The following is a 57,671-nucleotide window of genomic DNA, read 5'->3' as shown; positions in this document are numbered from 1 at the left end:
GCGAACCTGCAACAGGCGGTGGCCGTGGTGGCGGCGGCGGGGCAAGGCAATGCCGGGGTGCTGGTGGATGCGCTGCACCTGTTTCGTTCAGGTGGCGATGCGCAGGCGATTGCCCAGGTGCCGCCAACGTATCTGCGTGCGGTGCAGCTGTGCGATGCACCGCTGCTGGCGCCGCCTGAAGGGTTGATTATCCCGGAAGCCAGGGAAGGCCGGCTGCTGCCGGGCCAGGGGGAGTTGCCGTTGGTGGCGCTGCTCGATGCGTTGCCTGCCGATGTGGCGGTGAGTGTGGAAACGCCTTCAGCGTTGCTGGCCAGTGCTGATCGCCTACCCGCAGCGTATTGGGCCGCGTCTTCGTTTCTTTGATCGCCGGGCATTATTGCAGCAACATCCTGTAGGAGATAACCCAGCCCTAACCCTGGGCTGCCGATCAAGCGCCCATCTCCAGGCCAGCGCCACCCCCGGTAGGAGCGAGCGCAGCTCGCGATGGGGCGCGCAGCGGCCCCAGGGTTTCAGTCTCGCGGCTCATAGTGCTGGGGCTGCTTTGCAGCCCATCGCGAGCTGCGCTCGCTCCTACCGGGTCCCGTGGGAGCGGGCTTGTCGAGGCGTCGAACCGCCGCGAACACCGGCAAAGCCGGTGCCATGTTCCCAGCCCTGTAGGCGCGAACGGGCCGCTAGATCACCCGGGCATCGTGCAACGCCTCCAGCGCCTGGCTGCGTAAACGCGCCAGGCGCTCGTCCGTTCGCTCCCGTGGATACTCCAACCCCACCCGCAACGTCCGGCAAACGGTGCCAGGCCGGTTGCCGATCACCAGCACGCGGTCACTCAAGTAAAGCGCCTCGTCCACATCGTGGGTCACCACCAGCAAGGCGATGCCGTGCTTGCGGGCCAGGGCCAGCAACAGGTCCTGCAACTTGAAACGGGTGAAGGCGTCCACCGCACTGAACGGCTCGTCCAGCAACAGCAACTGCGGCTGGCCATACAGGCCGCGGGCGATGGCCACGCGCTGGGCCATACCGCCGGACAACGCCTTGGGCAGTGCCTCGGCGAAACCGCCCAGGCCAACTTCCTCGATCAGCGCGGCGACCCGTGCGCGGTCGTAGCGCCGGTCTTCGCTAAAACCGATATTGTCGGCCACGTTCAGCCAGGGCATCAGCCTGGGTTCCTGGAAAATGAAACCGACCTGCTCGGGGCAGCGCTGGAGGCGCCCGGTGAAGTGCGTGTCCAACTGCGCGACCAGGCGCAGCAGGGTGCTTTTGCCACAGCCGCTGGGGCCGAGCAGGCTGACCACCTCGCCGGGTTGCAGTTGCAGGTCGATCGGCCCCAGTACCGGTGTATCACCGAAGGCCTTGGCCTGCACCTGCAGGTCAAGCAGCGGGGCGATGGGGGGTGTGCGCAAGGGTTGGTTCATCGGTTCAGGCCTTGGTGTCGGTGCCATCGAAAGTGTCACGCCAGGCCAGCCAGCGCCGTTCCAGGGTGGCCAGTAGGCCGTCGGTGAGCTTGCCGAGCAGCGCCAGCACGATGATCGCCGCCAGCACCAGGTCGGGCCGCGACGTTTCCCGGCCGTCGCTGAGCAGGTAGCCAAGGCCGCGAGTGGCAGCGATCAGTTCGGCGGCCACGAGGAACATCCAGCTCAGGCTCAGGGCGCTGCGCAGCCCGGTGAACACGCCGGGAATGGCCGCAGGAAGCAGCACCCGGCGGGCCAGGCGCAGGGGGCCGAAGCCGTACATGCGCGCCACCTCGACCAGCTTGCGGTCGATGTTGCGGATCGCCGCCACGCCATTGAGGTACACCGGGAAGAACGCGCCAATGGCAATCAGGGTGACCTTGGAGGTTTCGCCGATGCCCAGCCACAGCAGCAACAGCGGCACCCAGGCCAGGCTAGGGATCGCCCGCAAGCTGGCGAAGGTGGGCTCCAGCCAGGCTTCGGCCTCGCGGCTCAGCCCAACCCAGGCGGCAAACAGCAGGCCGAGCAGGGCGCCGATGGCAAAGCCGGCCAGCACCCGGGTCAGGCTGGCGCCGATGTGTTTCCACAGGGCGCCATCAGCCAGTTGCAGCAAGGTCTGGAACACCTCGCTGGGCGTGGGCATCTGGTAGGCGGCGATCCAGCCCAGGCGCACCACGGCTTCCAGCAACACGATCAGCACCAGGGGCAGGGCCAGGCCCTTGAGCCGCCGTGGCCATTGGCGCGGCCTGCGTGCCGGCAGGGCGCTGGCGGTCATTCGGCACTGGCCTTGGCGAAGGAGGGGTCGATCAACTGGTCGATCACCTGGTTGACGTCGACACCCCGCTTGACCAGCTCCTCAGACACCAGGATCGGCGCGGCGGACTTCGACGCCGCCACATCCTCGGCACTCAACTGCGGCGTGCTCAGGTCGGTGCGCGACAGCTGCAGCTTGGCCACGTCCAGCGGCAGCTTGGATTCCTCGGCCAGCAGCTTGGCGAATTCATCGGGGTGGGCGATGGCCCAGTGGCGGGCCTTTTCATAGGCCTTGATGACCGTGGCGATGGTTTGCGGGTGCTGCTTGGCAAAGGTTTCAGTCACGCTGACCACGCCGTAGCTGTTGAACGCCTTGTTGCGGTACAGCAGGCGCGAGCCGGCCTGCAGTTCGCTGGCGGCCATGTGCGGGTCCAGCCCGGCCCAGGCGTCCACATCGCCTTTTTCCAGCGCTGTGCGGCCGTCTGGGTGCTGCAAGTGCAACAGTTCCACGTCGTTCTTGCTCAAGCCGGCCTGCTCCAGCGCGCGCAGGGTGAACAGGTAAGGGTCGGTGCCTTTGGTGGCGGCGATTTTCTTGCCCTTGAGGTCGGCCAGGGTGTTCAGCGCCGAGCCCTTGGCCACCACCAGCGCCGTCCATTCGGCGCGGCTGTAGACGTACACCGACTTGATCGGGCTGCCGTTGGCGCGGGCCAGCACGGCCGAGAGGCTGGCCGATGAGCCGAAGTCGGCGCCGCCGCTGTTGAGGTATTCCAGCGAACGGTTGCTGCCCTGGCTGAACACCCAGCTGACCTTGGATTCAGGCAAGGCCTGCTCCAGCCAGCCGAAGTGCTTGAGCACCAGGCTGACGGGTGAGTAGTAGGCGTAGTCCAGGCGCACTTCCTTGGGGGCGGTTTCGGCGTGGGCAAGCGAGGTGAAGGCCAGGGCGAGCAGGCCGGTGGTGAGTGTGGTCAGGCGCATTGCAGGGTCCAGTCGAATGAGGGGATGCCCCTTCGATTGCAGGTGGCATGCCATTTCGCCAGCTTGCGCACCGTCGGTTGGCGCGAGCCCCGTGGGTGCGGGCCTTGCGGCAACGGCGCCATTGCCCGGGCGTGCGTCAATCAGCGCCAAGGGGGTGTGTGGATGCTGTAGGGTTTGCGTACAGTCTGTTGGTCGGCTGTTGCCTGGCGGGCAGCAGCCGAATGGCGCACGGCACTAGGGCGGCGGCCTTGATTGTGGTATACAAGGCTCCATACCCACGCCATTTTTGCCTGGCACCTGGATGCGTTCAGGCGTGGCGGGTTTTTCCCTGCACCTGCTCCTTTTACCGTGAAACGGAGATTCGAAGATGACCGCCACCGACCGTCTGAGCCTGCTGCAGTACGAGCACCTGGGCCTGGACGATGTTGCCGCCGCCGAGTTCAAGATCGCCCTCGAAGCGCTGCGCAAACTGGCTCTGGAAGACCGCTATGAACACCCGGCGGCCTTGCACCTGGGCGATATCGCCGACAGCGAGAACCGCCAGCAACTGGCCGAAACCAAGGGCTGGGGCATTGGCTTCCTGCAGGGGCTGACCTGCGCCAAGGCACTCACGCCCGACCAACTGGAGGCCCTGCGCCAGGTCTTCCAGGGGGCGGCAGAGCGCGCCATCAAGCGGATGTGCCGGTGAGCTGAGGCTGCCCGCCGCCCGCTGCCGGTTTGCCAAGGCCGGGGCCGACCTTCCAGCGTCGCGCCCCGGCCTTCGTGTTTCCGGCGCCCAGGGCCGCAGCAGATGAAAAACCTGGCGGCTGGCCGATCCTGGTCCAGACTGTTCAATGCACGCGGCTACCGCTGCCGCTGATAGCAATGGATTGTGAGGGGTGTAGATGATCGAGCGCTGTCGTTGCCGGTCCCTGCTGTCGCTCTTGCTGATGCTGCTGCCGAGCCTGGCGCTGGCGGATGAGACGTGCCGTCAGCTGACGGCGACCGGTAACCCCGAGTACCCCCCGTACCTGTGGCGCGACCCGCAGAACCCCCAGCAGCTGATCGGCGCCAACGCCGATTTGCTCAAGCAGGTGGGCGCAGCGCTGGGCGTGGAGGTGACGGTGGTCTACGCCGGGCCCTGGTCGCGGGCCCAGGAGGAAGTGCGCACCGGTCGTATCGACCTGATGGCGGGCTACTTCATGACCCAGGAACGCCAACAGCAGATGGATTTCGTCAGCCCGCCGTTCCTGCACACCCCAAGTGTGGTCTGGGTGCGTGAGGATGCGCCCTTCGCCTACCACGGCTGGGCAGACCTCAAGGGGCACACCGGCGGCACCCTGGTGAGCAACAGCCATGGCCAACAGTTCGATGACTTCGCCAGGGCCAACCTGCGGCTCGAAGCGGTGCCCAGCGCCAAGCAGGCGTTCGAAAAACTGCTGCTCAAGCGCAATGACTATGTGATCTACGAGCAGTACCCAGGCATGGCCCTGGCGCGCACCCAGGGTTGGGAGCCGCAATTGAAGGTGCTCGACCCGCCGGTGTCCAGCGAGGGCCTGTACCTGGCGCTGTCCCATGGGTCGCCGTGCAACCAGCCGGCCCTGCGCGAGCAGTTGGCGAACAAGATGAAGGAACTGGTGGCCGGCCCGCTACCGGAGCAGTTGGTGAAAAATAACCTGGAGCGCTGGAAGCAGCAGCATGCAAGCGCGCAACCTTGAGCCGCGACTGTCAGCTTGCCGCCTGTGGCTGCTCCAGCGCGCGCTTGGCTTTGCTGACATTCACCTCTCCAGGCAAGGCAACGCCGTTCTTCACCGCCAATACTTCCGCCATCACGCTGACGGCGATTTCCGCCGGGGTCTTGCTGCCGATATAGATGCCGATTGGGCCATGCAAGCGCTGCAGGGTGGCTTCGCTTTCGCCGAAGTGCACCCGTAGCCGCTCGCGGCGTAACTGGCTGTTGCGCCGTGAACCGATGACGCCGATGTAAAATGCCGGGCTGTGCAGGGCTTCGAGCAGCGCCAGGTCGTCCAGCTTGGGGTCGTGGCTCAGGCCGATCACAGCGCTGCGCACATCGGGGGCAAAGGCGCGCACGCCATCGTCCGGCATGGCAACGAGCTTCTCCACCCCCGCGACGTTCCAGGCGCCCATGTACTCGGGGCGGGGGTCGCACACCGCCACCTTGAAACCGTTGAACAGGGCCATGCTGGCCAGGTATTCGGCAAGCACGCCGGCACCGATCAGCAACAGCCGATAACCAGGGCCCAGGGGGTTGCGCAGGTGGCTGCCGTCGAAAACGAACGGTGCGGGGGCGAGGGTGGCAGTGAGGGTTGCCTGGCCGCTGGCCAGGTGCAGTTCGCGTTGCACCAGCTTGCCAGCATCCAGCAGCGCCAGCAGCTGCACCAGGCTGGCCAGGGCCGGGGTGAATTCCAGCACCAGCTCCAGGGTGCCCCCGCAGGGCAGGCCAAAGCGGTGCGCTTCGTCGGCGCTGACGCCGTAACGCGCCAGTTGCGGCAGGCCTTGCGGCATGCCGCTGCCCTGGTAGGCGGTGGTGTAGCGGTGGATCAGGTCGTCCTCGATGCAGCCGCCGGAAACGCTGCCGATCACCCGGCCATCGCCGCGCAGGGCCATCATCGAGCCCACCGGGCGCGGTGATGAGCCCCAGGTACGGGTCACGGTGGCCAGCATGACGCGCTCGCCAGCCTGGAGCCAGTCGTGGGCGGTGCGCAGTACCAACAGGTCGATGCTTTCCATGGAAAGTCCTAGGTCATGATTTACCCGTGCCAACCTCTCCCTTGTAGGAGCGGGCTTGCCCCGCGAAGAGGCCGGCACAGGCGACACCACTCAACGCATGTGCAAGATGATCGGGCTGCTGCTGGCCGGGTCGGTGCGTGCCCGCAACGCGCCAACTGCCTGCGCATCCACCGCACCGCCATGGTTACCCCAAGTGCTGCGCACAAAACTCAGCACGTCGGCTATTTCCTGGTCGCTCAACTGCTCACGGAATGCGGGCATGCGGTAGGCATCCGGTATGCCTGCCGCAACGATGCGTTGCGATCCGTTGAGGGTGATGTTGACCGCCGAGGCATGCTCCGTGGTCAGGGCCGAGGTCGCCCCCGCCAACGGCGGCATCCATTCGCGCTGGCCCTTGCCGTCCAGGCCATGGCACGAGGCGCAGCGGTTGACGTACACCTGCGCACCGGCGCTGCCCAGGCGGGCGGTGGCGAAGGCGCTCTGGTACTGCCAGGGTGGGCCGTCGCGCTGGGGGTCGCCGGGCAGCGACTTGAGGTAACGGGCGATTGCCTTGAGGTCGTCGTCGGCCATGAACTGGGTGGAGTTGTTGAACGCCTCGGTCATCGACCCGTAGACCACGGCGTGCTGGTTGCGCCCGGTCTTGAGGAAGCTGACGATGTCCGCCTCGTTCCAGCGGCCTAGGCCGGTGTTGGGGTCGCTGCGCAGGCTGGGCGCGTACCAGCCATCGAGCAAGGCGCCCGCCAGGAACGGCGCCCCGGCTTCGTCCAGGGCTTTTTCGTTGAACGCCAGGCCGCGCGGGGTATGGCAGCTGCCGCAGTGGCCCGGGCCCTGGACGATATAGGCGCCGCGGTTCCACAGCGGGTCTTGCCCGGGCTTGCTGGCGTAAGGGCTGTCGGCGGCGAACAGGCCGTTCCACAGGGCGATGGGCCAGCGCAGGTTCAGCGGCCAGGGAATGTCGCTCTTGAGGTTCGCTTGCTGCACCGGCTGCACACCTTTCATGAAAAAGGCATACAAGGCGCGCACATCGTCATCGCTGAGCTTGGCGTAGGACGGGTAGGGCATGGCCGGGTACAGCCGCCGGCCACCGGGCGCGACGCCGTGGCGTACGGCACGGTCGAAATTGGCGAGGCTGTAGCGGCCAATGCCGGTGTCGCGGTCGGGGGTGATGTTGGTGGCATGGATCGCGCCCAGTGGCGTGGCCATTTCCAGCCCTCCGGCGAACGGCTTGGCATCGGGCAGGCTATGGCAGGCCACGCAGTCGCTCAGCCGCGCGACGTACTCGCCGCGGCTGACCAGCTCCGGGTCCAGGCGCACGTCCGGCTCCACGGAAAACGGCGTGGCCGGTTCCCGGGTGACGTACCAGGCCAGTACCCCGGCCGCGACCAGGCATGGCAGGGTCAGCCAGCCAAGGGTCCTTGCAATACGACGCTGGGTCATGGGGATATCCCTGTCAGCTGAAGGTGTGGCGGCTCATGGGCAGGCTACGCACGCGCTGGCCGGTCAGTTGCGCCACCGCATTGGCCACGGCAGGCGCCACCGCCGGCAGCGGCGGTTCGCCAATGCCGCCCATCTTCGCCCCGCTTTCGACGATGCGCACATGCACTCGGGCCATGCGCGAGGGCGGCAGAATCGGGTACAGGTCGTAATTGCGTGCGCGCGGCTTGCCATCGATGATCACCGTCTCTTCCACCAGGGTTTGCGACAGGCCCAGGGCCACGGCGCCGTTCACCTGATGCTCGATGATCGCCGGGTTGACGATGCTGCCGGGGTCGATGGCCTCCCAGATGTCGTGCACCTTGACCTGGCCATTTTCGATCGACACCTCAGCAATGGCCGCCGCTTGCGAACCAAACGGCGAGGCCATGGCGATGCCCCGGGCGCGCCGGGTGCCGTCCTCGGCGGTGAACGGCCCGCGTTTCCAGCCACCGGCCAGGTCGGCCACCGCATGCAGCAGGTTGGTCAACCGCGCGTTGCCCTGCAGCAGGTGCAGGCGCAATTCGAAGGGGTCCTTGCCGCCTTTGTCGGCCAGCTCGTCGAGAAACGATTCATAGAAGAAGTCGTTCAGCGAGTTACCCACCGAACGCCAGTAGCCGAGCATGGCCGGGCCCTTGACGTAAATTTGCGCGGTGCGCTTGTTGGGGATGTTGTAAGCCTTGCCCGACAAACCCTCGACGGCAGTCGGGTCCACCTTGTCGCCTTGCTTGCCGGCCAGGGCCTCGGTCGGCCCTTCCGTGGCGCTTACGGCCTCGATGGCCACCGGCAGGCCGTCGGCGTCGAGCCCTGCACGGAACTTGACCACCGCCACCGGGCGCAGCACATCGCGCAGGAATTCCTCTTCACGGCTCCAGATCAGCTTCACCGGGCGGCCCACCGCCTTGGCCAGGGCAATGGCCTGGGGGTAGGGGTTGGCCGAGTCGTAGAGGAAATGCCGGCCAAAGAAGCCACCCAGCAAGGGTGAATGCAGGGTGACCTGTTCGATGGCCAGGCCGGTGCGCTTGGCAATGTCGTCGCGGAACATGTCTGGCGCCTGGTTGGGCAGCCATACCTCCAGTGTGCCATCGGGGTTGAAGCGGGCGAGGGCGGACGGCGGCTCCAGCTGGGCGTGGTTGAGGTACTGGTTGTGGTAGCTGGCCTCGACCCGGGTCTTGGCGTTGGCCAGGGCAGTGGCGATATCGCCTTCGTTTTCCTCATCGCGCGAAGGCCCTTCAACCTTGGCCAGGTGTTCGCGCCACCCATCGCTGGAAAAGTCTGCCGGCATTGCCCTTAGCGGGGTGCCTGCTGGCGCCTCCTGCCAGTCGACCTGGATGGCCTCGACGGCGCGCTTGGCATGCCACCAGCGCTGCGCGACCACCGCCACGGCGCCGGGCAGCTGATGCACCGAGTGCACCCCCGGCATGGCCTTGACCTGGTCTTCGTTGCGCAGGCTGGCAACCGTCATGCCCAGGCGCGGGGCGTGCTGAACGGCGGCATGGAGCATGCCGTCGACCTTGATGTCGATGCAGTACACGGCCCTGCCGGTGGACTTGTCGTAAGCGTCCAGGCGCCGCACCGGCTTGCCGATCCAGCGGAACTGGCTGGGGTCGCGCAGCTTGACGCTGGCCGGGTCCGGCACCGGCAGGTCCATGGCGCGGCCGGCCAGTTCGCCATAGGCCAGCGAGCGGCCCGAGGCGCCATGCAGCACCTTGCCAGGCTCGCTGCTCAGTTCGGCGAGCGGCACGCCCCACTGCTCGGCGGCTGCCTGCAGCAGCATGGCCCGGGCCAGGGCGCCCAGGCGGCGCATGGTCGGGTAGCTCATGCGCACCGACATGCTGCCGCCGGTGATGCGCATGCCATTCTCCATCACCACGTAGGCCTCCCCGGGCGGGGCGCTGTCGACCACGAACTGGGCCGGGTCGACGTCCAGCTCCTCGCCAACGATCTGCGCCATGGCGGTGAACGGGCCTTGGCCACCCTCCATGAACGGGCTGAGCAGGCGTACCGTGCCGTCCGGGCGTATTTCCAGGAAGGCCGGCACCTGGGTGCCGCGTTCCACCGTGGCGGTGGCGGCTGCCTGCACCCGGGACGCCCCCAGCGGCAGGCCGAAGCCCAGCACCAGGGCGCCCGCAGCGGTGCCGACCAGGAAGCGCCGGCGCGACAGGTTGACGGTTTCGCCGCGTTGCAGCCTGAGCAGTTCGGCGGGGGTATCGACGGGCGTGTTCATCAGGCCTGCTCCCCTTGTGCCAGTGCGTGCACGGCGGCATGGATGGCGTTGTAGGTGCCACAGCGGCACAGGTTGACCATCGCCGCGCTGATCTGCTCGTCGCTGGGCTTGGGGGTGTGCTTGAGCAGCGCCGTGGCCGCCATCACCTGGCCAGACTGGCAATAGCCGCACTGCGCCACCTGGTGCTCCACCCAGGCCGCCACCACGCGCTTGCCGACCGCGTCGGCCTCGACCGCCTCGATGGTGGTCACATCGCGCCCGACCACGCCGGCCACCGGGGTGACGCAGGCGCGCACCACATTGCCGTCCACCAGTACCGAGCAGGCGCCGCACTGGGCCAGGCCGCAGCCATACTTGGTGCCGGTCATGCCCAGGTCGTCACGCAGTACCCACAGCAGGGGCGTGTCGGCCTCGGCGTCGACCTGGTAGGTCTTCTGGTTGATTCGAAGTTCCATGGCTCACCTGCTGATCATCGGTTGAAGGCGTTTGCTGTCTGCAGGGGAATACGTTGTTCCCCAATGCAGAAACGCTAGCACAGGGGCTTGCGCCGAAGATGAGGGCCGACCGCAGGTGCGCAGGATCAGGCAAGCAATTCGGTGGAATGCGCAAAGGGTGAGGGCGGGGAGGACTTCCAGGCGGAAAACCCGGATAATGCCGGCCAATTTCGTTTTGCACGCTTAAATCACGGTAATTCCCGCATGGAAATCAAGGTCAATTTTCTCGACAACCTTCGTCTTGAAGCCAAGTTCGACGACTTCACGGTGATCGCCGACCAGCCGATCCGCTACAAGGGCGACGGTTCGGCCCCGGGCCCGTTCGACTATTTCCTGGCCTCGTCGGCCCTGTGCGCGGCGTATTTCGTCAAGCTGTACTGCCAGACCCGTGATATCCCCACCGAAAATATCCGCCTGTCGCAGAACAACATCGTCGACCCGGAGAACCGCTACAACCAGATCTTCAAGATCCAGGTCGAGCTGCCCGAGGACATCTCCGAGAAGGACCGCCAGGGCATCCTGCGCTCGATCGACCGCTGCACCGTGAAAAAGGTGGTGCAGACCGGCCCCGAGTTCATCATCGAGGAAGTCGACAACCTCGACGCCGATGCCCAGGGCTTGCTGATGCCGGTGGCCGACACCACCACCTACATTCCTGGCAAGGACCTGCCGCTGGAGCAGACCATCGCCAACATGTCGGCGATTCTCGCGGGCCTGGGCATGAAGATCGAAATCGCTTCATGGCGCAACATCGTGCCCAACGTGTGGTCGCTGCACGTGCGCGATGCCCAGTCGCCGATGTGCTTCACCAACGGCAAGGGCGCCACCAAGGAGGCTGCGCTGGCCTCGGCGCTGGGCGAGTTCATCGAGCGGCTGAACTGCAACTTCTTCTACAACGACCAGTTCTGGGGCGAAGACATCGCCAATGCGCCGTTCGTTCACTACCCGAACGAGCAGTGGTTCAAGCCAGGCCCCAAGGATGCGCTGCCGGAAGAAATCCTCGACGAACACTGCCTGGAAATCTACAACCCCGACGGCGAACTGCGCGGCTCGCACCTGTACGACACCAACTCGGGCAACACCGCCCGCGGCATCTGCTCGCTGCCGTTCGTGCGCCAGTCGGATGAACAGGTGGTGTACTTCCCGTCCAACCTGATCGAAAACCTGTTCCTGAGCAACGGCATGAGCGCTGGCAACACCCTGGCCGAAGCCCAGGTGCAGTGCCTGTCGGAAATCTTCGAGCGGGCGGTGAAACGCGAAATTCTGGAAGGCGAACTGGCCCTGCCGGACGTGCCGCACGCGGTGCTGGCCAAGTACCCGGGCATTCTCGCCGGCATCCAGGGCCTGGAAGAGCAGGGCTTCCCGGTGCTGGTCAAGGACGCTTCGCTGGGCGGTGAATTCCCGGTGATGTGCGTGACCTTGATGAACCCGCGTACCGGCGGCGTGTTCGCCTCGTTCGGCGCCCACCCAAGCCTGGAGGTGGCGCTGGAGCGCAGCCTCACCGAACTGCTCCAGGGCCGCAGCTTCGAGGGCTTGAACGACCTGCCGCAGCCAACCTTCGAAAGCCATGCGCTGACCGAGCCGAACAACTTCGTCGAGCACTTCATCGACTCCAGTGGCGTGGTGTCGTGGCGGTTCTTCAGCGCCAAGGCCGACTTCGACTTCGTCGAGTGGGATTTCTCCGGCCATGGCGAAGACTCCAACGCCCAGGAAGCCGCTACCCTGTTCGGCATCCTCGAAGGCCTGGGCAAGGAAGTGTACATGGCCGTGTACGACAACCTTGGCGCCACTGCCTGCCGGATTCTGGTGCCGGGCTACTCGGAAATCTACCCGGTCGAGGACCTGATCTGGGACAACACCAACCGTGCCCTGGGCTTCCGTGCCGATATCCTCAACCTGCACAGCCTCGACGACCGCGCCCTGCGCGCGCTGCGCCGGCGCCTGGAAAACTGCGAGGTGGACGACTACACCACCATCACCACGTTGATTGGCGTTGAGTTCGACGACAACACGGTGTGGGGGCAGTTGACCATCCTGGAGCTCAAACTGCTGATCTGCCTGGCGCTCAAGCGCTTCGAAGACGCCAAGGAACTGGTCGAGGCGTTCCTGCAGTTCAACGACAACACCGTCGAGCGCGGCCTGTTCTACCAGGCGTTGAACGTGGCGCTGGAAGTGCAGCTGGACGATGAGCTGCAGATGCAGGACTACGAGGTGAACTTCCGTCGCATGTTCGGCAACCCACGGATGGATGCGGTGTTGGGCTCGCTCGATGGCAGCGTGCGCTTCCACGGGTTGACCCCAACCAGCATGAAGCTCGAAGGGCTGGACCGTCACCTGCGCCTGATCGAAAGCTACAAGAAACTGCACGCAGCGCGGGCCAAGTTCGCCTGACCCGGCGCCGCTTCGCGAGCTTCGCTCGCTCCTACCAGGCTTTGCACAGCCCCTCGTAGGAGCGAGCAAAGCTCTCGATGAGGCCCACCTGAGTCACCACGAATGCTTGCACCTGGCCAACACCACCTGGCAGGTATCCGGCGTGCCGCCCGAACGCCCGGCATAACGAATGCAGTTGCTGAGCGACTTTTGCTGCGCACTGCCCAGGCTGTCGCCCCAGGCCAGGCCGCCTTCACCCTGGGTGGGCACGGCCTTGGCGTAGCAGTTGGAGCCAGCTGCCGCATAGTTGGCCTTGCCGTGCTTGCTCGAACAGCCGGCATTGAGCACCAGGCTCAAGGCCAGCAGGGCTTGCGCTGCCCGGTAGGCGCACTGGCGGGTGTGACAGGTGTTCATGGCAGCCCTCGTTACGGTACGCGAAGTTTTTCAGGATATTTCTATCAAGCCAAGCGGTGAACTAACCGAAGGTCAAGGCGATCCCTTCTTAAGCGCACCCCGCGCATGCCTGACGGATCGGGCCTGCATGCCAGTCCGTCTGCCCCAGGTCACTGACTGATAAGGAGGCGCCGTGACCGCTACCGAGCAAACCCTCTACCGCTGCACGCCCAGCCCGCTGCATGGCATTTTGCTGGCCGGCACGGTCCCGCTGTTTCTTGGCGCCTTGCTAAGCGACATTGCCTACTTCAAAAGCTACCAGATCCAGTGGAGCAACTTCGCCGCCTGGCTGATCGCCGGTGGCTTGCTGTTCTGCGGGCTGGCGTTGCTGTTCGCCCTGGCCAACCTGGTGCGTGCCCAGCACAAGGCGGGCCGCCCAACCCTGTACTTCCTGCTGTTGCTGGTGACCTGGGTGCTGGGGCTGATCAATGCATTCGAACACGCCAAGGATGCCTGGGCGGTGATGCCAACGGGCCTGGTGCTGTCGCTGGTGGTGAGTGTGCTCGCCTGCGTGGCCGCCTGGTTGGGCATGAGCAACCTGCGCGCGGGAGGTGAAGCATGAAAACCGTGCATGGCATGTCGCTGTTGAGCCTGGCACTGCTGCTGGCCGCCTGTGGCGGTGATGGCGAGCCCACCCAGGCGCTGGGGCCAGACCCGAAACTGCCGGCCCCCGAGCGGGGCTTGCTGCCGAGCATGAAGATCGCCAAGCCGGCCCAGTGGGGCGAGCAAAAGCCGACGGTGCCCGAGGGCTACAGCATCACCGCCATCGCCACTGGCCTGAAAATCCCGCGCCAGAGCCTGGTGCTGCCCAATGGCGATATCCTGGTGGCCGAAGGCCGTGGCGGCAATGCCGCCAAGCTCAAGCCCAAGGATGTGATCGCCAGCCAGATCAAGGCCAAGGGCAACACCCAGGTCAAAGGTGGCAACCGCCTGACCTTGCTGCGCGATGCCGATGGTGACGGTGTTTATGAAATGCAGACCGTATTCGCCGACAACCTCAATGCGCCCTACGGCCTGGCCTATGCCGACGGCAAGTTGTACGTGGCCAACCAGGATGCCCTGGTGCGTTTCGACTACCACGACGGCCAAACCAAGGCCGATGGCCCACCGGTAACGGTCACCGACCTGCCGGGCGCGATCAACCACCATTGGACCAAGGCGCTGACCATCAGCCCCGACGGGCGTTACCTGTACGTGGGCATTGGTTCCAACAGCAATATCACCGAGCGCGGCATGGAGGCTGAAGTGGACCGTGCCATGGTCTGGCAGGTCGATGCCCAGACCGGCGCGCACCGGCCCTATGCCACCGGCTTGCGCAACCCGACCGCGCTGGCGATCCAGCCACACACCGGGCAGCTGTGGACCGTGGTCAACGAGCGGGACGAGCTGGGCCCGGATTTGGTGCCGGACTACCTGACCTCGGTGCGCGAGGGCGGCTTCTATGGCTGGCCCTATAGCTACTGGGGCCAGAACGTCGATGAGCGGGTCAAACCACAGGCGCCGGACAAGGTAGCTGCCGCGATCAAGCCCGACTACAGCCTGGGCTCGCACGTGGCAGCGCTGGGCGTGGACTTCTCCATCGCGCAAATGGGCGAGCGTTTCGCCGAAGGTGTGTTCATCGGTGAGCACGGCAGCTGGAACCGGCCAAACCCGGTGGGCTACAAGGTGATCTTCGTGCCGTTCAGTGGCGGAAAACCTGCGGGCGAACCGATCGACTTCGCCACCGGCTTTCGCGGCAAGGACGGCAAGACCCGCGGCCGGCCGGTGGGGGTGACGGTGGACCCGCGCGGCGCGCTCATCATTGCCGACGACCTGGCTAACACGGTGTGGCGGGTAACGCGTAACTGAGAGGCGCTTCCGCCCTGGCCGCCGCCCCTGTGCAGGCGGCCAGGGCGGGCCTTGGTTGGGCCTTGCGCTTCATGACGCCAATGGATGCAACTCGCGGAACACCCGCGCTTCGGCCACCAGCCAATCGTGCACCGCCCGGGCCCCGGGCTGGCTCAGGCCTCCCGGCGGGTAGTGCACCACGTATCGCTTGTGGTTGGCGATCGGCACGCCGAACGGCACGATCAGGGCGCCGCGCTCCAGTTCATCATTGAGCAAGGTGCGCCGGGCGATGGCCACGCCGACCCCGGCAATGGCCGCCTCGATGGTCAGGTGGTTGCGGTTGAAGGTATGCCCGCGGCGCACATCCAGCCCCGTTGCGCCGATACCTTCCAGGTAGAACTCCCATTCGGCGTATTCCGAACTGCCGCGCCAGGCGGTGATGTCGTGCAACAGCGGGTAGTGCTGCAGGTCGGCTGGCCCATGCAGCGGCGGGCGCCCGCGCAGCAGGGCGGGTGAGCACACCGGGAAGATCTGCTCGTCCAGCAGCGGCGTTGAAAGCATGCCGGGGTAGCTGCCGTCGTTCAGGTCGATGGCCAGGTCGAAGTCGCCTGGGTGCAGGGCCTGGGCGCTGTCCTCGGCCACCAGGCGCAGCTCGATGTCCGGGTAGCGCTGCTGAAAGCGCGGCAGGCGCGGTGTCAGCCACTTGGCCAGGAACGAAGGGATCGAGCGCAGGCGCAGGGTGCCGCGGATTTCCCCGGCGTCCAGGCGCAGCAATTCCGCTTCGATGCTGCCATAGGCCTCGGCCACTGTCTGCGCCAGGCGCTGGCCCTCGGCACTGAGCTCCACCCCGCGCGCCCGGCGCAGGAACAGCTTGTAGCCCAGGCGCTCTTCGAGCTGGCGCATCTGTTGGCTGACGGCGCCGGGGGTGATGTGCAGCTCTTCGGCGCAGCGGGTGAACGACAAGTGCCGTGCTGCGCAGGCGAATACATGCAGCCAGACGAACATCTGGCCATTGAGTTGTCGTCTCATCGTTTAGTTTCGCTAAAGCCTTGCTTAGGAAGTTTCGTTGGTCATTGGCGGGCTAGGGCGTCAGTATCGCGCAATATCGCAGTACCGTTCAATTTCTTCAGATCAGCGTGCGGCTGCTACCCGGGCCGTCACGTTCAGGCATTAGTATGGCTATCAGTGTTTTCGACCTTTTCAAAATTGGCATCGGCCCGTCCAGCTCCCACACCGTAGGCCCGATGCGGGCGGCGGCCACCTTTGCCCAGGCGCTGCGCGAGCGTGGCCTGTTGGCCCAGGTGAGCCGGGTAGAGGTGCGCCTTTATGGTTCGCTGTCGGCCACCGGGGTTGGCCACGCCACTGACCGGGCCTGCCTGCTCGGCCTGATGGGCCAGTGGCCAGACCGCATCGACCCGGCCACCATCGAGCCGCGCATTCGCCAACTGATGGAAGAGCAGTGCCTGATGCTCGATGGCAGCCAGCCATTGCCCTTCCAGTACGCCCGCGACATGCTGCTGCTGGACGAAAGCCTGCCGTACCACCCCAATGCCATGTGCCTGGAAGCCTTCGGCGCGCAGGGCAGCCTGTTCAGCCAGACCTACTACTCCATTGGCGGCGGCTTCATCGTCGAACAGGCCGAGATCGACGCGCCTGAAGCCCAGGTGAATACCGTCAGCCTGCCTTATGAATTTTCCAGCGGTGCCGAGTTGCTGGCCCTGTGCAAGGCCAACGGGCTGAGCGTGGCCCAGCTGATGATGGCCAACGAACGCGCCTGGCGCCCCGAAGCCGAAGTGCGCGAGGGGCTGCTGCGTATCTGGGCGGCCATGCGTGACTGTGTCAACAATGGCCTGCGCAATGAGGGCGTGCTGCCCGGTGGGCTCAACGTCAAGCGCCGCGCCGCACGCCTGCACCGCAGCCTGCAGGAGATCGGCAAGCCCAACGTGATCGGCTCGACCCTGAGCGCCATGGAGTGGGTGAACCTGTTCGCCCTGGCGGTGAATGAAGAAAACGCCGCCGGCGGGCGCATGGTCACCGCCCCCACCAACGGTGCGGCGGGCATCATCCCGGCGGTGCTGCACTACTACATGAAGTTCAACCCCACTGCCTGCGACGACGATGTGGTGGCGTTCCTGCTGGCCGCAGCGGCGGTTGGCATCCTGTGCAAGAAGAATGCTTCGATTTCCGGGGCCGAAGTGGGGTGCCAGGGGGAGGTGGGGTCGGCCTGCTCCATGGCCGCGGCGGGCCTGGCCGAAGTGCTGGGTGCCACCCCCGCACAGCTGGAGAACGCCGCCGAAATCGCCCTGGAACATAACCTGGGGCTGACCTGTGACCCAGTTGGCGGCCTGGTGCAGGTGCCGTGCATCGAGCGTAACGCCATTGCAGCGGTCAAGGCGATCAACGCCGTGCAGATGGCCCTGCGCGGTGATGGCGAGCATTTCATTTCGCTCGACCGGGTAATCCGCACCATGCGCGACACCGGCGCCGACATGCATGCCAACTACAAGGAAACCTCGCGCGGTGGCCTGGCGGTAGCCTTCGTCGAGTGTTGAGCGGTGCCCGCCGGCAAGGCTTGCCGGCGGGCGCTGCCGGTTATTCCCCGTGCAGCTGGCTGATTGCAGCTTTCAGGCGCTGGGCAATCTGCGGCCGGTCCTGGTGGGTGACATCAGGCGCCTTGCGCACACGGCCATGCTGGTCGAGCCAGTGCCCGCCGCTGAAGTAGCGGTAGCTGGCCGAACCGTTGCTCCAGTCGGTTTCCAACAGCCCGTGCAGGTGGAAGGTCTGGGCGATCTGGCTCAGCGGGCCGCTGGGGCTGCCGTCCAGGCTCAGCACGATCGATGGCGCGCCCGCCGGGGCGAACTGCAGTTCGCTGTAGTCTCCCCAAACGTTGGCGTGGAAGATCTGCAGCGGGTGGGTAGCCTGCGAGGCGCGTGCCTTGCCGGAAACCTTCTTGGTCACGGTATTGACCAGCAGGTCGAGGGTCAGGGTTGGGGCGCCGAGCAAGCCGTTGCTGACGTTCAGGCGGGTATGAAACAGTCCGATGGCCATGGTGTGCTCCTTGCCTGCTCAGGCTTTCTTGGCGGTTTTGGTGGCCGCGCTCTTGGTTGACGAAAGGGCCTGGTCGAGGCCGACGCTGGCCAGTTGCTTGAGTTGCGCAACATCGCCGCTGGCGATCAGTGCCTCCAGGGTGGCGCTGTGCAGCTCGGTTTGCAGGTCGACATTGGCCAGGGGCTGGATGCGCTGGTTGTCCAGCGTCACCGGCACGTTCTCCACGCTCACCCAACGTTGCCCGTTGTAGTACTCGTAGTTGGCCACGCCCTGTTGCCAGTTCTGGTCGAGCAGAGCGTGCAGTTTGAACAGCACCGGCGAATTGGCGTGTGGCCCGCCCTGGTTACCTTGGGCGGTAATCAGGATCTTGCCTTGGCTCGGTGGCAGAACCGTGAGGTAGCTGTAGCTGCCCCAGGTGTCCAGGTGCAGGTCCAGTGGTGGGTTGGTGGCCTGGGTGAGCAGGGCCGCGCCATTAATGCTGCGGTCGGGGGTATACACCAGCAGGTCCAGTTGCAGGCGCGGGGCGCCTGGCTGGTTGGTGCCGATCAGGTAGGCCACCGGGAACAGGCCTACCGTAGGTGCGAGCAGTGAATCAGACATGATTGCCTCCATTGCATTCGATGAATGAGATACCGGTACACAGCTGCGATGGCGGGCGGCGAAAACGAGGAAGAAGAGGGAGTCGGGCGAGGGTGTTGGTGTGCCCGGAACGCGCGGCTGTTGGCAGCCTGCTTGTGCAGCCATCCCTGGTCTGCGGTGCCACCTGCCTGGCAGCCCGCTTGATTAAAGCAGGCCCTTCAGGCAGTGATGGCATTTTTGCATTATCTCCGACAAGTGGCAGGGCAGGCCGTCACTTGGGCTTGCGCTTGAGCGCTTCGAAACTGGCGCGCATGTCCCTGGCCCAGCCGTCGAGTACGGGCTTGACGTCATCCAGGGTCAGTTGCTGCGTGTTGTTTTCCAGTGGTCTGCCGGCGCCCTTGCGTACCACCTGGGCCAGGACCTGTTGGCTGCCACCGTCGAGAAATGCCGCCTCCACGCCCACGTCCACGTCCTGGTCGCGGCCACCGGTGGCGGTGTTGACGCCAGCGGCGATCAGCGCAATCGGAATCACTTCGTAGGGCTTGAGCCCTTCATTGTGGGTGGACACCGCCGTGATGGCCGGGCGCACCACAATCGTTCCAGGGCCTGGGGCCTTTGCCAGCGTCAGCACACTGCCCATTTCCCGGCGCAGGGCTTCATTGAAATAGCGGGTGATCTGCTGCAGCGTCTGCGCCGAGATGACGGCGGTTGGTTGCGGCTTGGGGTAGAACTGGCTGGGTTCGATGTACACCTGGCTGTACTGCTCGGGCTTGATCCCCGGCTCAACCCAGCGCATCACCGGCGCGCCCGACGGGCTTTTCGCCGCCTGCAGGCGGCTGTAGTCCTTGAGGAAACCCGAGTAATCCTTGGGGTCTACGCGGTTGCTGGAGCAGGCGGCCACGGCGAGCAATGCAGCGCACAACAGGGTGATGCGAGGCAATGAGTTCATGAGGGCAGGCTTCCAAGAAGGGGCGGCCTGAACAACGCTAGCAGGTGCTTGGCGCTTGGCCAGTGGGCAACAAAAGTCGAGTTTCCTACAAGGCTACGGGGATGTGCCTGATATCTCGTTATGGCGATCCTTGGAAAACTATGCCCGTATCGGGTACGGAGAGGCTGAGGTTTGCAGGCAAGGTTTTTCTGGAGTTGCCTAGCGCCGCACTCAGCCGGGCATTGGAATCAGGAATATTGTTGGAGGTCTGCTGTGAGCAGCAAGCTTGTTGAATCGTTGCGGGAGGACCTTGTTGCCCTTCATGAAGCTGGGGCTGTTGCCAAGGTGACACTGCGCGACTTTGAAATGATTTGCCCGGCACCGGTTCGGGACTTCAGTGCATTGGATATTCGCCAACTGCGTGAAACGCTGAATTTCAGCCAGCCGGTTTTCGCCCTGCACCTGCATACCAGCGCCTCCACGGTGCGTAAGTGGGAGCAAGGCGAGACGCGGCCTGCAGGCCCTGCTCTTAAATTACTAAATATCATTGCAATCAAAGGGTTGCATTCAATTCTTTAAGTAAATTTTCAGATTGTCTTTTTTATAAAAATTTGTTTTAAATCAATAAATTACTGATATTTTATAAATCTTTTTCTGGAATGGCATTCGTCGCGTCCAGATTGGTTTGCGACGAACGCCGTGCAGCGTTTGCTTACCCCAACACCTCCTTCAGCCGATACCACAGCATCCCCAAGGCCAGCAGCGGCGAGCGCAATGCCTTGCCCCCCGGGAAGGTCAGGTGGGGCACCGCGCTGAACACATCCAGCCCCTGGCTCTGGCCAAGGGCGATGCTTTCGGCCAGCAGCCGGGCGGTCCAATGGGTGACGTTCAGGCCGTGCCCGGAATAGCCCTGGGCGTAGAACACATTGGGGTGTTGGCTCAGGCGCCCGACCTGGGGGAAGCGGTTGGCGGTAATGCCGATCATGCCGCCCCACTGGTAGGCCAGCTGCACATCGGCCAGCTGCGGGAACACCTTGAGTACCTTTGGCCGCATGTAGGCGCCGATGTCCTTGGGGTCGCGCCCTGAGTAGTGGCAGGCGCCGCCGAACAACAAGCGGCGGTCCGCCGTCAGGCGGTAGTAGTCCAGGCCAACCTTCTGGTCGCACAGGGCCATGTTCTGCGGAATCAACTCAAGGGCCAGGGCTTCGGGCAGCGGTTCGGTGGCCACCACGTAGCTGCCGGCCGGTAGCACCTTGCCGCTCAGGCGAGGCTCCAGTTCATCCAGGTGGGCGTTGCACCCCAGCACCAGGCTTTGCGCCCGCACCTTGCCGCGCGCCGTGTGCACGGTCACCGTGCTGCCGTGGTCGATCCGCAGCACCGGGCTTTGCTCGAAGATGCGTGCGCCCAGCCCCTGGGCCACGCGCGCCTCGCCCTGTACCAGGTCAAGCGGGTGCAGGTGGCCCGAGCCCATGTCCACCAGCCCACCGGCGTACTGGTCGCTGGCGACGACCTGGCGTATGTGCGCAGGGGCGACCAGGCGTGTTTCGTGGCGGTAGTCCAGCGTGGCCAGTTGCTCCTGCTCCTCGCGCAGCGCGGCGAACTGCACCGGTGTGTTGGCCAGCTCGCAGAAGCCCCAGCGCAGGTCGCAGGCGATGCCGTACTGCTCGATTCGGCGCGCCACCAGCGCCACCGATTCGATGCCGGCCTGTTGCAGGTAACGCACGCCGTCCTGGCCGACATGGCGGGCAAAGCCGCTGACGTCGTGGCCAATGCCACGGATCAGCTGGCCACCGTTGCGCCCGCTGGCGCCCCAGCCAATGCGCCGGCCTTCCAGCAGCACCACCGACAGGCCACGCTCGGCCAGTTCCAGGGCGGTGTTGACGCCGGTCAGGCCGCCCCCGACCACGCAGACGTCGGCGCTCAGTTCGCCGTCGAGGCTGGGGTAGGGCGCCGCATCGCGTGCCGTGGCGGCGTAGTAGGAGGCGGTGTGTTGGTTATCGAAAGGCATGGCGCGTTCTCGGCTCAGCGGTTGGACTTGATCTTGCTCCAGGAACGGGTCATCACCCGCATGATTTTCGGGCTCGGGGTGCTGGAGATGTACAGCTTGTCGAGCACGGCCTGGGGTGGGTAGATCTCGGGGTTGTCGACCAGCGCGGTGTTCATGTAGGCCTTGGCGTCAGGGTTGGCGTTGGCGTAGCCGACGGTGGCACTGACCTTGGCGATTACCTTGGGCTCAAGCAGGTAGTTGATGAAGGCCAGGGCCTGTTCCGGGTTGCTGGCGTCCTTGGGAATGGCGAGCAGGTCGAACCACAGGTTGCTGCCTTCCTTGGGGATGCTGTAGGCGATCTTCACGCCGTTGTTGGCTTCCACTGCCCGGTTGGCGGCCTGGAAGACGTCGCCCGAATAGCCGAACGCCACGCAGATATCGCCGTTGGCCAGGTCGGAGACGTATTTGGAGGAATGGAAGTAGGTGATGTAGGGGCGCAGTTCAAGCAGGCGCGCCTCGGCCTTGGCATAGTCGGCGGCCTTTTCGCTGCGCGGGTCCATGCCCAGGTAGTTGAGCATGGCCGGGAACAGCTCGTCGGGCGAGTCCATGAACGCTACACCGCATTGCTTGAGCTTCTTCAGGTTTTCCGGCTCGAACAGCACCGCCCACGAGTCGATATGGTCGACGCCAAGCGCCGCCTTGACCTTCTCGACGTTGTAGCCGATGCCGTTGGTGCCCCACAGGTAGGGCACGGCGTACTGGTTGCCGGGGTCGTTCTGTTCAAGCTGCTTGAGCAGTTTGGGGTCCAGGTGCCGCCAGTTCGGCAGCTTGCTGCGGTCCAGGGGCAGGAACGCGCCGGCCTGGGCCTGGCGGGCAAGGAAGTGGTTGGAGGGCACCACCACGTCATAGCCGGTACGCCCGGCCAGCAGCTTGCCTTCCAGGGTTTCGTTGGAGTCGAACACGTCGTACACGACCTTGATCCCACTGCTGGCCTGGAAGTCGGCCAGGGTGGTGTCACCGATGTAGTCGGTCCAGTTGTACACGCTGACCGTCGGCGCGGCCTGGGCGGCGGCGCCGAACAGCAGGGTGAATGTGGCGGAAATCAGGGCTTGCAGATGACGCATGTCGACACCTCGTTGGTCTTGTTCTTAGGGTTCGGCGTTTAGAAAGGCTGCTTTGCAGCCTTTTCGCGGGCAAGCCTGCTCCCACCGGGACAAGTGTGGGAGCGGGCTTGCCCGCGAACAGGTCAGACGCTCAGCAACAGGAATTCACGCTCCCAGGAGCTGATCACGCGCTTGAAGTTCTCGTGCTCGGCGCGCTTGACCGCCACATAGCCCTGGACGAACTGCTTGCCCAGGTAGTGCTGCACGGTTTCGCAGTCTTCCATGTGCTGCAGCGCGTCCTCGATGGTGATTGGCAGGCGCAGGTTGCGCCGCTCGTAGGCGCGGCCCTGTACCGGGGCGCTCGGCTCGATGCGCTCGACCATGCCGATGTAGCCGCACAGCAGGCTGGCGGCAATCGCCAGGTACGGGTTGGCGTCGGCGCCCGGCAGGCGGTTTTCCACGCGCATCGCCTCGGGGCTGGAGGTCGGCACGCGCAGCCCTGCGGTGCGGTTTTCCTCGCCCCACTCAACGTTCACCGGCGCCGAGGTGTCCGGCAGGAAGCGGCGGAACGAGTTGACGTTGGGGGCGAACATCGGCAGCAGCTTGGGGATGTACTTCTGCAGGCCACCGATGTGGTGCAGGAACAGCTCGCTCATGCTGCCATCGTCATTGGCAAAGACCGGCTTGCCGGTGGCGATGTCGACCACGCTCTGGTGCAGGTGCATGGCGCTGCCCGGTTCGTCGGTGATCGGCTTGGCCATGAAGGTGGCGGTGACGTTGTGCTTGAGCGCGGCCTCACGCAGGGTGCGCTTGAACACAGTGATCTGGTCAGCCAGGTCCAGCGCATCGCCGTGGCGGAAGTTGATCTCCATCTGTGCCGGGCCGTCTTCGTGGATCAGCGTGTCCAGGTCCAGGCCTTGCAGCTCGCACCAGTCGTAGACGTCTTCGAACAGCGGGTCGAATTCGTTGGCGGCGTCAATCGAGAACGACTGGCGCCCGCTTTCCGCGCGGCCCGAGCGGCCCAGCGGTACTTGCAGGGGCAGGTCCGGGTCTTCGCAGCGCTGGGTCAGGTAGAACTCCATCTCCGGCGCGACGATGGGCTGCCAGCCCTTGTCGGCATACAGCTTGAGCACCTTCTTCAGCACGTTGCGCGGCGACAGTTCGATGGGGTTGCCCTGCTTGTCGAAGGTGTCGTGGATCACGATTGCGGTCGGCTCGATCGCCCAGGGGATCTGGTACACCGCCGTAGGGTCGGGGCGGCAAACCATGTCGATGTCGGCGGCATCGAGCAGGCTGTAGTAGATGTCGTCGTCGACATAGTCGCCGGTAACGGTCTGCAGCAGCACGCTTTCTGGCAGGCGCATGCCGCGCTCGTGGAGGAACTTGGCGGTCGGCGCAATCTTGCCGCGGGCGATGCCGGTCAAGTCGCTGATCACGCATTCGACTTCGGTGATCCGGTGTTCTTTCAGCCAGGTGGACAGCTGATCGAAGGGGGCGTTCATACAGACCTCTTGGTTGGGTTTTTGTGTGTGAGCCAATCAGGGCGCTTCCCAGGTGACGCACTGGGGACTATCTTGGGCGCAGGCTCACGCCGCCATCTATCCACTTTCTTCGGCAATGAATGCACCAAAAGAGTGCAACTAGGACCTCGCGTGACAACGTCCAACGCCCTGCAAGTCCAGGCTTTCCATACGTGCGATGTGACTGAACAGGTGCGCGCCACCCCTGGCTGGCAGCAGCAATACCGGCAGATGTCGCCGGGGCATTTCAGCGGCCATTTGCGCAGCCTTGGGCTCGATGGCGTGGAGGTTTACGAAGAACGGCTCAACACCCGGGTCGAGCAGTTCTTCCGCGCGCCGAGCGGGTCGTTGGCATTCTGCTTCGACCAGAGTGAGAACAGCCTGTACTTGCTCAATGAGCAGAGCCGCAACATCTGGATCACCCCGGAGAACTACCAGGAAGTGGCGGTGGTGTTCGACCAGGGGTTTCTCGCCCGCCACAGCCTCGACCCGCAACGGCTCGACGGGCTGTTCATGGTGCCGCTGGGCAGTGGCCAGAACGCGCTGTTCGGCAGTTGGCTGAGCGCCACCTTGACCCGCCTTGGCCAGGCCGATTGCCCGTTGCAGGGGCAGGCGCTGGCCGAGCAGTTGCTGGAAGATTGCCTGTTCATCCTCGACAACGCCTGCCAGCGCTTGCAGGGCGGGGCGCTGGGGCGGCGCGGGGAAGAGCGGGCCATCATGCAGCGGGTCAGCGAATGGGCGGCCGACTGCCCGGAGGAGACGCTGAACCTGGTGGAACTGGCCGAGGTGGCGGGGGTGTCGCTGCGCCAGTTGCAGCAGGCGTTCAAGGCGTTTACCGGAATGCCACCGGCGCACTGGCTGCGCCTGCGCAGGCTCAATGGCGCCCGGCGCGATTTGCTGCGCGGCGGCGAGGTGACCGTGGCCGAGGTGGCCATGCGCTGGTCGTTCTGGCATTTGGGAAGATTTTCAGAGAGTTACAGGCAATTGTTCAAGGAATTTCCCAGCGAAACCTTGCGCCGCGCAAGCGGCGCTCGCTTCTATGGAGCAAATCGTAATAGGAGGTGTTTGTAGGAGCGGGCTTGACCCGCGAAGCAGGCACCTCGGTCCATGGCACCGGCATTGCCGGTGTTCGCGGGGCAAGCCCGCTCCTACAGTCGGCCCGCCGCCGTGGGTTTGCCGGCACAGACAACCCAGCATCCGCGCCGGAAAGTTGCTATCGTGCCCGGCAGTTTCCACCCGAGGTCCCGATGTTCTACCTGCCCCTGCCCAGCGACCAGGCCGACCGCCTGGCCAGCGTGCCCACCGCCACCGATTTCTTCCCGGCCGCCAGCCTGCTGCAGGCTGCCGCGGTACTGTTCGTGCAGAACCTGCCGCGCCAGCCCGCCAGTGCTTCGGCCGACGCCCAGGAGCGCCGGTTCGCCGAAATCGTGCGCATCGCCAATGAGGTGGAGCAGGCCGCGCCCGGGCGCTTCCAAGGGCAGGTGGCGCAGCATTTCGACAGCGAGGCGTTCGCCATGGGGTTGGGCATGCTGGGCGAGAACGGGGTTGGCCTGTTGTCGGCCGAAGTCGCCTACCAGGCCGACGAGCTACAGGACGAAGAGGGTCAGTGGAATTTCCAGTTCGCTGACCGCTACCGTCAGCGTGTAACACCCTTGCACCCGGTTCACCTGCCGTCATTGGCCAGCGACCTGATGCTCAGCGACCAGCAGAACCGCCTGTTGCGCGAATTCCTTTCCGGCGTCGACGAGTCGGTGGCCGTGCAGGGTTTTGCCGGCACCGGCAAGACCTTTCTCATCCACCAGTTCGCCCGCGTACTCGACCCCCAGCGCACCCTGCTGCTGGCCCTCACCGAAGGCCAGCTGCGGGCCTTGCAGGCACGGGTCAAGGACGCTGCAGCCTATACCGCACTGACCTTTGGCCAGCTGGCTGACGAAATCCTCAACCGCGACCTCACCAGCAACGGCTGGCGCCTGCGCGACCCCTACCGCACCAAGCGCTCCTGGCGCCCGCAGGAGGCGCAGGTGGTGCGCTGGCTGGGCATCCCCGACATCGGCCCGCTGGCCGCGCACGATGTAGTGGCCCTGTGCATCAAGGCCGTGCGCAGCTTTTGCCGCAGTGGCGATACCCAGCTGCAGCTGCACCACTTGCCCTGGGCGGGGCCGGGAACCACACCGCTGGACCAGGAGGTGCTGCTGGAAAAGGCCCGCCTGTACTGGCAAGAGCTGATTCGCCCTTCGGCGCGGGAGATTCAACTGCCGGTGCGCGATTACCACCGGATCAAACTGCTGTCGTTGACCGCCGAGGTGATCGACAGCCGTTACAGCCATGTCATCGTCGATGAAGCCCACGAGCTGTCCGCGCCGATGCTCGCGGTGCTCGACCGCACCCCGCAGGCGGTCATTGCCCTGGGCGACGAACTGCAGAACCTCAATGGCCTGAGCCCGCACCACGGCAGCTTCATCCGCCAGCGCTGCATCGACCACTCCCTGCGCGCCGGGCCTGCAATGGACGGCGTGCTCAACCCATTGATCCAGGCCCACCCAGCGGCGATCCAGGCGGCCTTCAGCGGCAGTGCCGAGCATTACACGCGGGTCAGCTTCTTCGACACCGTGGCGGTGCCTGAACAGCCAACCGCCTTGATCGTCGATGACGAGTGGGGCCTGTTCGGCTGGTTCCAGCGCCTGACCCACCAGGGCGTGCCGTTCGTGCTGCTCCAAGGTGCGCGCAAGGACTTCGAATTGTTCGTCGAAGACTGCATCGAGCTGTACCGCTACGGCACCCGGGCGCGGCACCCGATGCTGTTCCGCTACCCGAGCTGGCAGGCGCTGGAGCAGGACAAGGGCGATGACAAGGCGTTCGTCGCGGTGGCCAGCATGCTGCGCAAGGGCTATACCCCCGAGCACTTCGCCAAGGCCAAGAGCCGCTACCGCTGGGACAAGGCGCCCAAACTGTTCCTTGGGCGGGTGCGGGATGTGCGGAACATGGAGTTTGCCCGGGTGATGGTGTCGCCGGAATTGATGGTGGCGCCGAGTTCGGCGGGCAACCGCAATGAGCGGGCGCGGATGTTGGCGGGGTTGTACACCGCGTGCTCGCGGGCGCGGCATGAATTGATCGTGCCGGGGGGGATGTTGGACTGGGTCAAGGACCAGGTTCGGGGTTAAACGTGCCGGGGCTGCCTTGCAGCCCTTCGCGGGGCAAGCCCGCTCCTACAGGTAGCGCGAAGCAGCGCAAATCGGTGTAGGAGCGGGCTTGCCCCGCGATGGGCCGCGAAGCGGCCCCGGTACCAGATCAGTTACGGTCCAGCCACACGGTCTGCGCATTGGTGAACTCGCGCACGCCAAAGTGCGACAGTTCCCGCCCAAACCCGCTCTTCTTCACACCACCGAACGCCACACGGGGGTCGGACGCGCAGTAGCCGTTGATGAACACGCCCCCGGTATCCAGCGCTGCGGTCATGCGCTCGGCCAGTGCGTAGTCGGCGGTGTAGATGGTCGAGGCCAGGCCGAACTCACTGTCGTTGGCCAGTTCCACCGCATGGTCGGCGTCACGGGCGGTGATGATCGCCGCCACCGGGCCGAACAGCTCCTGCTTGAACGCGGTCATGTCCGGGGTGACGTTGGCGAACACGGTCGGTGCGTAGAAGTTGCCCACGCCCTCGACCTTGTTGCCGCCCAGCAGCAGGGTAGCGCCTTCGGCAAGGGTCGCCTGCACCTGGCCATCGAGCTCGTCACGCAGGTCGTAACGGGCCATCGGGCCGATGTAGGTGTCGTCTTCCAGCGGGTTGCCCACCTTCAGCTTGCGCGTGGCTTCAACGAACTTCTCGGTGAACGCCTGCGCCACGCTTTCTTCGATGATCAGGCGCTTGGCCGCGGCGCACACCTGGCCGGTGTTCTGGTAGCGGCCGATCACGGCGGCTTGCACGGCAGCGTCCAGGTCGGCATCGGCCAGCACGATGAACGGGTCGGAGCCGCCCAGTTCCAGCACGCACTTTTTCAGCGCAGCGCCCGCTTGGGCGCCGATGGCCATGCCGGCACGCACGCTGCCGGTCAGGGTCACGGCGGCGATACGCGGGTCGTTGATGGCGCGAGTGACGCCGTCGGGGGTAACGTTCAGCACCTCGAACACGCCCTCGGGCAGGCCGGCGTCCTTGAACAGCTCACCCAGCAGGTAGGCGCTGCCCATTACGTTCGGCGCATGCTTGAGCACGTAGGTGTTGCCCGCCAGAATGGCCGGCACTGCGCCACGCAGCACCTGCCAGATCGGGAAGTTCCACGGCATCACCGCCAGGATCGGGCCCAGCGGGCGGTACTCGATGCGGGCTTTCTCGACCTGGGTTGGTTCGGCGGCGAGCATCGCCGGGCCGTGCTCGGCATACCATCGGCACAGGCCAACGCACTTGGCCACTTCACCGCGGGCCTGGCTGATTGGCTTGCCGATTTCCCGGCTGATCATCTGCGCGAAGGCCTCGGCCTTGGCTTCCAGGGTGCTGGCCAGGGCGAGCAGGGCTTCGCTGCGCTGACCCAGCGACACTTGGCGCCACTGGCGGTAGCCAGCCTTGGCACGTTGCAACGCCGCTTCCAGTGCGGTGTCGGTGTCGAAGGGATAGGCGCCAATCTGTTCGCCGCTGTGCGGGTCGACGGAGATGGCGTGGGTCAGGCTGCTGATCGCACTCATGGCAGGGCACTCTCGTTGTTGTTAATCAGTGACGCCAGACTAGTGGGCTACAGCTTTATTGAAAACTGAATAATAATGAGCGAAACATTCACGTTTGGAGAATGACTGTGGACCTGGTGCAACTGGAAATCTTCAAGGCCGTGGCCGAGCAAGGCAGCATCAGCGCTGCCGCCCAGCATATCCACCGGGTGCCGTCGAACCTGACCACGCGCATCAAGCAGTTGGAGGAAGACCTGGGCGTCGAGCTGTTCATTCGCGAGAAAAGCCGCCTGCGCCTGTCTCCGGCGGGCTGGAACTTCCTCGAATACACCCGGCGTATCCTCGACCTGGTGCACGAGGCCCGCTTGACCGTGGCCGGCGAGGACCCCCAGGGCACCTTCGCCCTCGGCTCGCTGGAAAGCACCGCGGCGGTGCGCATTCCGGCCCTGCTCGCGGCCTACAACCAGCGCTACCCGAAAGTCGACCTCGACCTTTCCACCGGGCCCTCCGGGACCATGCTCGAAGGCGTTTTGTCCGGGCGCCTGGTGGCGGCATTCGTCGACGGCCCGGTGCTGCACCCAACGCTTGAGGGCATGCCGGTGTTCGAAGAGGAAATGGTGGTGATCTCGCCGCTCAACCACCCGCCGGTGGCCCGCGCCCAAGACGTCAACGGCGCCAGCATCTACGCCTTCCGCGCCAACTGCTCGTACCGCCACCACTTCGAGAACTGGTTCGTCCAGGACCAGGCCGTGCCGGGCAAGATCCACGAGATGGAGTCGTACCACGGCATGCTCGCCTGCGTCAGTGCAGGTGCAGGGCTTGCCATGCTGCCGCGCAGCATGCTCGACAACATGCCCGGTTGCAGCACGGTAAGCGCCTGGCCGATGCAGGAAGATTTCCGCTACCTCAAGACCTGGCTGGTGTGGCGCCGTGGCACGGTATCGCGCAGCCTGAGCATGTTCGTGAAACTTCTCGAAGAACGGCGAGCGGCATGAACGCCGGCGTTGGGCGGGGTCAAAGCTAAGGTAAGCCATCTCCTGAAGGAGGAGCTGACCATGCGTAACCATCACTATGCCTTGGGCGCCACGCTGCTGATCGCACTGGCGCTGCCCTGGACCCTGGCCGCCGCTGCAGAAGTGGACGACCACAATGCCCCCATCGACATGCAAGCCGTGCAGTTGCAACCGCAACAGCAGAACGGCGTGCGTTACCTGGAGGGCGGCATCGGCCAGGATGAGGCCAACGCCTTGCGCCACACCAAGGGCTACAACCTGCATGTCGAACTGTCGACCGGCGCCCACGGCCAATTCGAAAGCGGCGCCGCCGTGGATATCCAGAATGCCCAAGGTAAGACGGTGCTGAACGTGCAGGATGCCGGCCCGCTGTTGTACGTGCAGTTGCCTCCAGGCAAATACAAAGTGATTGGCGATGCCAACGGCAGTACCGTCCAGCAAATGGTCACGGTGAACGGCAGTAGCCCGGCAACCGCCAGCTTGAACTGGCATTGATCGAAGCGCCCGGGCGGAGTACATGTGTACTCCGCCAGGGGCGGGCCTTATGATCGAATGGCAGGGTCAATAGCAGGCGAAAATAGCCAATCGTGGCATTCACCTTCATATTTCTGATTTACTGGACAATAATCATAGAAGTATTACTTCTTGTGACTGGGCTGGATGTGCCAGTCACGGTGATAAATCGAGAGGCACGAGCCTCCGTTTGCCTGCGTTGACCATCAGGAGAAGTCATTGATGAAAACTCGTCTCGCCGCGTCGCTGGCCGCCGCCGTGCTCGCCTTTGCCGGGGCCAACCTGGCCCAGGCTGCCCAGATTTCCGGTGCCGTTGGGGCCACCAGCCAGGGCGACATGACCTACCGTATCGGCATGTCGTTCGACTGGGACAAGAAATGGCTGGAGAGCAGTACGGGTTTCCTGAGCGGCTACTGGGATGCTGGCTACACCTACTGGGAAGGTGGCGATGCCAGCGGGGCTCATTCGCTGTCGTTCAGTCCGGTGTTCACCTATGAGTTCAGCGGTTTCACCTACACCCCGTACATCGAGGCGGGTATTGGCCTGGCGGCGTTCTCCAAGACCGAGGTGGGTGACCAGCGCTTGGGGTCGTCGGTCAACTTCGAGGACCGTATCGGCTTTGGCCTGAAGCTGCCGGCTGAGCAGAAAGTGGGGATTCGCGCCATTCACTATTCCAATGCCGGCCTCAAGCAGCCGAACGATGGCATCGAGTCGTACTCGCTGTTCTATAGCAAAGGCTTCTGACGCTGGGGCTGCGCTCGCTCCTACCCACCCTGAGCGCAATCCCCTGGTAGGAGCGACCACAGGTCGCGATGGGCCGCAAAGCGGCCCCATCCCCCTTAGAACGTGTAGGAAACCCCAGCCTGCACCGTCCGCGGCGCACCCGGGTACACGTAGGTATTGAATGCTCCTTCGTCATACCCCTTGTTGAACAGGTTCTTCACGTCCAGGTTCAAGCGCACGTGCTCGTTGACCTTATAGAAGCTGAGCAGGTCAACCACGCTGTAGCGCTCCATGGTGTAGGTGCTCGCCGCCGTTTGCCCGGCGCGATCGTCCACATACTTCACACCCACCCCCAACCCCAGGCCCTTGGCCAGCCCGTCCTGGAACTCATAGGTGTTCAGCAGGCTGAAGCTGTTGCGCGGGATGTTTGCAAGGTGCGTACCGGTGGGCAGGGTATTGTCCTTGGTCACCTCGGCATCCACATAGGCATAGCCGCCGATCACCCGCCACTCGGGGGTCAGGTTGCCGGCGATGTTGATGTCCAGGCCACGGCTGCGCACTTCGCCGGCCGCCACGCTGTAGGTGCCGCTCGGGTCGTTCGGGTCGCGGGTCAGCACGTTTTCCTTGACGATGTGGTAGATCGCCGCGTCGATGCTCAGCTGGCGGTCCAGCGCCTCCCACTTCACGCCCAGTTCATACGACTTGCCTTTCTCCGGGTCGAAGCCGGTGCCTTGCAGGCTGGCGCCGCTGTTGGGCTTGAACGAGCGGGCGGTGTTGGCATACACGGCCACGGTGTCGGTCAGGTCGTAGACCACGCCCAGGCGCGGGGTAACGCCGTTTTCACCCTTGGTGAAGTCGCCGGCGTTGTTGAGCTTGTTGTCGTAGTCATGTTCGAAGCGCTCGAAGCGCACCCCGGCCAGCACTTTCAGCCGCTCGGTGAGGGCCACCTGGTCCTGGACGAAGGCTGCCCAGGTCTTGAGGTTTTCCTTGTCGTGAGTGGTGGTGCGGGTCAGGGCAGGGCGCGCCTGGCCCAGTACCGGGTCGAAGATGTCGATCGGGTAGGCCGCCGCCCCTGCGGCCGAGCGCAGGATGATCGAGTTGTAGTCGTAGTCTTCGTATTCCACGCCGGTCAGCAGGGTATGGGCGAATCCGCCGGTGTCGAAGTGGCCGGTGAGGTTGAGCTGGTAGTCGCGGTCAGTCCATTGCAGCTTGCGGTAGTTGAAGTTGCGCCCCAGGGTGTGGCCATCGGCCTGCAGGCCGTTGGCTTCCACGGCATTGCCCTTGAGCGAGCCGTCCAGCCACTGCAGGCCACCGCCCAGCGCCCAATTGTCGTTGAGCTGGTGCTCGAAGCGCAGCTGGGCCATGTCGTTGTCGTTGTGCAGCAGGTTGTCGCTGCCTTTTTCCCAGATGTTGGTGTCGCGTGAGGCCGTGCCGCGCTGGCCGGGCAGGCGGGTCAGGCCGCGGTCCAGCGGGTGATTGTTACGCATGAAGTCGCCTTCGAAGATGATCTTCGTGGCGTCGTTCACCTGCCAGCTGATCACCGGTGCAACGTCGTAGCGTTCGCTTTCAACATCGTCGCGGAAGCTGTCGCCCCCTTCACCCAGCACGTTCAAGCGGTAGGCCAGCGAGCCGTCGCTGTTGAGCGGGCCGGTGGCGTCGAGGGTGGCGCGGTGCATGCCCTGGTCGTCGAGCTGGCTGCCCAGGGTTACCTTGGGCTCGCTCAGCGGCTGTTTGCTGACCACGTTGAACGTGCCACCGGGGTCGCCACGGCCGTACAGGCTGCTGGCCGGGCCGCGAATCACCTCCAGGCGCTCGACGGTATTGGCGTCGGGGGCGTTGGGGTAGCCGCGGTTGATCGGAAAGCCGTTGCGGTAGAACTCGCCGGTGGTGAAACCGCGCACCGTGAAGGTGGTCAGGCCCTGGCCGCCGAAGTTGTTGGCACGGCCAACGCCGCCGGCATAGTCCAGGCCGTCCTGCAGGCGCGTGGCACCGGTGTCGGTGAGCACATCCTTGGACACCACGCTGACCGACTGCGGGGTTTCGTGCAAGGCCGTGTCGGTGCGGGTGGCGCTGGCCGAACGGCTGGCCTTGTAGCCTTCCACCGGGCTGTCGGCGCGCTCGCTGTCGGCGCTGCTGGTGATGCTCAGGGCCTGGAGTTCGATCTGGGCCGGCTCGTTGAGTGAGTCGGGCTCGGCGAAAGCCAGCGGGGAAACAGCATGAAGCACACAAAGCGAAACGAATGTGCGACGCATCGACGTACGATCCTGGAGTAGGGCGCTGAAGGAGGGTGTAGGAAAACGGCGCGACACTACTACGAATCATTATCAAATGCATTCTTTTTAAGGTGTACTGGTGTACCAGATACCGGTTGCCATCGGGGTCGGTATTTTCGCGGGGCAAGCCCGCTTCTACAGGGGGATGACACACTTCACGCAATTTTCACCTGGGGCTGGTATGATCGCGCCACTCTTTGGGGAGTAGCCTGCTTTCGCGCCCTGCGAACGCGCGCTGGTCAACATATTTGGCAACCTGCCATGGCCAGCGCATCCACTCGGATTGGCGAGACCAACGACCTTCCTGCAGCCAAGCCGGGCCTGCAGGTCGTCTGTCGTTGACTCGTTGCCCGGCTGGAGCTTTTTCGTTGAATCCGATTTCCATTGTCTTCCTGGCATTCGCCATGTCTACCGATGCCTTCGCCGCTGCCATCGGCAAAGGGTCGAGCCTGCACAAGCCACGCCTGGCCGAAGCCCTGCGCACGGGCCTGATCTTTGGCGTGATCGAGGCCATTACGCCGGTGATCGGTTGGTTGCTGGGCCAGGCCGCCAGCCAGTATGTCGAGCGGTGGGACCACTGGATCGCCTTTACCCTGCTGTTGCTGCTAGGGGCACACATGGTGCATGCGGGCCTCAAGCCAGACGCTGAAGAGGAAGAAAAGCAGGCCCAGCATTCGTTCTGGATCCTGGCGGTAACTGCCGTGGCCACCAGCATCGATGCCCTGGCGGTAGGCATTGGCCTGGCCTTTGTCGAGGTGAATATCTGGGTAGCGGCCACCGCCATTGGCCTGGCGACCATGACCATGGTGACCCTGGGCACCATGCTTGGGCGGGCACTGGGTTCGGTGGTGGGCAAGCGGGCCGAGATCATGGGCGGCATCGTGCTGATGCTGGTGGGGGCGACCATTCTTTATGAGCACCTGACAGCCGTTTGAGCAACCCTGGCGCTTAACCGCGAACCTTGTAGGAGCGGGCTTGCCCCGCGAACACCGGCAAAGCCGGTGCCATGCACCGCGTCGCTAGCTTCGCGGGGCAAGCCCGCTCCTACAGGGCCAGCTTTTAGCGCACCTGCTGGCCGGTAATGCCATCCTCCTGCCACCCACCACCCAACGCCGCATACAGGTTCACCTCCGCCAGCAACTGCGCCAAGCGGTCACTGATCAACCCTTGTTGCGCCGTGAACAGCGACCGCTGGGCATCGAGAAAGGTCAGGCTGCTGTCGACGCCAATTCGGTAGCGGTGCTCGGCCAGCCGGTAATAACGCTGGTTCGAGGCCACCAGGTCATGCTGGGCCTGCAATTGACGCTGGTAGGTGCCCCGCGCGGCCAAGCCATCGGCCACTTCCTGGAACGCGCCCTGGATGGCCTTCTCGTACTGCGCCACCTCGATATCCTTTTGCAACCTGGCATAGTCCAGGCTGGCTCGCAGGTTGCCGGCGGTAAAGATCGGCAAGCTGATCTGCGGCTGGAACAACCAGGTGCCGCTGCCCGCATCGAACAACCCGCTCAACGCGGGGCTGGTGCTGCCGGCATTGGCCGTGAGGCTGATACTCGGGAAAAACGCCGCCCGCGCGGCGCCGATGTTGGCATTGGCTGCGCGTAGCTGAAGTTCCGCCTGGACGATGTCAGGGCGGCGCTGCAACAGGTCCGAGGGCAGCCCCGCCGGCAGCCCGGCGATCTGCTCATCGGCCAGGGGCAGGGCGGCCAGGTCGCTGGCCACCGGCGCCCCCACCAGCAAGGTCAGCTGGTTGAGGTCCTGGGCGACCTCGCGCTTGTACCGGGCCACGGCCGCACGGGTGCTGTCGACGCTGGTCTGCGCCTGGATCTGGTCCAGCGCCGATACCGTGCCGGCACGGCGCTGGCCGCGCGTCAGGCGCAAGCTGCGCGTGTCGGAGTCCAGGGTTTGCTGGGCCAGCACCAGCAACTCCTGGTCGGCGCGCCAGGTCAGGTAGGCGCTGGCCACGCTGGCCACCAGGCTGAGCCGGGTGCTGCGCTGGGCCTGCTCGCTGGCCAGGTAGGTCAGTAGCGCCTGGTCGCTCAGGCTGCGCACACGGCCGAACAGGTCCAGCTCGTAGGCGCTGACACCCAGGGTTGCCGCGTAGGTCGATGAGATTGCACCTTGGCCCGTCCCGGTCATGCCCCGTGGCAGGTACTGGCGCGAGCCCTGGGCATCGGTCGATAACGTGGGCAGCAGCTCGGCGCGCTGGATACGGTACTTGGCCCGATACCCCTCCACGTTCAACGCCGCCGTGCGCAGGTCGCGGTTATTGGCCAGGGCGCTGTCAATCAGCTGGCGCAGCACTGGGTCGTGGAATACCTGCTGCCAGCTTTGCCCTGGGCTAGCTGCCAGCGCATCGCCCTGATAGGCCGGGCCTTGCGGGAATCGTTCGGCCACCGGAGCCTCGGGGCGCTGGTAGTCAGGGGCCAGGGTGCAGCCGCACAGCAGGGCGGCACACAAGGTCAGGGCGTGTCGGGGCATGGCAGGCTCTCGTGCGGTCAAGCGCCGGCCATCCATTTCGTCAGGCCGTGGCGGCCACTGACCCCCAGCTTGGCGGTGGCGCGTTTGAGGTAGGTTTCGATGGAGCTGTTCTTCACGTTCAGTTTCTGCGCCATTTGCGGCACTGTGCCGCCGGTCAGCAGGCCCAGGCACACCTCCTGCTCGCGCACTGAGAGCCTTACCGCTTCCTGTGCCAGGCGCTGGCCGAAACGCTGGCGCAAGGCGCCGCTGTCAGGCTCTGGCCAGGCGGGGCTGGCATTGGCCAGGGTCAACTGCCCTAGCAGCTGGCCGTGGTGCTCGACCAACGGCAGCAAGGTGTCGGAAAGGCTTTTGAGTTGTGACAGTTCAGCCAGGGAGAACGCGCGCTGCGGCTCGCGATGAAAGCAGATCACCCAGCGCCGGTCGCCACTGCAGGAAACCAAGTGGCATTGGTGGGGATGCTGGGCATCTTGCGGCGCCTTGAACTCGATCAGCAGCGGGTCGTCCATCTGCATGATGCGTTGCAACAGCGGGTGGCGCAGGGTGTCATGCGCAGGCCCGGGTTGCTCTTGCCCGGCGCTGCCCAGCAGACGGATGTGGCTGGCGGCGCCTTGGTGGATATCCAGGGTCCACTCCGTGAGGTCGAGGCGGTGGACCGGCACCTGGGCATTGACCAGGCGCAGCATCTGTTCGGCAAAACCCTGGGCGCCGGTGCTGGCGATCAGTTCGCCCAGTTGCAGGTACAACTGCGGGTCGGGGCGGTGTGCGAGGCTGTCGGTCAGCTTCATGTCCTTTTTCCTTGGTTCAAAGCGCTACTGCGGGTGGTCTCGCGGTCGAGTCCTCCGGGGGCAAGCAAGTGGGGGTTAGCGGCTATTCAAGCCCGCTTGGGCTGGCGCGTCTGTAATGGGAAACCGGGACAAAAAATGCCACTCATCGTGGTGTGAAAGGGCAGGCACGGGGGCAGGTTACCCCGAGGTCGTTGGCGCGAAGCCAGCAATTTGGCGTCATAAAGGCGTCTATTCATGGCATTTACTGACTGATTGGTCGCCCGGTAGGCCATCGCAGGCGGCGCGCTGTGGCAAATCGCTTACAGGTTTTTCAGCCTACACGGCTGCGTACTCGGATTGTCCGGGTTTCGGGGGCCATACAGGCCAGGGCCGCGGTGCTTGAATCCGCGGATGCTCAAACCAGAAGGATCTGAACCCCCATGCCTGCCGCCGAACCGTTTGCCCTCACTGTTGCCCAGCGTGATATCTGGCTGGACCAGATCGGCCATGGTGACTCACCGCTGTACAACATCGGTGCCTATGTGGCGCTCGACGGCGCGGTGGATAGCCAACGGCTGCACAAGGCCGTGGCCCACCTGGCGAGCGTGCACGAAGGGCTGCGTACGGTGCTGGTGGCAGCGCCAGGGCCGGGCGGCATACCGTGCCAAACCTTTGTAGAAGGGCTGCAGGTGACACTGGGTGAACACGACCTGCGCCACCACGACGAGCCCTTTGCCGCGGCCCAGGCGCTGTTGACCGCCTGCATGCAACAGCCCTTTGCACTGGAGGGCGAGGCGCTGTGGAAGGCGCAGTTGATTCGCCTGGGCGAGCGGCGCTACCTGCTGGCCTTGCAGGCCCATCACCTGGTGCTCGACGGTTGGGGGGTGGACCTGTGGTTCAAGCAGGTGGCCGACTACTACGGCCTGCTCGGCCAGGGCCTGCCGCTGCCAGAAGCAGCGCCGGGCTACCGGGCCTTCATCGAGGACGATGCCCACTACCAGGCATCCTCCCGCCATGGCCGCGACCGCGAATACTGGATGGCCAAGTACCAGCAATTGCCCGATGCCTTGCTGGCCCCCCGCGAACGGGGCGCATTGGCCGATGGCGACCCCAGTGCGGTCCTCGACCTGCCGTTCGACAGCCGCCTGCTGGCGCGCATGCGAGCATTGGCTGGCGAGCTGCAGGCTTCGGCGTTTCATGTACTGCTGGCGGCGATGCATGTGTGCTGTACGCGCACCTGGCAGCGGGATGAATGGGTGATCGGCTTGCCGGTGCGCAACCGCGCCAATGCGCGTTTCAAGTCGACGCTGGGCCTGTTCACCCAAGTCAGCGCCTTGCGCATGGATTTTGGCCGCAGCCAGCCCTTCGCCGGGTTGGTGCGCAGTATCCGCGATGCCCTGAAGCAGGATTTTCGCCATCAACGCTTCGCCCTCAGCGAACTCAATCGCGCCTTGGGCGCCTTGCGCGAGGAACGGCCCCAGCTGTTCGAGGTGGTGGTGTCCTATGAGGAAGATGCCAACGAACTGCGCTTCGGCGATGCTTGCGGCCATACGGTGATGGTCTGCAACCGCCATGAACCGACCCCTTTGAGCTTGCACCTGCGGTGCAACCCGCACAGCGGAGCGGCTTGGCTGCACCTGGTGCACAACCTGGCCTGGTTCAGCGCCGATGAAGTCGCCGCCCTGGCCGAGCGGCTGCTGCATGTGCTGCAGCAGGGCCTTGAACAGCCAGACCTGAGCATCGCCGATTTCGACCTGGTAACCGCCCGCGAACAGGGCCAACTGCAGCAATGGAGCCATGCGCCTGCAACGCCTGCGCCCGAACAACTCATCCATCGGCGCATCGAAGCCCAGGCCAAGGCGCGACCGGACGCGCTCGCGGCCGTGCACGAGGGGCAACGCCTGAGTTACGCCGAGCTGGACCGCCGCGCCGGCCTGCTCGCCCAGCGCCTGGCCGCCCTCGGCGCCGGCCCTGAACAGCGCGTGGCGGTGGTGGCCCAGCGCGGGCTGGACACCCTGGTAGGCCTGCTGGCGGTGCTCAAGGCAGGTGCCGCCTACGTGCCAATCGACCCGGCGCACCCGCACGAGCGCCTGGCCTATCTGCTGGCCGACAGCGCGCCGCGCGTGGTGCTGACCCTGTCCCACCTGAGCGCCGGCCTGCCGGAGCATGGTTTGCCTCAGCTTGAGCTGGACCGCCTTGACCTTCAGGCGGCAGGAACCACGCTGCCCGCTGTGGCGCCACAGAACCTTGCCTATGTCATCTACACCTCCGGGTCCACCGGTTTGCCCAAGGGCGTGATGGTCGAGCACCGGATGCTGGCCAACCTCGTCGACTGGCACTGCAACGCCTTCGGCCTGGGCCCAGGCCGGCATCAGTCGAGCCTGGCAGGCTTCGGTTTCGATGCCATGGCCTGGGAGGTCTGGCCAACCCTGTGCAGCGGCGCAACCCTGCACCTGGCCCCGGTGCGAACGGGCGGTGAAGACCTCGATGCCCTGCTGCGCTGGTGGCGCGCGCAACCCCTGGACGTGAGTTTCCTGCCCACCCCGGTGGCCGAACATGCCTTCGCCCAGGGTGAACTGCACCCGACCCTGCACACCCTGCTGATCGGCGGTGACCGCCTGCGGCGCCTGGCCCGTGAACGGCGCTACCGGGTGGTCAACAACTATGGGCCGACTGAAACCACCGTGGTCGCCACTTCGGGTGAAGTGCATGCAGGTGGGCCGCTGCATATCGGCGGGCCGGTGGCCAACACCCGGCTGTATGTGCTGGACGAGCAGCGCCAGTTACTGCCGGTGGGCGCCGTGGGCGAACTGTACATTGGCGGCCGGGGCGTGGCCCGTGGCTACCTGAACCGCCCGGAATTGACCGCCGAGCGCTTTGTCCAAGACCCGTTCAACCCCGAGCCAGGCGCACGCATGTACCGCAGCGGCGACCTGGTGCGCTGGCTGGCCGATGGCACCTTGGAATACCTTGGGCGCAACGATGACCAGGTGAAGATCCGCGGGGTGCGGGTGGAGCTGGCGGAGATCGAATCCGCCCTGTGCCGCCATGCGGGTGTGGCGGAGGCGTTGGTGCTGCTGCGCGACCATCAACTGCAAGCCTGGTACATCCCCGCTGCCCAGGTGACGTCCCGCGCGCTGCATGAGCACCTGCGTACCCAGCTGCCCAGTGCCTTGCTGCCCGCGGCGTACATCCCGCTGGCAGGTTGGCCGCTCACCGCCAACGGCAAGCTCGACCGCCGCGCCTTGCCGGCGGCAGACGAAGCAGCCCAGGTGCGCCGCGAGCATGAGGCGCCACAAGGCGATATCGAGCGGCGCCTGGCTCAGCTGTGGGCCGAGTTGCTGCAGGTGGAGCGGGTAGGGCGCCAGGACCATTTCTTCGAGCTGGGCGGCCACTCGTTGCTGGCCGTGCAGCTGATCGAGCGCATGCGCCAGCAAGGCTTGCAGGCCGACGTTCAAGTGCTGTTCGGCCAGTCGACCCTGGCCAGCCTGGCGGCGGCAGTGGTGGTCGGCGATGCCCAGGTGGTCCCGGCCAATGGCGTGCCGCCAGGTTGCCAGCGCATTACCCCCGGCATGCTGCAGCTCACCGAACTTGACCAGCCGACCCTCGACCGCATCGTGGCGACAGTGCCGGGTGGCGGCGCCAACGTGCAGGAAATCTACCCGCTGGCGCCGCTGCAGCAGGGGTTGCTGTACCACCATGTTTCCGATGCCCACGACCCTTACCAGCAACAGGCGCTGTTTGCCTTCCCCAGCCACGCGCGCTTGCACGCCTTCATCGGCGCCCTGCAGCAGGTGATCGACCGCCACGACATCCTGCGCACCAGCCTGGCCTGGGAGGGCTTGGCACAGCCTCAGCAGGTGGTCTGGCGCCAAGCGTCGTTGCCGGTCGAGCACTGGGCAGGCGCTGCGCCGCAGCATGACCTGGCTGCACAGTTGTGCAGTGCTTACCACCCGCAACAACGGCCACTGGACCTGCGCCGTGCGCCAATGATGGCAATGGTCGTTGCCCAAGACGCGCCGCAGGGCCGCTGGTTGGGCTTGCTGCGTTTCCATCATCTGGTCAACGATGCGGTGTCGCTGCAGGTATTGCTGGGTGAGCTCGATGCGTTGCTGCAAGGCCACGGCGAGCGGTTGCCGGCACCGGTGCCATACCGCGACTACGTGGCCATGAGCGGCAACGCCGAGCGCCAGGCTCGCCACGAGGCCTATTTCTGCAAGCAACTGGCCGGTGTCGAGCCAGCCGCGCCGGTTCCCGGCCTGGGCGGCGTCGCGGTAGACGAGCGCGACCTGCAAACCCACAGTGAAATCCTCGACCCCGCACTCGCGCAGCGGTTGCGCCGCCAGGCGCGCGACCAGGGCGTTAGCCTGGCCAGCCTGCTGCACCTGGCCTGGGCGCAGGTGCTGGGTAGCCTGACCGGCCGTGACGAGGTGGTGTTCGGTACCGTATTGCTGGGCCGGGCAATGGCGGGCAACGGCGCGGATCGCGCCCTGGGCATGTTCATCAACAGCCTGCCCTTGCGGGTGAAACTGGCGGGCGTAACCCTGGGCCAGGCCTTGGGCGAAACCCATGTCAGCCTGGCGGCCTTGCTCGGCCACGAGGATGCTCCGCTGCTGCTGGCCCAGCGCTGCAGTGGCTTGCCAGCGGGCACGCCGCTGTTCAACAGCCTGATCAACTACCGCCAGGGCGCCTTGCCCCAGGGCGAGGTGTTGCCGGGCATCCACCTGCTGCAGGCCAGCGAGGTGCTGAGCCATGGCCTGGTACTGAGCGTCGATGACCTTGGCGACACCTTGCAACTGGCCCTTCGTGCCCCGCGTGCGGTAGGCGCGCCACGGGTGTTGGGGTATTTGCTGTGCACCTTGGGCCAATTCGCCGAAGGGCAAGGCACCGCGCTGACCGCCATGTGCAGCGTTCCAGCCGATGAGCAGGCGCGGCTTCTGCAGGCGTTCAACCAGAGCGACGACCCTCGCAGCCCCGTGGCCAGTACCTGGCCTGCGCTGTTCGAAGCGCAAGTGCGGCGTACACCCCAGGCTATCGCCCTGCAGGCCGAAGGCGTCAGCCTCGATTATCACGCGCTCAATGCCCAGGCCAATCGCCTGGCGCACCACCTGATCAGCCTGGGCGTGCGGCCGGATGCGCGGGTGGCGGTGTGTATCGAGCGCGGCGTGACGATGCTGGTCGCGCTGCTGGCGGTGCTGAAGGCGGGCGCTGCGTATGTACCGCTCGATCCTGGTTACCCCGAGGAGCGCCTGCGTTTCATGCTGGGCGACAGTTCACCGGCCGTGGTGCTGGTGCATGGCGCTACCCGCGGCCTGTTCGACCGTGACGCCGTGCTCGACCTGGACGTTGTCACCTGGCAGGCCTGCAGCGCCGAGAACCCGCAGGTGCCGGGCCTGGGGCGAACCCAGTTGGCTTATGTGATGTACACCTCAGGCTCCACCGGTACGCCCAAGGGGGTGATGATCGAGCACCGGGGGCTGTGCAACTTGATGCACTGGGGGTCGCAGTTGTGCCCGCCAAAGCCGGGCGATGCCTTGCTGCAGCGGGCGCCTTTCAGCTTCGACGGCTCGGTGTGGGAGCTGTTCTGGCCGCTCAGCGCAGGCCTGAGGCTGGTGTTGGCGCGCCCTGACGGGCACCGGGATCCAGCATACCTGGTGCGCTTGATACAGGACCGCGAGGTCAGCATCGTGAAGTTCGTGCCAGCGCTGCTGCACGCGTTCCTGGAAGAGCCGGGTGTCGAGCGCTGCACGAGCCTGACCGATATCTTCTGTGGGGGCGGCGAGCTGACCTTGGCGCTGCTTCACGCACTGCGCCAGCGCCTGCCTGGGGTGCGGGTGCACAACGTCTACGGGCCCACTGAAGCGACGGTCGACAGTACCGCCTGGACCTTGCAGCCCCATGAGCCATTACCGGAGCTGGCGCCGCCGATTGGTCGGCCGATTGCCAATACGCGGTTGTATGTACTTGACGCCCACGACCGGCTGGTGCCGTTGGGGGCGGTGGGGCAGTTGCATATCGGCGGCGTGGGTGTGGCGCGGGGGTACCTGGGCTTGCCGGCACTGGAGGCCGAGCGCTTTATCGCCAGCCCCTTCGTCGAGGGTGACCGGTTGTACCGCACGGGTGATCTGGTGCGTTACCGGCTCGACGGTGAATTGGACTTCCTTGGGCGCAATGACTTCCAGGTCAAGCTGCGTGGCTTGCGGGTGGAGCTTGGGGAGATCGAGGCTGGGTTGTTGGCGTACCCTGGCATCGGGCAATGTGTGGTGCTGATGCGTGAGGAGCGGCTGGTTGCCTACTTCACCTGCCGTGACGGGCAGGTGGCGCCGGCGTTGGAGGTGTTGCGCAGCCACCTGTTGGCGCGGATGCCGGAGTACATGGTGCCGCAGGCGTTCGTTGCGCTGGGGGTGTTGCCGTTGAGTCCCAATGGCAAGGTTGACCGCCAGGCACTGCCGGCGCCGGGTGAGGAGGCGGTAATCAGCCGTGACTACCAGGCGCCGCGGGGGGAACTGGAAACGGCATTGGCGGCGATCTGGACCGAGGTGCTGAAGATCGAGCAGGTGGGGCGTGAAGATAACTTCTTCGAGTTGGGGGGGCATTCCTTGCTGGCGGTGAGCCTGGTGGCGAGGATGCGGCAGGCGGGGTTGCATGTGGATGCGCGGACGTTGTTCAGCGGGCCGACGTTGGCGGAGCTGGCGGCCAATACGCGGTTGGAGGGGGTTGAGGTTGTGATCGCGCAAACGACGATACCGAGCCTGGGCAAGCGCAGGAGAATCTAGCGCGAATCCCCGACTTTGCTCCTCCTCCTCCTCCTGCTCCTGCTCCTGCTCCTGATCTTGCTTCTAAGTGCGCGGTAGTTCAGGCAACACAAATTGCGACCTCAGGAGGCCGAACGGAGGCCTTGCTCCCGGGAGGACCGCGCTGCAGGCCCCATCCTGGGGCCCATCGCTTGACGGGCATCCATGCCCGTCACCTCCCTCCGCAAGGCCTCCGCTCGGCCTCCTAAGGTCGCAATCTGCGTTTGCTGAACTACCGCGCGCTTAGAAGCAAGAGCAAGAGCAAGAGCAAGAGCAAGAGCGACAGCGACAGCAAGCAACGCGGCCGTGGTAGGAGCGAGCGCAGCTCGCGATGCGCCGCGCAGGCGGCGCTCGATCTCAAAGCAAGCGCAAGCGGTTCAGGCTTGGAAATGGCGTTAAATTTGTTATAACGTAACAATATCCCGATTCCCTGTTGGATCACTGGTGTATGAACAGACGTAGTTTGTTGAAGTTTCTCTTGGCGGGAATCGCCTTACCCACTTCACTCGTTGCCAATGCAGCACAATCTCTGCGACGTATCCGCGTCAGTCGGGTAGAGGGCCAGGCCACTGTATTGCTCGATCTCAGCGGCCCGGTCGTTTCCAACAGCTTCACCCTGGACTCCCCGCCACGGCTGGTGCTGGACCTCAAGCAGACCGTGATGTCCGCACCGCTCGAAGGTTTGACGTTCGAAGGCACGGCGATCCGCTCGATCCGCAGTGGAACGACACCGACAGGCGATTTACGCATTGTCCTGGACCTGACCGAACCGGGCGTTCATACCGCGCTTCGCCCACTCCCCAATCTCAGCCACACCCTGCAACTGCAAGTGGCGGCCCCGCTGCGCAGTGCGGTGGCGAGCACGCAGGCCAACCGAACCCCCGAGCGCTCCGGCGCCAGGGTTAACCGTGACCTGCTGGTGGTGATCGACGCCGGCCATGGTGGCAAGGACCCGGGCGCGCTGGGCGCAAAGGGCGAGCAGGAAAAGCGCGTTGCCTTGCAGATTGCCACGCTGCTGGCCAAAAGAGTCAATGCGCAGAAGGGTTACAAGGCCCGGCTGGTTCGCAGCGACGACGTGTTCATACCCTTGCGCAAGCGCGCCGAACTGGCTCAGCGGCTCAAAGCCGACCTGTTCGTTTCCGTGCATGCCGATGCAGCCCCCAGGCTCACGGCTTCGGGGGCCTCGGTATTTGCCCTGTCCCAGGGCGGCGCCAGTTCGTCGATGGCACGCTGGATGGCTGCGCGTGAGAACGGTGCCGACGCGGTGGGCGGTGGTTTGGCGGTGAAGTTGCGTGAGGACGATCCCATGGTTGCCGGGGTGTTGCTCGACATGTCGATGAACGCCACCATTTCCACCAGCCTGGACCTTGGCCATCAGGTGCTGACGCAGTTGGGCACGGTTTCGCGGCTGCATCAGCCACGGGTCGAGCAGGCTGGGTTTGCGGTGCTGAAGTCGGCGGCCGTGCCTTCGATCCTGGTGGAGACCGGGTTCATCTCCAACGTCAATGATTGCCAGCGGCTGCACGACACCCGCCAACAACGCAAGATCGCCGAGGCGATTTTCGCGGGCGTCGAGGGGTATTTCCGACAACGGCCACCGGCAGATAGCCTGATTGCCACCTTGGGGTAGGGTGGTCCGGTTTTAGCCTTGTGGCGCCTGTGAGATCGAGCGCCGCCCGCGCGGCGCATCGCAGGCAAGCCTGCTCCTTGTATGTTGTGTCTGGCCTGGCGAGAGAGGTTATTCTCGTCAGGTTGAAGAAGCACTTCCGGGGAGGCCGATCGCTCCTAAAGGCAGGGATTGCCCCTGACCTTGTATGTAGAGAGGCCCCCCGCCTCATTGCCCACTGCGAAGAGTATCGAGAAGCCGACAAGTCGGACTTCGCATTACAAGGTTGCAGCCGCATGAAGTTCGAGGTCGGGGAACCGGAGGCTATTGTTACCTAACTCGCTTGGGAGAGGGAAGGATGAGTGTCTGGGTTGGCCTCGATATCGGCTCGCGTAATTCGATCGTCGGGGTGCGTAAAGATGGGCGTCCCGCTGGACAATGGGATATCGCTCAAACCCCTGCAGGCCGTAAAGCTGCGGTGAAAAAGCTACTGGCACTCAAGCCCAAGTCGATCGTGATGGAGGCGACCGGGATCTATTACCTGGACTTGGCCCTTGAGCTGCATGCGGCTGACCTCCCTGTTTCAGTGATCAACCCCAAAAGCTTTCACAACTTCGCCAAACTGATGCTGGTGAACAGCAAGACCGATGCAATAGATGCTCAACTGCTGTCTGAGTACGGCGAGCGTATGACCCCGCGCTTGTGGATACCTCCAAGCCTTGAACAGCTTGAGCTGAGAGCACTGGGCCGACACATCAATCGTTTGGTGGGGCACCGCACCAGGGCGAAAAATGAACTGCATGCATTGCAGGCGACTACTACGACCGTGCCAATGCTGATCGAAGATCAAGAAGAAGCAATCGCTTCACTGGATAATCGTATTGAGCGCTTTCGTAAGGCTGGCCGCGAGCTGGTCGCCCAGTGTCCGACGCTGACTCGGCAGTACAAGCAGTTGCTCGCAGGCCCTGGGATAGGAGAGGTCTCGGCACTTGCTGCATTAGCTGAGCTGACGACTCTTCCTCAAATGCTCAAGTCCTCGCAGGTAGCTCGCCATGCGGGGCTTGATGTTCGACAGACACAGTCAGGAACAAGCATCGATAAGCCCGGTCGACTCGGAAAAAGTGGAAATGCTTACCTGCGGGCAGCCATGTACATGCCTGCCTTGACCGCAGTGCGCTGCGATCCTTATGCGAAGGCTTTTTACGAGTCGATGCTCAGTAGGGGTAAGAAAAAAATGCAGGCTATCGCTGCCGTCATGCGCAAGTATCTGACAGGTATCTGGGCATGCATGCGCGGAGAAGACCTGTTCGATACGGCCAAGCTTTTCAGCTCTGAACACCTTGGAAAAGCTTGACCGCCAACAGAGTATCTACATTTGTTTCGGGCCAATGTTCATGTGGCCACCGCGCGCGCCCTTGGCGTACGACGCGATATCGTGGTGAACGAACAAGGCGGTCGCGCGCGATGGCACAGGCGTAACTGGCCCGAAACAGATGTAGGAGCAGGCTTGCCTGCGATGCGCCGCGCGGGCGGCGCTCGATCTCAAAGGCACCACAAGGCTAAAGCCCCACACCACGGCATCAATCCCAATCCTGCACCTGATTGTCCCCGCTTCCCATGTCAGACCCTCCGGTCACGATCCTTTAGCGTGTCGACGATTACCCATTCCAGGCAAAGCAGGATGCTTACCGATGCACTTCAGCGAACTGATGGCGGCTCTTTCCACCCACGCAATCCGACTCCAGCGCGAACACCAGGACCTCATCGTCCTGGGCGATGACGACGCCCTGGACGATACCCTGTGGGAGGCCCTGTCACGGCACAAGCCGGCCTTGCTGGAGATGCTGGCCGGGTGCGATGACGACTGGCTCAGCCCCGCGTTTCGCATCACCCCCGACATGCTGCCGCTGGTGCAACTCGACCAACCCTCGATCGACCGCATCGTCGCCAGCGTGCCCGGCGGCGCGGCCAACGTGCAGGACATCTACCCCCTGGCCCCCCTGCAACAAGGCATGCTCTACCAGCACTTGTCCGCCCAGCACGGCGACCCCTACCTCGCCCAAGTGCAACTGCGCTTTGCCAGCAAGGCGCACCTGGAAGCCTTCGCCGATGCCCTGCAATGGGTGATCCAGCGCCACGACATCCTGCGCACCGCGCTGCACTGGGAATACCTCGACCAGCCCGTGCAAGTGGTGTGGCGCGAAGCGGCCCTGGTACGCGAAGCCGTCGCCGTGGGCGGCAACGATGCCCTGGCCGCGCTGTGCGCACGGTTCGACCCGCACCACTACCGCCTGGACCTGCGCCAGGCCCCACTGATGCAGTTGATGCATGCCCCAGGCGAAGGCGGGCAGTGGGTCGCCCTGCTGATGTTCCATCACGTAATCATGGACCACACCGCGCTGGACATCGTGCGCCGCGAAATTCAAGCGCACCTGGCCGGTGAGTCGGCGCAACTGGCCCCGCCCATGCCGTTTCGCAACGTGTTGGCCGCCGCCCGCCAGGCCCTCGACGAACAGGCCCATGAGCGCTTCTTCCGCGATATGTTGGGCGATATCGACGAGCCGACCCTGGCCTTCGGCCTGCAAGACAAGGCCGACCAACCGCTGCAGCAAGCCCGCCTGACCCTGCCCGCCAGCCTCAGCGCACGCCTGCGCCAGCACGCGCGCCAGCTCGGCGTAAGCCCGGCCAGCGTGCTGCACCTGGGCTTCGCGCGCCTGGTCGGGCAATTGTCGGCGCGCCAGGCCGTGGTGTTCGGCAGCGTGCTGCTGGGGCGCATGACCACCGGCGATGGTAGCGAACAAGCCATGGGCATGTTCATCAACACCCTGCCGCTGCGCATCGACCTTGGCCGCACCGGTGTACGTGCCGCGCTGCTGGCCACCCACAAGCGCCTGAGCACCTTGCTCGGGCACGAACAAGCCTCGCTGGCCCTGGCCCAACGCTGCAGCGGCGTGGCCGCGCCTGCGCCACTGTTCAACAGCATGCTCAATTACCGCCACAGCGATGCCGGTGACGCCGCCGAGATCATTCCCGTGGCACCCGGCATCGACATCGTGGGCGCCGAAGAACGCACCGACTACCCACTGACCGTCAGCGTTGACGACTTAGGTACGGATCTGCGCCTGACCGTGCAAAGCCTGCCCCAGTGGGGCGCCGAGCGCCTGGGCCTGCAGTTCGAACAGGTGCTGGCAAGCCTGGCCGATGCCCTCGAACAGGCGCCGGATACCCCCCTGCAGAGCCTGCCGGTGCTGCCACAGGCCGAACGCGAGCAGGTGCTGCAGCAGTTCAACCGCACCACCCAGGCCTACCCACAAGGCCAGACCGTGCACGCCTTGGTCGAAACCCAGGCCGCCCGCCAGCCCAGCGCGCAGGCCTTGCAGCAGGGCAGCCAGCAGCTGAGCTACGGTGAGCTGAACCGCCGCGCCAACCAGCTGGCGCACCACCTGATTGCCCTGGGGGTGCAGGTGGGCGACCGCGTCGCCCTGTGCCTTGGGCGCACCCCCGAGCGCCTGGTTGGCCTGCTGGCGGTGCTCAAGGCCGGGGCCGCCTACGTACCGGTGGACCCGGCATACCCAGCCGAGCGCATTGCCTACCTGCTGCACGACAGCGCACCCACCCTGGTGCTGGCAATGACCGAAACCCAAGGCTTGCCGGACATCCCGCGCCTGAACCTGGACCAGGCCGCCGCCTTCGCCGCCGACGACAGCAACCCCCAGCGCCAAGGGCTGGACGCGCAGCAGTTGGCCTATCTGGTCTACACCTCCGGCTCCACCGGCCAGCCCAAGGGCGTGATGATCGAACACGCCACCCTGGCCAACCTGGTGCACTGGCACTGCCAGGCCTTCGACCTGCAGGCGGGCTCACACAGCTCCAGCGTCGCCGGCTTCGGTTTCGATGCCATGGCCTGGGAAGTCTGGCCAACCCTGTGCGCCGGCGGCACGCTGCACCTGCCGCCGCAGCACATTGGCAACGAACATGTCGACGAACTGCTCGACTGGTGGCTGGAGCAACCCCTGCAGGTCAGCTTCTTGCCTACCCCGGTGGCCGAGCAGGCGCTGCGCCGCGAGCGCCAGCACCCCACCTTGCGCACCTTGTTGGTCGGTGGCGACCGTCTGCGCCAATTCGACCGTGACCCAGGCTTCTCCCTGGTCAACAACTACGGCCCCACGGAAACCACCGTGGTCGCCACCTCCGGGCAGCTGCTGCCTGGCGGCGCGCTGCACATCGGCCGCCCGGTCGCCAACACCCGTGTGTACGTGCTGGACGAGGGCCTGCAGCCGGTGCCTGCCGGGGTCACCGGTGAGTTGTACATTGGCGGTGCGCAAGTCGCACGCGGCTACTTCAACCGCCCGCAGTTGAGCGCGGAACGCTTCCTTGACGACCCGTTCAACGCCGGCGGGCGCATGTACCGCAGCGGCGACCTGGTGCGCTGGAACGCTGATGGCACCCTGGACTACCTGGGCCGCAACGATGACCAGGTGAAGATCCGCGGCGTGCGCGTGGAACTGGGCGAGATCGAAGCCACCCTGGCCGCCCAAGCCGGTGTCGGCGATGCCGTGGTACTGGTGCGCGAAGGGCGCCTGCTGGCCTGGTACACCGAGGCCGCGCCCGTGCACCCTGACCACCTGCGCCAAGCCCTGCAGGCCAGCTTGCCGGCGCATATGCAACCCATGGCATTCATCCGCCTGGAGGCACTGCCACTGACCAGCCACGGTAAGCTGGACCGCCGCGCGCTGCCCAACCCCGACGGCGATGTGCTGCCGGGCCAGGCCTACGAAGCGCCGCAAGGTGAGCTTGAGGCCACCCTGGCCGTGGTGTGGGCGCAGGTGCTGGGCGTGCCGCGGGTAGGGCGCCACGACAATTTCTTCGAGCTAGGCGGCCATTCGCTGCTGGCCGTGACCCTGGTCGAGCGCCTGCGCAAGGCGGGGCTGGCCATCGACGTGCGCGTGCTGTTCGCCCAGCCGACCGTGGCGGCCCTGGCCGGCGCCGCCAACCTCGGCGGCGAGGCCAAGGTGCCGGAGAACCGGGTGCCGCACGCAGCCGAACAAATCACCCCAGCCATGCTGAGCCTGGTCGAGCTGGACCAGGCTGCAATCGATGCCGTGGTTGCCACGGTGCCCGGCGGCGCCGCCAATGTGCAGGAAATCTACCCGCTGGCACCGTTGCAGGAAGGTATCCTCTACCACCACCTGAGCGCCGAGCACGGCGACCCCTACCTGCTGCAGACCCGCCTGGCCTTCGACAGCGTCGAGCGCCTGCTGGCCTGGGCAGGCGCGTTGCAGCAGGTGATCGAGCGCCACGATATCCTGCGCACCGCGGTGCTCTGGCAAGGCCTGCCACAGCCCCTGCAAGTGGTGTGGCGCCGCGCCGAGCTGCAGGTGTGCGAAGTCGACGACCTGGCCGATGAACCTGGCCTTTCGCGCATCGAGCAACTGCATGCACGCTTCGATGCCCGCCATCACCGCATGGACCTGGCCCAGGCACCGCTGACCCGGCTGCACTACAGCCTCGACCCGGTTAACCACCAGGTGGTGGCGATCCTGTTGTTCCACCACCTTACCCTCGACCACACCGCCATGGATGTGGTGGCCCGGGAAATGCGCGCGTTGCTGTTCGGCCAGGGCAGCGCGTTGCCGCCAGCCGTGCCGTACCGCAACTACGTGGCCCAGGCCCGTCTGGCCGACCAGGCCGGCCATGAGGCGTTCTTCCGCGACATGCTGGCAGATGTCGAAGAACCGACCCTGCCGCTGGGCTTTGCCGATGTGCAAGGCGATGGCCGTGACATCGAAAGCGCCTTCCTGGCCCTGGACGCCGAACTCAGCCGCCGCCTGCGCAGCCTGGCCCGGCAACTGGGCGTGAGCGCCGCCAGCCTGATGCACCTGGCCTGGGCGCGGGTACTGGGCGTGCTCGCCAACCGCACCGACGTGGTGTTCGGCACCGTGCTGATGGGCCGCCTGCAGGGCGGCGAGGGGGCCGACCGGGCCCTGGGCATGTTCATCAACACCCTGCCGCTGCGGGTCGATACCCACGCCGATGCGCATGCCGCCGTGCGGGCTACCCACCGCAGCCTGTCGGCCTTGCTCGGCCATGAACATGCGCCACTGGCCCTGGCCCAGCGCTGCAGCGCCGTGGCCGCGTCGGCGCCGCTGTTCAGCGCCTTGCTCAACTACCGCCACAGCGCCGAGGATGCCCCGCGTGAAGGCGAGGGCATCTGGGAGGGCGTGCGCCTGCTCGGCGGCGAAGAGCGCAGCAACTACCCGCTGACCCTGAGCGTCAACGACCTGGGCGAAGGCTTCAGTTTCAGCGTGCTGGCCGTGGAAGGCATCGGCGCTGCCCGTGTCACCGGCTGGATGGCCAATGCCGTGGCGCAGTTGCTGCAGGCGCTGGAGCCTGGGCAGCAGACGACACTCGACAGCCTGCCGATCCTCGACGATGCCGAGCGTCAACACCTGCTCGGCCGTTTCAACGCTACCACGCAGGCGTACCCGCAAGGGCAGACGGTTCATGCCCTGGTCGAAGCCCAAGCCGCTCGTGCAGCGGAAACGACCGCCGTCAGTCAGGGCGAGCAGGCCTTGAGCTATGGCGAGCTGAACCGGCGCGCCAACCGCCTGGCCCACCGCCTGCTCGAACGCGGCGTGCAGTGTGGCGACCGGGTTGCCCTGTGCCTGCCGCGCAGCGTCGAACGGGTGATCGGCCTGCTGGCGGTGCTCAAGGCGGGCGCCGCCTATGTGCCCGTGGACCCGGCCTACCCGGCTGAGCGAATCGCCTACCTGCTGGAGGACAGCGCGCCGGCACTGGTACTGGCCGACTCGGCCATCAGCGGTTTACCCGGCGACTTACCGCGCCTGGACCTCGACCAGCAAGGCAGCTGGCACCATGACGACAGCAACCCCCACGTAACCGGCCTGGATGCCCACCAACTGGCCTACGTGGTCTATACCTCCGGCTCCACCGGCCAGCCCAAGGGCGTGATGATCGAACACCACACCCTGGCCAACCTGGTGCACTGGCACTGCCAGGCGTTCGCCCTGGGCGCCGGCGAGCGCACCTCAAGCGTTGCCGGGTTCGGCTTCGATGCCATGGCATGGGAAGTCTGGCCGGCGCTGTGCGCCGGTGCCACCCTGCACCTGCCGCCGGCGCACATCGCCAATGAGCACGTGGACGAACTGCTCGACTGGTGGTTGCAGCAACCGCTGAAAGTCAGCTTCCTGCCCACCCCGGTGGCCGAACAGGCCCTGCGCCGTACGCAGCAGCACCCCACCTTGCGCACCTTGCTGATCGGCGGCGACCGCTTGCGCCACTTCGACCGCGACCCAGGCTTTGCCCTGGTCAACAACTACGGGCCGACCGAAACCACGGTGGTCGCCACCTCCGGCACCGTGCTGCCCGGTGGGGCGCTGCACATCGGCCAGCCGATCTCCAACACCCGCGTCTACGTGCTCGACGCGCGGCAACAGCCAGTGCCGGTTGGCGTCACCGGCGAGTTGTACATCGGCGGTGCGCAGGTTGCCCGGGGTTACCTGAACCGCCCCGAACTCACCGAACAACGCTTCCTCGCCGACCCGTTCAGCCGCCTGCCGGGCGCGCGCATGTACCGCAGCGGCGACCTGGTGCGCTGGAATGCCGATGGCACCCTCGATTACCTGGGCCGCAATGACGACCAGGTGAAAATCCGTGGCATGCGCGTGGAACTGGGGGAAATCGAAGCCGCCCTGGCCGCCCAGCCAGGTATCGATTCAGCCGTGGTGCTGGTGCGCGGCGAGCGCCTGCTGGCGTGGTTCACTGAAACCGCGCCGGTCGACCTCGACACCCTGCGCCAGGCCCTCAACGCCAGCTTGCCGGCGTACATGCTGCCGCACGCCTTCATGCGCCTTGCGCAGTTGCCGCTGACCAGCCATGGCAAGCTGGACCGCCGCGCCTTGCCCGAGCCTGACTTGGCGCAGCTGGGCCATGTCGCCCCGCTGGGCGAAACCGAAACCCGCATGGCGGCCATCTGGGCCGAGGTGCTGGGCCTTGAGCGGGTAGGGCGCCACGACAACTTCTTCGAGCTGGGCGGCCACTCGCTGCTGGCCGTGACCCTGATCGAGCGCCTGCGCCAACAGGGCCTGAACACCGACGTGCGCGTGCTGTTCGGCCAACCGACCATCGCCGCGCTGGCTGCAGCGCTGGGCAGCGGCCGCCAGTTCGAAGTGCCGACCAATGGCATTGCCGATGATTGCCAGCACATCACCCCGGGCATGCTGACGCTGATCGACCTCGACCCCGCCAGCATCGAGCGCATCGTCGCCACGGTGCCGGGCGGCGCCGCCAACGTGCAGGACATCTACCCGCTGGCGCCGCTGCAGGAAGGCATCCTCTACCATCACCTCAGTGCCAGCGGCGATGACCCGTACCTGCTGCAATGGCAGGTGGTGTTCGACAGCCCGGCGCGCCTGCAAGCCTTCGCCGCCGCCCTGGACAAGGTCATCGCCCGCCACGACGTGCTGCGCACTGCCGTGCTCTGGGACGGCCTGGCACAACCGGTACAAGTGGTCTGGCGCCACGCTCCGCTGCGGGTCATTGCTCAACCTTCGGCAGGCGCGGGCTCGCCCCGCGAAGGCGACACCGCCGATTTCAAACTCAGCCAGGCCCCGCTGATCCGCCTCGTGCATGCCGACACGGCCGGCCCCCTCAACGCCACCTTGCAGTTCCACCACATCGCCCTCGACCACACCGCGATGAAGGCCGTACTGCACGAAATCCGCGATCACCTGCGCGGCGAGCAACCCAGCCAGCCGCCCGTGCCGTACCGCAACTACGTGGCCCAGGCCCGCCTGGCCATCAGCGAGGCCGAACATGAAGCCTTCTTCCGCGCTGAACTCGGCGATATCGACGAGCCAACCTTGCCATACGGCCTGGCCGACCTGCAGGGCAAGGCCTGCGATTTCGAGCTGGCCACGGTCCAGCTCGACCCCACCCACTACCAGCGCCTGCGCCAACACGCCCAGCAGCAGGGGGTGAGTGCCGCCAGCCTGCTGCACCTGGCCTGGGCACGGCTGGTGGCGGCCACCAGCGGCCGCGACAGCGTGGTGTTCGGCACGGTGTTGCTTGGCCGCCTGCAGGGCGGCGCAGGTGCCGACCGTGGCCTTGGCATGTTCATCAACACCTTGCCACTGCGCCTGGACCTTGCCGGCCTGCAGGTGCGCGACGGTGTGCGCCTGGTGCACCAGCGCCTGAGCGCGCTGCTGGTGCACGAGCACGCCTCGCTGGCCCTGGCCCAGCGTTGCAGCGGCGTGGCGGCGCCAACGCCGCTGTTCAGCGCCATGCTCAACTACCGCCACGGCGCCAGTGCCAGCGAACGGCAGGCCCAGCGCGAAGCCCTGGAAGGGATCGAGGCGCTGCCCAGCGGTGGCCATGGCAACTACCCGCTTAGCGTCAACATCGATGACCTTGGCGATGGCCTGCGCCTGACGGCCCAGGTGCCCCAGCAGGTGGGTGCCCAGCGCCTCTGCGAGCAGCTGCTGCACGTGCTGCTGGGCCTGCTCGATGCCTTGGAACGGCAACCACAGACGCTGCTGCAGCACTTGCCCGTGCTCACCGCTTCGGAGCGCCAGCAGCTGTTGGTGGCCGCCAATGCCTCGGCACAGCCCCATGACCTGCAACAGCCGCTGCACGCCCTGTTCGAGGCCCAGGTGCGGCGCGCACCCGATGCCGTGGCCCTGGTGGCGCAAGAGGGCGAGCTGACCTACCGGCAACTCGACGAACAGGCCAACCGCCTGGCGCACCACCTGATCGCGCTGGGCGTGCGGCCCGATGATCGCGTGGCGATCTGCATCGAACGCGGGCTGTCGCTGGTAGTTGGCTTGCTGGCCATCCTCAAGGCGGGCGGCGCCTATGTGCCTGTCGACCCAAGCTACCCGGCGCAGCGTATCCGCCACATGCTCGCCGACAGCGCGCCCCAGGCCGTGCTGGTGCATGCGCCAACCCGTGACGTGGCTCCCCACGCCGTTCAGGTGAACCTCGACCACCCCAGTTGGGCCACCCAGCCGATCAGCAACCCACGGGTCGCGGGCCTTGCAGCGCACCACCTGGCCTACGTGATCTACACCTCCGGCTCCACGGGGGTGCCCAAGGGCGTGATGGTCGAGCACCGCAACGTGGTCAACCTGGTGCACTGGAGCCGGCGCCTGTGCGCCGTTGGCGAAGGCGCCAGCGTACTGCACAAGACCCCGGTCAGCTTCGATGCCTCGGTGTGGGAGCTGTTCTGGCCGCTGTGCAGTGGCCTGCGCCTGGTGCTGGCACGCCCCGACGGCCAGCGTGACGGGCACTACCTTGCGCAGCTGATCCAGGCGCAACAGGTCAACGTGGTGCAGTTCGTGCCGGCCTTGCTGCAGCAATTTCTCGACCAGCCACAAAGCGCAGGTTGCACCAGCCTCAGCGACATCGTCTGCGGCGGTGGCGAACTGACCGAGGCACTGGCCGCCCTGGTGCGCCAGCGCCTGCCGGGGGTACGCCTGCACAACGTCTACGGCCCCACCGAAACCACCGTCGACTGCAGCGCCTGGACCCTGGAGCCGCAGGCGCCGTTGCCGCGCGGCAGCTTGCCCATCGGCCAGCCGATCGACAACACCCACCTCTACGTACTCGACAGCGCCGACCAACCGCTGCCGTGGGGCGTGGCGGGGCACCTGCATATTGGCGGTGCTGGCGTCACCCGCGGCTACCTGGGCTTGCCGGCGCAGCAGGCGGAACGCTTCATCGACAGCCCGTTCGTGGCCGGCGAGCGGCTGTACCGCAGCGGCGACCTGGTGCGCCAGTGGGCCGATGGCACCCTGGAATTTTTTGGGCGCAACGACGATCAGGTGAAAATCCGCGGCCTGCGCATCGAACTGGGCGAGATCCAGGCCTGCCTGGGCCGCGTCGCCGGTATCCGCGAAGCCGTGGTACTGGCCTGCGACGACCGTGCCAGCGGCCCACGCCTGGTCGCCTACTACACCGGTGCAGCCCAGGCGCCGGACGCCCTGCGCCAGCACCTGCTGGCGCAATTGCCGGAGTACATGGTGCCGGCGTTGTACATCCACCTTGAGGCACTGCCGCTGACTCCCAACGGCAAGCTCGACCGCAAGGCCTTGCCAGCCCCTGACGCGCAACCGCGCACCTTCGAGCCACCGCAGGGCACCACCGAAACCCTGCTGGCGCAGCTCTGGGCCGAGCTGCTGGGGGTTGAGCGGGTAGGGCGCCACGACAATTTCTTCGAACTGGGCGGCCATTCGCTGCTGGCTGTCAGCCTGACCGCGCGCCTGCGCCTGGAAGGCTTGCAAGTCGATGTGCGGACCTTGTTCGGCCAACCGACCATCGCTGCGCTGGCCGCGACCCTGGGTGCCGACCAGCAGGTCAAGGTGCCGGAAAACCGCATCCCGGCGAACTGCAGCCAAATCACCCCGGACTTGCTCAGCCTGATCGACCTCGACCAGGCGGCCATCGACCGCATCGTCGCCAGCGTACCCGGCGGCGCTGCCAATGTGCAGGACATCTACCCCCTGGCGCCGCTGCAGGAGGGCATTCTCTACCACCACCTCAGCGCCGCCGAACACGACCCCTACGTGCTGTTCTCGCACCTGCGCTTCGACAGCCTGGCGCGCCTGCAAGCCTTCGCTGCCGCCCTGGACCAGGTCATCGCCCGCCACGACGTACTGCGCACCGCCGTGCTCTGGGACGGCCTGCCACAACCAGTGCAAGTAGTCTGGCGCCAAGCCCCACTGCTACTGGTTGCACACCCCCCTGTAGGAGCGGGCTTGCCCCGCGAAGGCCATATCGCGGATTTCAACCTGAGCCAAGCCCCCCTGATTCGCCTCTTGCATGACGACACCGAGGGCCCCCTCGAAGCCACCCTGCAGTTCCACCACATCGTCCTCGACCACACCGCCCTGGAAGTGGTGGGCGAAGAACTCCAAGGCTTCCTGCAGGGCGCCCCGGCCCCGGCCCACGCCCCGGTGCCTTACCGCAACTACGTGGCCCAAGCCCGCCTGGGCATCAGCCAGGCCGAGCACGAGGCATTCTTCCGCACGCAACTGGCCGACATCGACGAACCCACGTTGCCATTCGGCCTCAATGACGTGCAGGGCGATGGCCGCGACATGCAGGAAGCCAAGCTGCCCTTGTCTGCCGAGCTGGCCAGCGGCCTGCGCCGCCAGGCCCGGGTGCTGGGCATCAGCGTCGCCAGTTTGTTCCACTTGGCCTGGGCACGGCTGCTGAGTGCGGCCAGCGGCCAGGACCGGGTGGTGTTCGGCACCGTGCTGCTGGGCCGCTTGCAGGGCGGCGAAGGCGCCGAGCGGGCGCTGGGCATGTTCATCAACACCTTGCCGCTGCGCGTCGACCTGGCGGGCGTCAGCCTGCGCGACGCTGCCCATGCCACCCACCAGCGCCTGAGCGCGCTGCTGGCCCATGAGCACGCCTCGCTGGCCCTGGCCCAGCGCTGCAGCGGCGTGGCGGCGCCATTGCCGCTGTTCAGTGCGATGCTCAACTACCGCCATGGCGCCGAGCGCAGCGACGAGCAGCGCCAGGCCTGGCAAGGCATCGAGGTGTTGGACGGGCAGGAGCGGACCAACTACCCGCTGAGCCTGAACGTCGATGACTTGGGTGAAGGCTTCCGCCTGGTGGCCATGACCCCGGCCGAGGTCGGCGCGGCGCGTATCTGCGGGCAGATGAACCAGGTGCTGGAGGCCATGGTTGCGGCGCTGGAGCAGGAGCCGGAGCTGTTGCTGCTGCGCCTGCCGGTGTTGCAGGCCGAGGAGCGCCAGCGGGTACTGGTGGAATTCAACGACACGGCGGTCGCTTACGACCTTGAGCAGACCCTGCATGGGATGATCGAGGCGCAGGTGCTGCGTTCGCCCGAGGCGGTGGCGGTTCGCGCTGAAGAAGGCGAGTTGAGCTACCGCGCGTTGAACGAGCAGGCCAACCGCC

At 65.5% G+C, this 57,671-nt stretch carries 37 protein-coding genes and 1 pseudogene (1 of these 38 running past the window's edge); 19 read left to right on the top strand and 19 right to left on the bottom strand.

Translation table 11 applies throughout. The features are described from left to right. On the top strand, positions 1-363 hold the end of the coding sequence (locus tag F3J45_RS25710) for a sugar phosphate isomerase/epimerase (RefSeq protein ID WP_167069767.1). It extends 420 nt beyond the left edge of the window; only the last 363 of its 783 coding nucleotides appear in the window; its start codon lies beyond the left edge, outside the window; the stop codon is at positions 361-363. Between the two features lie 308 nt (positions 364-671). Here F3J45_RS25710 and F3J45_RS25705 read toward each other — a convergent pair whose 3' ends face one another. From F3J45_RS25705 to F3J45_RS25695, 3 genes are read right to left on the bottom strand one after another with little or no spacing between them, the layout of a single operon-like run. Beyond that, positions 672-1,409 (bottom strand): ABC transporter ATP-binding protein, encoded by a 738-nt coding sequence (locus F3J45_RS25705; protein ID WP_167069765.1) that lies wholly within the window; start codon positions 1,407-1,409, stop codon positions 672-674. A gap of 4 nt (positions 1,410-1,413) precedes the next feature. Next, a complete protein-coding gene (locus F3J45_RS25700; RefSeq protein WP_167069763.1) occupies positions 1,414-2,220 on the bottom strand; it encodes an ABC transporter permease in 807 nt (268 codons plus the stop codon). Further along, a complete protein-coding gene (locus F3J45_RS25695) occupies positions 2,217-3,173 on the bottom strand; it encodes an aliphatic sulfonate ABC transporter substrate-binding protein (protein ID WP_167069761.1) in 957 nt (318 codons plus the stop codon). The genes F3J45_RS25700 and F3J45_RS25695 overlap by 4 nt, the downstream gene beginning before the upstream one ends. A gap of 367 nt (positions 3,174-3,540) precedes the next feature. Here F3J45_RS25695 and F3J45_RS25690 point away from each other — a divergent pair, with 367 nt between their 5' ends. After that, positions 3,541-3,861, top strand: coding sequence for a hypothetical protein (locus F3J45_RS25690; protein WP_167069759.1), 321 nt, complete (start codon positions 3,541-3,543; stop codon positions 3,859-3,861). Between the two features lie 196 nt (positions 3,862-4,057). Further along, entirely contained in the window at positions 4,058-4,870 is an 813-nt protein-coding gene (locus F3J45_RS25685; RefSeq protein ID WP_167069757.1) for an ABC transporter substrate-binding protein, read from the top strand. A 10-nt stretch (positions 4,871-4,880) separates the two neighbouring features. Here F3J45_RS25685 and F3J45_RS25680 read toward each other — a convergent pair whose 3' ends face one another. The 4 genes from F3J45_RS25680 to F3J45_RS25665 all read right to left on the bottom strand — a co-directional run bounded on the left by F3J45_RS25680 (position 4,881) and on the right by F3J45_RS25665 (position 10,058). Next, on the bottom strand, positions 4,881-5,903 hold the full coding sequence (locus F3J45_RS25680) for an XdhC family protein (RefSeq protein ID WP_167069755.1): 1,023 nt from the start codon (positions 5,901-5,903) through the stop codon (positions 4,881-4,883). 90 nt (positions 5,904-5,993) lie between these two features. Further along, entirely contained in the window at positions 5,994-7,340 is a 1,347-nt protein-coding gene (locus F3J45_RS25675; RefSeq protein ID WP_167069753.1) for a cytochrome c, read from the bottom strand. A gap of 13 nt (positions 7,341-7,353) precedes the next feature. Beyond that, positions 7,354-9,603: a molybdopterin cofactor-binding domain-containing protein gene (locus F3J45_RS25670; RefSeq protein WP_167069751.1), complete on the bottom strand. Its 2,250-nt coding sequence runs from the start codon at positions 9,601-9,603 to the stop codon at positions 7,354-7,356. Continuing rightward, positions 9,603-10,058: a (2Fe-2S)-binding protein gene (locus F3J45_RS25665; RefSeq protein WP_167069748.1), complete on the bottom strand. Its 456-nt coding sequence runs from the start codon at positions 10,056-10,058 to the stop codon at positions 9,603-9,605. The genes F3J45_RS25670 and F3J45_RS25665 overlap by 1 nt, the downstream gene beginning before the upstream one ends. Positions 10,059-10,301: 243 nt before the next feature. On the opposite strand from F3J45_RS25665, the gene F3J45_RS25660 reads away from it, so the two are divergent. Further along, positions 10,302-12,488 (top strand): OsmC domain/YcaO domain-containing protein, encoded by a 2,187-nt coding sequence (locus F3J45_RS25660; protein ID WP_167069746.1) that lies wholly within the window; start codon positions 10,302-10,304, stop codon positions 12,486-12,488. Between the two features lie 93 nt (positions 12,489-12,581). Here F3J45_RS25660 and F3J45_RS25655 read toward each other — a convergent pair whose 3' ends face one another. Beyond that, a complete protein-coding gene (locus F3J45_RS25655; RefSeq protein ID WP_167069744.1) occupies positions 12,582-12,881 on the bottom strand; it encodes a hypothetical protein in 300 nt (99 codons plus the stop codon). Between the two features lie 172 nt (positions 12,882-13,053). Between F3J45_RS25655 and F3J45_RS25650 the strand changes: the two genes are divergently transcribed. Next, positions 13,054-13,482, top strand: a complete 429-nt coding sequence (locus F3J45_RS25650) for a DUF2231 domain-containing protein (RefSeq protein ID WP_167069742.1) — start codon at positions 13,054-13,056, stop codon at positions 13,480-13,482. Further along, the gene (locus F3J45_RS25645) at positions 13,479-14,768 is read left to right on the top strand and encodes a sorbosone dehydrogenase family protein (protein ID WP_167069740.1); all 1,290 of its coding nucleotides are present in this window, start codon (positions 13,479-13,481) and stop codon (positions 14,766-14,768) included. The genes F3J45_RS25650 and F3J45_RS25645 overlap by 4 nt, the downstream gene beginning before the upstream one ends. Before the next feature lie 69 nt (positions 14,769-14,837). Here F3J45_RS25645 and F3J45_RS25640 read toward each other — a convergent pair whose 3' ends face one another. Next, on the bottom strand, positions 14,838-15,776 hold the full coding sequence (locus tag F3J45_RS25640; RefSeq protein ID WP_167069738.1) for a LysR substrate-binding domain-containing protein: 939 nt from the start codon (positions 15,774-15,776) through the stop codon (positions 14,838-14,840). Between the two features lie 146 nt (positions 15,777-15,922). Between F3J45_RS25640 and F3J45_RS25635 the strand changes: the two genes are divergently transcribed. Next, entirely contained in the window at positions 15,923-17,299 is a 1,377-nt protein-coding gene (locus F3J45_RS25635) for an L-serine ammonia-lyase (RefSeq protein ID WP_167069736.1), read from the top strand. Between the two features lie 40 nt (positions 17,300-17,339). Here F3J45_RS25635 and F3J45_RS25630 read toward each other — a convergent pair whose 3' ends face one another. The 3 genes from F3J45_RS25630 to F3J45_RS25620 all read right to left on the bottom strand — a co-directional run bounded on the left by F3J45_RS25630 (position 17,340) and on the right by F3J45_RS25620 (position 19,323). Continuing rightward, positions 17,340-17,795, bottom strand: a complete 456-nt coding sequence (locus F3J45_RS25630; protein WP_167069733.1) for a DUF1842 domain-containing protein — start codon at positions 17,793-17,795, stop codon at positions 17,340-17,342. 18 nt (positions 17,796-17,813) lie between these two features. Further along, complete coding sequence (locus tag F3J45_RS25625) at positions 17,814-18,395, bottom strand: DUF1842 domain-containing protein (protein ID WP_167069731.1); 582 nt, start codon at positions 18,393-18,395, stop codon at positions 17,814-17,816. 250 nt (positions 18,396-18,645) lie between these two features. Continuing rightward, the gene (locus tag F3J45_RS25620; RefSeq protein WP_167069729.1) at positions 18,646-19,323 is read right to left on the bottom strand and encodes a DUF3313 domain-containing protein; all 678 of its coding nucleotides are present in this window, start codon (positions 19,321-19,323) and stop codon (positions 18,646-18,648) included. A 164-nt stretch (positions 19,324-19,487) separates the two neighbouring features. On the opposite strand from F3J45_RS25620, the pseudogene F3J45_RS30635 reads away from it, so the two are divergent. Together F3J45_RS30635 and F3J45_RS25610 are read left to right on the top strand one after the other, a co-directional pair. Then, positions 19,488-19,595, top strand: a pseudogene (locus tag F3J45_RS30635) (type II toxin-antitoxin system RelE/ParE family toxin); the annotation flags it as partial. Beyond that, on the top strand, positions 19,576-19,881 hold the full coding sequence (locus tag F3J45_RS25610) for a DNA-binding transcriptional regulator (protein WP_167069727.1): 306 nt from the start codon (positions 19,576-19,578) through the stop codon (positions 19,879-19,881). The pseudogene F3J45_RS30635 and the gene F3J45_RS25610, both read left to right, overlap by 20 nt. Before the next feature lie 133 nt (positions 19,882-20,014). Here the strand turns inward: F3J45_RS25610 and F3J45_RS25605 are convergent, their stop codons facing one another. The 3 genes from F3J45_RS25605 to F3J45_RS25595 all read right to left on the bottom strand — a co-directional run bounded on the left by F3J45_RS25605 (position 20,015) and on the right by F3J45_RS25595 (position 23,894). Next, positions 20,015-21,310, bottom strand: coding sequence for an FAD-binding oxidoreductase (locus F3J45_RS25605; protein WP_167069725.1), 1,296 nt, complete (start codon positions 21,308-21,310; stop codon positions 20,015-20,017). A 14-nt stretch (positions 21,311-21,324) separates the two neighbouring features. Continuing rightward, positions 21,325-22,413 carry a polyamine ABC transporter substrate-binding protein gene (locus F3J45_RS25600; RefSeq protein WP_167069723.1) on the bottom strand — a complete coding sequence of 363 codons (1,089 nt, stop codon included), beginning with the start codon at positions 22,411-22,413 and terminating at the stop codon, positions 21,325-21,327. 122 nt (positions 22,414-22,535) lie between these two features. Beyond that, positions 22,536-23,894, bottom strand: a complete 1,359-nt coding sequence (locus tag F3J45_RS25595) for a glutamine synthetase family protein (RefSeq protein WP_167069721.1) — start codon at positions 23,892-23,894, stop codon at positions 22,536-22,538. Between the two features lie 150 nt (positions 23,895-24,044). Between F3J45_RS25595 and F3J45_RS30630 the strand changes: the two genes are divergently transcribed. Both F3J45_RS30630 and F3J45_RS25585 read left to right on the top strand, forming a co-directional pair. Then, a complete protein-coding gene (locus F3J45_RS30630) occupies positions 24,045-24,983 on the top strand; it encodes a helix-turn-helix domain-containing protein (RefSeq protein ID WP_167069719.1) in 939 nt (312 codons plus the stop codon). Between the two features lie 8 nt (positions 24,984-24,991). Then, on the top strand, positions 24,992-27,073 hold the full coding sequence (locus tag F3J45_RS25585) for an AAA family ATPase (RefSeq protein ID WP_205300679.1): 2,082 nt from the start codon (positions 24,992-24,994) through the stop codon (positions 27,071-27,073). A 127-nt stretch (positions 27,074-27,200) separates the two neighbouring features. Here F3J45_RS25585 and F3J45_RS25580 read toward each other — a convergent pair whose 3' ends face one another. Then, complete coding sequence (locus tag F3J45_RS25580; RefSeq protein ID WP_167069717.1) at positions 27,201-28,586, bottom strand: aldehyde dehydrogenase family protein; 1,386 nt, start codon at positions 28,584-28,586, stop codon at positions 27,201-27,203. 107 nt (positions 28,587-28,693) lie between these two features. Here F3J45_RS25580 and F3J45_RS25575 point away from each other — a divergent pair, with 107 nt between their 5' ends. From F3J45_RS25575 to F3J45_RS25565, 3 genes are all read left to right on the top strand, one after another. Beyond that, complete coding sequence (locus F3J45_RS25575; protein ID WP_167069782.1) at positions 28,694-29,560, top strand: LysR family transcriptional regulator; 867 nt, start codon at positions 28,694-28,696, stop codon at positions 29,558-29,560. A gap of 60 nt (positions 29,561-29,620) precedes the next feature. Next, positions 29,621-30,073 (top strand): carboxypeptidase regulatory-like domain-containing protein, encoded by a 453-nt coding sequence (locus F3J45_RS25570; protein WP_167069715.1) that lies wholly within the window; start codon positions 29,621-29,623, stop codon positions 30,071-30,073. 240 nt (positions 30,074-30,313) lie between these two features. Further along, the gene (locus F3J45_RS25565; protein WP_167069713.1) at positions 30,314-30,835 is read left to right on the top strand and encodes an acyloxyacyl hydrolase; all 522 of its coding nucleotides are present in this window, start codon (positions 30,314-30,316) and stop codon (positions 30,833-30,835) included. A 95-nt stretch (positions 30,836-30,930) separates the two neighbouring features. Here F3J45_RS25565 and F3J45_RS25560 read toward each other — a convergent pair whose 3' ends face one another. After that, a complete protein-coding gene (locus F3J45_RS25560) occupies positions 30,931-33,066 on the bottom strand; it encodes a TonB-dependent siderophore receptor (RefSeq protein WP_167069711.1) in 2,136 nt (711 codons plus the stop codon). A 389-nt stretch (positions 33,067-33,455) separates the two neighbouring features. Here F3J45_RS25560 and mntP point away from each other — a divergent pair, with 389 nt between their 5' ends. Continuing rightward, complete coding sequence (gene mntP, locus F3J45_RS25555; protein WP_167069709.1) at positions 33,456-34,022, top strand: manganese efflux pump MntP; 567 nt, start codon at positions 33,456-33,458, stop codon at positions 34,020-34,022. 124 nt (positions 34,023-34,146) lie between these two features. Here mntP and F3J45_RS25550 read toward each other — a convergent pair whose 3' ends face one another. Then, positions 34,147-35,565 (bottom strand): efflux transporter outer membrane subunit, encoded by a 1,419-nt coding sequence (locus tag F3J45_RS25550; protein WP_167069707.1) that lies wholly within the window; start codon positions 35,563-35,565, stop codon positions 34,147-34,149. A 17-nt stretch (positions 35,566-35,582) separates the two neighbouring features. Continuing rightward, positions 35,583-36,350, bottom strand: coding sequence for a helix-turn-helix transcriptional regulator (locus F3J45_RS25545; RefSeq protein WP_167069705.1), 768 nt, complete (start codon positions 36,348-36,350; stop codon positions 35,583-35,585). 419 nt (positions 36,351-36,769) lie between these two features. Between F3J45_RS25545 and F3J45_RS25540 the strand changes: the two genes are divergently transcribed. From F3J45_RS25540 to F3J45_RS25525, 4 genes are all read left to right on the top strand, one after another. Beyond that, a complete protein-coding gene (locus F3J45_RS25540; RefSeq protein WP_167069703.1) occupies positions 36,770-43,105 on the top strand; it encodes a non-ribosomal peptide synthetase in 6,336 nt (2,111 codons plus the stop codon). A gap of 466 nt (positions 43,106-43,571) precedes the next feature. Next, positions 43,572-44,753 carry an N-acetylmuramoyl-L-alanine amidase gene (locus F3J45_RS30415; RefSeq protein ID WP_167069701.1) on the top strand — a complete coding sequence of 394 codons (1,182 nt, stop codon included), beginning with the start codon at positions 43,572-43,574 and terminating at the stop codon, positions 44,751-44,753. 334 nt (positions 44,754-45,087) lie between these two features. Beyond that, on the top strand, positions 45,088-46,083 hold the full coding sequence (locus F3J45_RS25530; protein WP_167069699.1) for an IS110 family transposase: 996 nt from the start codon (positions 45,088-45,090) through the stop codon (positions 46,081-46,083). A gap of 337 nt (positions 46,084-46,420) precedes the next feature. Continuing rightward, positions 46,421-57,671: non-ribosomal peptide synthetase (locus F3J45_RS25525; protein ID WP_167069697.1), on the top strand; the 11,251-nt coding region annotated here is incomplete at its 3' end.

The organism is Pantoea sp. Ap-967 (genome assembly GCF_011752565.1).
Lineage (GTDB): Bacteria > Pseudomonadota > Gammaproteobacteria > Pseudomonadales > Pseudomonadaceae > Aquipseudomonas.
The sequence above is the reverse complement of the archived record's forward strand: the minus strand, read 5'-3'. Positions and strand labels throughout refer to the sequence as shown.

Excerpts from the sequence above, each read along its gene's own strand:
- F3J45_RS25705 (WP_167069765.1), bottom strand. The coding sequence starts at position 1,409 with ATGAACCAACCCTTGCGCACACCCCCCATCGCCCCGCTGCTTGACCTG.
- F3J45_RS25700 (WP_167069763.1), bottom strand. The coding sequence starts at position 2,220 with ATGACCGCCAGCGCCCTGCCGGCACGCAGGCCGCGCCAATGGCCACGG.
- F3J45_RS25695 (WP_167069761.1), bottom strand. The coding sequence starts at position 3,173 with ATGCGCCTGACCACACTCACCACCGGCCTGCTCGCCCTGGCCTTCACC.
- F3J45_RS25690 (WP_167069759.1), top strand. The coding sequence starts at position 3,541 with ATGACCGCCACCGACCGTCTGAGCCTGCTGCAGTACGAGCACCTGGGC.
- F3J45_RS25685 (WP_167069757.1), top strand. The coding sequence starts at position 4,058 with ATGATCGAGCGCTGTCGTTGCCGGTCCCTGCTGTCGCTCTTGCTGATG.
- F3J45_RS25680 (WP_167069755.1), bottom strand. The coding sequence starts at position 5,903 with ATGGAAAGCATCGACCTGTTGGTACTGCGCACCGCCCACGACTGGCTC.
- F3J45_RS25675 (WP_167069753.1), bottom strand. The coding sequence starts at position 7,340 with ATGACCCAGCGTCGTATTGCAAGGACCCTTGGCTGGCTGACCCTGCCA.
- F3J45_RS25670 (WP_167069751.1), bottom strand. The coding sequence starts at position 9,603 with ATGAACACGCCCGTCGATACCCCCGCCGAACTGCTCAGGCTGCAACGC.
- F3J45_RS25665 (WP_167069748.1), bottom strand. The coding sequence starts at position 10,058 with ATGGAACTTCGAATCAACCAGAAGACCTACCAGGTCGACGCCGAGGCC.
- F3J45_RS25660 (WP_167069746.1), top strand. The coding sequence starts at position 10,302 with ATGGAAATCAAGGTCAATTTTCTCGACAACCTTCGTCTTGAAGCCAAG.
- F3J45_RS25655 (WP_167069744.1), bottom strand. The coding sequence starts at position 12,881 with ATGAACACCTGTCACACCCGCCAGTGCGCCTACCGGGCAGCGCAAGCC.
- F3J45_RS25645 (WP_167069740.1), top strand. The coding sequence starts at position 13,479 with ATGAAAACCGTGCATGGCATGTCGCTGTTGAGCCTGGCACTGCTGCTG.
- F3J45_RS25640 (WP_167069738.1), bottom strand. The coding sequence starts at position 15,776 with ATGAGACGACAACTCAATGGCCAGATGTTCGTCTGGCTGCATGTATTC.
- F3J45_RS25635 (WP_167069736.1), top strand. The coding sequence starts at position 15,923 with ATGGCTATCAGTGTTTTCGACCTTTTCAAAATTGGCATCGGCCCGTCC.
- F3J45_RS25630 (WP_167069733.1), bottom strand. The coding sequence starts at position 17,795 with ATGGCCATCGGACTGTTTCATACCCGCCTGAACGTCAGCAACGGCTTG.
- F3J45_RS25625 (WP_167069731.1), bottom strand. The coding sequence starts at position 18,395 with ATGTCTGATTCACTGCTCGCACCTACGGTAGGCCTGTTCCCGGTGGCC.
- F3J45_RS25620 (WP_167069729.1), bottom strand. The coding sequence starts at position 19,323 with ATGAACTCATTGCCTCGCATCACCCTGTTGTGCGCTGCATTGCTCGCC.
- F3J45_RS25605 (WP_167069725.1), bottom strand. The coding sequence starts at position 21,310 with ATGCCTTTCGATAACCAACACACCGCCTCCTACTACGCCGCCACGGCA.
- F3J45_RS25600 (WP_167069723.1), bottom strand. The coding sequence starts at position 22,413 with ATGCGTCATCTGCAAGCCCTGATTTCCGCCACATTCACCCTGCTGTTC.
- F3J45_RS25595 (WP_167069721.1), bottom strand. The coding sequence starts at position 23,894 with ATGAACGCCCCCTTCGATCAGCTGTCCACCTGGCTGAAAGAACACCGG.
- F3J45_RS25580 (WP_167069717.1), bottom strand. The coding sequence starts at position 28,586 with ATGAGTGCGATCAGCAGCCTGACCCACGCCATCTCCGTCGACCCGCAC.
- F3J45_RS25570 (WP_167069715.1), top strand. The coding sequence starts at position 29,621 with ATGCGTAACCATCACTATGCCTTGGGCGCCACGCTGCTGATCGCACTG.
- F3J45_RS25565 (WP_167069713.1), top strand. The coding sequence starts at position 30,314 with ATGAAAACTCGTCTCGCCGCGTCGCTGGCCGCCGCCGTGCTCGCCTTT.
- F3J45_RS25560 (WP_167069711.1), bottom strand. The coding sequence starts at position 33,066 with ATGCGTCGCACATTCGTTTCGCTTTGTGTGCTTCATGCTGTTTCCCCG.
- F3J45_RS25550 (WP_167069707.1), bottom strand. The coding sequence starts at position 35,565 with ATGCCCCGACACGCCCTGACCTTGTGTGCCGCCCTGCTGTGCGGCTGC.
- F3J45_RS25545 (WP_167069705.1), bottom strand. The coding sequence starts at position 36,350 with ATGAAGCTGACCGACAGCCTCGCACACCGCCCCGACCCGCAGTTGTAC.
- F3J45_RS25540 (WP_167069703.1), top strand. The coding sequence starts at position 36,770 with ATGCCTGCCGCCGAACCGTTTGCCCTCACTGTTGCCCAGCGTGATATC.
- F3J45_RS30415 (WP_167069701.1), top strand. The coding sequence starts at position 43,572 with ATGAACAGACGTAGTTTGTTGAAGTTTCTCTTGGCGGGAATCGCCTTA.
- F3J45_RS25530 (WP_167069699.1), top strand. The coding sequence starts at position 45,088 with ATGAGTGTCTGGGTTGGCCTCGATATCGGCTCGCGTAATTCGATCGTC.